Consider the following 56,411-nt stretch of genomic DNA (forward strand, 5'->3'; position numbering starts at 1 on the left):
GCACCGCGCTGACCGAGCGTGTCACCGGGGGTATCTACTTCACGACCTTGCAGAAGTTCGGGCTGAGCAAGGCTGAGCGCGACGCCGGCGCCGACCACCCCATGCTCACTGACCGGTCGAACGTCATCGTCATCGTGGACGAGGCCCATCGCAGCCATTACGACGATCTTGATGGGTATGCGCGCCACCTCAAGGACGCACTGCCCAACGCGACACTCATCGCCTTCACGGGTACGCCGATCTCCTTCGCCGATCGGAATACGAGGGAGGTCTTCGGCGACTACATCGACATCTACGACCTCTCTCGCGCAGTCGACGACGGAGCGACGGTCCCCGTCTACTTCGAGCCGCGCCTGATCAAGGTCGGGCTTGCAGAGGGCGTGAGCGAAGGCGATCTCGACAGTGCCGCCGACGAGGCCGCCATCGGACTCGATCTCGCCGAGCGGGAGCGGATCGAGAAGTCGGTCGCCGTGATCAATGCCGTGTATGGCGCGCCCGCGCGGTTGAAGACTCTGGCTGCCGACATCGTCGACCACTGGGAAAATCGACGGTCCCAGATGACCAAGGTGATCGGCGCCAACGGTAAGGCGATGATCGTTGGCGCTACGCGCGAGATCTGCGCCAACCTCTACGGCGAGATCATCGCCCTTCGCCCTGATTGGCACTCCGATGACCTGCACGCCGGACGGATCAAGGTCGTCTACTCGGGCAACGCCACCGATCAGCCTCCGATCTCGGACCACGTGCGCCGCGACTCGGACAACAAGGTCATCAAGCAGCGTCTGCGCGATGTCGACGACGAGCTGGAGATCGTCATCGTCAAGGACATGATGCTGACCGGCTACGACTCGCCGCCTCTGCACACGTTGTACCTGGACCGACCGCTCAAGGGGGCGCTGCTCATGCAGACGCTGGCCCGGGTCAACCGCACCTACCGCTGCAAGCAGGACGGTCTGCTCGTCGCCTACGCACCTTTGGCGGAGAACCTCAACAAGGCTCTGGCCGAGTACAGCGCCACCGATCAGGCTGGCAAGCCGATGGGGCGCAACATCGACGAGGCGATCGTTCTAACCGAGACCCTCGTGGCTCAGATTGCCGAGGTCTGCGCCGGCTTCAACTGGAAGACCATGCTCGGGCGCGGGCAGACGGCGTGGATCAAGGCTGCCGTGGGGATGACGGAGTACCTGAGGTCCCCGTCGACGCCGGGGAACGCGGACCTGGCCGACGGGGAGGAAAGTCTCACGACACGCTTCCGCAAGCTGAGCGCCCAGCTGTCGCGCGCGTGGGCGATCGCCTCTGGCTCCGAGACTCTCGACAGTCTGCGACCGGATGTGCGCTTCTACGAAGAAGTGCGCGTGTACATGGGCAAGTTCGACGCCATCGAGAGGCAGTCGCGGGGCGAGCCCGTGCCCGCCGAGATCCAGAGGTTGCTCAGCAGGCTGGTGGCGGAGTCGACGGAGAGCGGTGAGATCGTCGACATCTACGAGGCCGCGGGTCTGCCGAAGCCGAGTCTTGCCGACCTCGGACCGGAGTTCGCTGACAAGGCAACGGCGGCGACCAACCCGCACTTGGCGATCGAGGCGCTTCGTGCGCTCCTGGTCGAAGAATCCGGCCAAGTGTCCCGGCACAATCTGGTGCGGCAGCGTGCTTTTTCCGAGCGGATCACCGAGCTGATGAACAAGTACACGAACCAGCAGCTCACCTCGGCTGAGGTGATCGCCGAGCTGATCGAAATGGCCAAGGACATCGCGACGGAGGCCAAGCGAGGGCAGGAGTTCGACCCGGAGCTGAGCGAGGACCAGTTGGCCTTCTACGACGCCGTCGCTCAGAACGAGTCGGCTGTCGACCTCATGGGGGACGAGGTCCTCGCTCAGATCGCGCGCGAGCTCACCGCTGTGATGCAGCGCGACATCAAGACCGACTGGACGTCACGCGATGACGTGCGGGCGAAGCTCCGGTCCTCGGTCAAGCGGCTCTTGGTGAAGTACAAGTACCCGCCGGACAAGCAGCCTGAGGCGATCCGGTTGGTGATCGAGCAGATGGAAGCGATGGCGCCGCGGTTTGCCAAGTGAAATTGAGTTGCAATTGTCTTGACCTGCACGGCAGCAGGGGGCTTCGGCTGCTTGGCGAATATATCGAATCACCCTAGAAGGTTTACTCCCGAGTCGCAAAATTGTTCATCCTGCGAAGCGTCCCGAAATAGGCACGACAGCCAGTATCCATTTCCCCGCGCATAGGCCACAGACTCCGCCTGCGCCCCCAAGAGGGCTGCGACACCCTCAGGGCCCCTGCAGCTTCTCACATCCTTAAGGTGCAGGGCTCGGTCATTCATTTCCTTTTGAGATCTAATTGAGAAGCGGCGCGCTAGGTTCAAAGACTCGAAGTGGCCCTTGAGTGCGAGCCAGGCGGTCTCGTTGACGAGGGTGCTCGGCCTCGAGATGCTGTAGTCAAATGTGTTTAGGCCAGACCGTTGACGTATGCACACTTTCAGGTATGGCTCGATTGGGAATCCGTCAAAATGTAGATGGAGTCTCGGTCGTCCCCTAAAGCGCGAGCGGGTGCGCTCCTTCTCGCGATTGCAGGTTTCGCACACGGGTGCAAGATTTAGTCGCAGCACGGCGAATTCAGGGTGAGTCGTTCGCTCTAAGATGTGATCGATCGATGAGGCGTCTTGCAAGCTGCAGTATGGACATTGGCCGTCTTGGGCGCCTGCGAGAATCTCCATGCGAATGTTGTCGCACGGTTTTCCCTTGTCCAGCCTCGAGAAATTCGAGTGAAGTAGTTCCTCTACGTGCTCCGAGAAGGACTCCCTGAGCATTTCATTCACTCGTGGTGCGTGGGCTTTGTAGAGTTCGTAGCTGGTGGCTACTAGCGGCCTGACAGAACTTAGAGATTCTCGACTTTGGAGGCTTCGGCTCCCGCAAACGTCGTCGAAATCACTTAAGTCGTCGCTGAGGGGTGACGGGATGTTGTGCAATGGGCCTCGCTTAGTCGATTTCGTTCTGAAGAAGAATGCCCAGAGCCTGAGACGACAGGCCTTCTGGGAAGACCTCGTTAATCCGTTCAGTACCGTGGGTTTTGGCAAGTGCAGCCAAGGTGCCCTCATGGTCGGAATCGGCGTTGTCGAGATTGAAGACAGTGCGAGTCAAGACTCCGATGCTCTCGCCGAAGGTTTCCATTGGTGGGATCTCGATGATCGTGGCGGTCCCACTTCTTCGAATGACTTGCACGTGCCTCTTGGCGATTTCCTGAAGGACAACGGGTGAATGCGTGGCAACGACAGCGAAAGAGTTGGTCTCCTCTAGTGCGACCGCTATCCCGGTCATAAGTGCCGCAAGCAATGGAGGGTGCAAGTGTGTTTCAGGCTCGTCGAGAAGAACGAGTGACCTGTTCTCGAGTTGCGTGACCAGTTGAACCACAATGTTCAAGCTAATTTTGTGCCCCGTGCTAAGAGAGTCAAAACCCGGTCGCCAAGTGTCGGGTTCATCTTGGAAGTTCATCTCACCAGCTGACAAGCGGAAGGACGGTTCGCGTAGGAGTGGCTCCAATGCACGGCGGAGCATCTGCCACCGGCTGCTGCTCTTTAGTCTCGTTACGGCAGCCTCAATCTCATCGGCGATCACGTTTTGCCCCTTTAGCTTGTGCTGAGAGGGGACGTTCAAGTCTCTTAGGCCGCAGTATACGTAGGCTCTCTTCGCCGCGTCGGATGTTGGTGTATCGAACATGTCGAAGGCGCTATATGAGACCGCTACGACTCGTCCGAAAGCGAGGTTTCGCGGGCGGAGCTCACCGTGTGAAAGTGAGTTGCGTCTATGGTGTTCGTCCCCCCAGGCGACATGGGCGAGATTGGCGAGGAGCCGCGTCTTTCCGGCGCCGTTGTAACCAATTACTGCATTGATTCGAGATGGAATATCCGTAGAGTCGCCGAAGATGAAGGTGGATTCAAATTGTTCGCCGCCAGTTGAAGTCCTAAACGAGAAGCGTAATTCGGTGGCGAGAATTTTTCCTATGATTAGGTCCGTGCCGTCCTCGAGGGCGCGCTGTGCGCCATTCTCGCGCATGAGAGAGGTTCTGTAGCAGTCTTCTTGTGAGAAGTCCGTTATTCGATCCGGGTTTGCTGCCAGGTCCTGCATTCGTCTCAAGTAGGCATGGGCGTCATCCTGCGGGAGCAATTCCAGAATGTTCTCGTAGTAGGAGAGGGCTTGACCGATCGAGCAATATGACTCATCTAGCTTCATAGACCCCCTAGGCAGTTTCGTCGGAGTGGCGCTCTTCTCTTGTCCCTTCTGCATCACCTTGACCACCCCAAGGAATACCTCGCTGTCCGTTGCGGAGTGGTATGTCGCTTGATATGTCGTCTTGTAGCCGAAGTCATCCCAGCGGTCGGCTCGCAGAAGCACTGCTGGATAGCGAATTCCGCCTGGAGTGCCCCTACGCTTGCTGGTGGCGTAGATGTCCATCTGGTCAGGCTAGCGAGGCGTGGGCGTTCCCGCCCTGCGTTTCGCTTCGGTGTTGCGGTGGCGCGAGGCTGCTGTTGCCGAGCAGCAGTGACCCACATGGCATGGCTTGGCGTTGGCATTGGCGGAGGAGTTCGAGCCGACCGTCCCGATGCCTCCGGGCGTGCCACCCGCGCCAGCGGTTGGTCGATTCGCGGGGGGTGTCCCTATGGGTTTCGTCAAGCGGCTGAGGCTGGGCGGGGTTGGTAGGGAGTGCCGTCGCGGAGCATGGCGTGGATGACGTCGCAGCGGCGTCGTGCGAGGCAGATCAGGGCGGCGTTGTGCTTCTTGCCTTGGGCTAGCTTGCGGTCGTAGTAGGCGCGTGAGGTCGGGTCTGACAGCGCGGCGAAGGCGGACAGGAACATCGCGCGTTTGAGGTTCTTGTTGCCACCTCGTGAGGGGTGTTCGCCGCGGATGGAGGATCCCGAGCGTCGGGTGACTGGGGCCAGTCCGGCGTAGGCGGCCAGGTGCCCGGGTGTGGGGAAGGTGGTCCCGTCGCCGACTTCGAGCAGGATCCGTGCTCCGGTCCTGACCCCGATGCCGGGCATCGAGGTCAGGACCGCGGCAAGAGGGTGTGCATCGACATCTCCTCGACCTGGGCCCGGCCTGCTCGCGTTGAGCCAGTAGCGAGGTCAGCTGGTCGGTCAGTTGGGGCGGGACCAGTTCGGCGGCCCGGGTGCCGGGGAACGGTCACGCTCTGCTCGTCCAGGGCAGCCATGACGGTTTCGACGATGGCGTGGTGGCTGCGTGGAGCCCTTGGCCTGACGACGTTGGCGATGCGTTGAACCGCCCCGGGTTCAGTGGAGGCTGAGTTCTCCCGCCGAGGGGTTCTCGGCAAGGTCGTGCGGGTGAGCGTAGTGCAGGGTCTCGTATTCGGCTGGGCGTCAGCCGTAGTACCAGACAGTGCCCTGGTAGACGTACCCGCCGTGGTTGTTGGTCTTGCGCTTCCCGCACCGCTCCTGGTGGTGGTACTGCCGCGAGGACTGCAGGTCCTTGACCACGTAGCGGAGTTGCTGCTGGCACGACGAGAGGGTCGAGGTCGTGACGGTGTGCGAGGTCAGCGCGTGCGCGGGGCCGGCAGCCACGACACCTCCCGCGAGCAGGGCCGCGGTGGACAGAGCGGTGGCCAGTCGCGTCCTGGACTTCATGAGCATTCTTTCAGCAGCACCCGGTCGAGCCGAGCAACCGTCGAGCGTCTGTGCAAGGGCCTGCCCTCGCGTCGGAGACTCCACCCCATCAGCGACTCGCCGGGCTGGCCATGGGGAGGGTCCCCACCGGTCCCTGAGACGGCTCGTTCCTCGCCCCCTCAGGGGCCGGTGGGCCAGGGCGTGGGAGGTTGGGGCGATGGACGTCCTGCCGATGTTTCCCCTCGGGACGGTGCTGCTGCCCGGGCAGCCCCTGCCGCTGCAGGTCTTCGAGCCGCGCTACCTGACGATGCTGCGCGACGTCGCGGCCGGCGACGGGCGCTTCGGGGTGGTGCTCATCGAGCGGGGCTTCGAGGTCGGTGGGGGAGACCAGCGCTTTGCCATCGGGTGCCTCGCGAGCATCGAGCAGGTCCGGCCAATGGGTGGAGGCCGGGTCGGGCTCATCGCTCGCGGCCAGGAGCGCATCGAGGTCACCAGGTGGTTGCCCGACGACCCCTACCCGCGGGCCGAGGTCACCCGACTGCCGGACCTGACGTGGGCCGATGGCGACGCTCCGCGCCTCGCCGAGACCGAGCGCACCGTCCGACGCGCGCTGACGGTGATGAGCGAGTACCGATCGCCGGCGCTGCCCGCCGACATCGAGCTGGCCGACGACCCGGTCGCGCGCAGCTGGCAGCTGGCGTGGGTCGCCCAGCTCGGTGCCCTCGACCAGCTCGCGCTGCTGCGGTCGTCATCCCTCGGCGAGCTGCTCGAGACCACCACTCGCCTCACGAGCGAAGCCCTCGAGCTACTGCCGCTCCAGTCACCCGACGAGCCGGACTGACCATGGCGAGGGGTCCCCACTGGCCCTTCGAGACGGCTCGTTCCTCGCCTCCTCAGGGACCGGTGGGGAAGGGCGAGGCCGACTCAGTCAGCGTCGACGAAAAGGGGCCGCGACGCCTCACCCGAGGCCAGCACCTCACCCATCGTGCGGTACTCACCCCGCGCGAGCACCTCGTCGAGCTTCGCCTGGTCGACGAGGTGCGCCGACTGCAGCTCACCACCGGCGAACTGCAGCAGCGACCCGACCGGCAGCGCCAGGTACGGGCCGAAGGTGCGGTCGCACGCCTGCAGCTCGCCCGCGTCGATGTTGCGCAGCGCGCGCTCCTCGTCGGTCTGGGCCGACGCTGTGACGATCGACCACCCGGACCGCCGCGTGCCGTCGGTGAGGGTGTCCGTGCCGGGATCGAGCTCGTAGCGCTCCATGATGAAGGCGCTGGGCTCACCCAGGACGATCGCGTCGAGCGCGGCCGACTGGATCGCGATGGTCTCGGTGGCCCTGACCGGCGCCGCGTCGACACCCGCCTTGCGAGCCGTCTGCACCTGCTCGACCTGCCCGAGCAGGGCACCGGTGAGGTCGTCGGTCGTCCGCTCCCGATAGGCCTCGGGAGAGGAGAAGTCCGGCGTCGTGACGAGGAGGACACCCCCTTCGTCCGTGGCCTCGAGCGTGTAGGGCGCATATGACATCTGCAGGCGGGCGCCCGGCTCCAGCGGACCGGCCGCGCCGGCGGCGAAGGCCATGAGGACGCTGCCGGCGAGCGGCGCGAGCTGCGGGTGGGTCCGCGCGCGCAGGGTCACGCCGTCGACGACCTCTTCGATCGTCTCGGTGGTCGGTGCCGCCGCCTGACCACGCTCGCCGATGGGAGCACCCGCGCCGCGACCGTCGGCGTCGAGCAGCTGCCGGTCCGCATCGGTGACGGTGCCGTCTGTGGCCCGCGTGGCCCAGGCACCGAGGAAGCGGCCGTCGGCGACCCGCGTCACCGTCCCCGTCGGCAGCGCGAGCAGCGGCACGAGGTAGGCGGCCGACTGCACGAGCAGCCCGGCGAGGACCTCGACCTCCTTGTTGCGCAGGAAGGACTTCTCGGCCGTGCGCACCAGCCAGCCGGAGTCGTCCTCCGACGTCGACGGGCGCCGCACGAGGACGAGCTCGTCGGTCCGGCCCCTTTCGACGACCGTCAGTGCCGCCTTGGTGAAGGTCACGCCCATCGCCATGTCAATTGGCGCGCCATCGACGTCCGCGCGGCTGAGCACGTCCGCCTGGGCGGCCTCGATCCACAGCGCGAGCGTCAGGTCGTCGGTCGTGGCGTCGACGAAGTCTTCCGCCGCGTAGTCCGGCGCCGTGATCGCGAACTGCGTCTCCCGGTCCTGCCGCAGCTGCCAGAAGCCGAAGCCCACCATCGTCCGCAGCGCGTCCTCCGTGTTGCCCGCCTCGTGGTGGCGGCGGTAGCGGTCGACGACCGGCCGGGCGAAGGGAGCCACCTCACCCGCGCAGCGCAGCGTCGCCACGGTGCCACCACCGAGGTCGACGGCAGGCTGCGGCTCGGGCTGGGTCGACGGGAGGGGGAGCGGGAAGGTCGTCATGGGCGACAGCCTTGCGGCCCCGGCGACCCGCGTACAGGGGGAGCGCTCCCCGCATGTTGGCTGAGGTGCGACGAAGGAGCCTCGAAGCCATTCGACCCCCGAGCGTTGTCGGTGGCCGCACCTGGTGTTGACCTCGTCGGTGGAGGACGAAGGGGAGTGGCGATGAGTGATCTGACGAAGAACACGAGCAGCGGCCTCGGTGCGGGCCAGCTGGCCGAGCTGACCCTGCGGGGTCTAGAGCAGTGGCGGAGCGCGCCCGGCAAGAGTCACTGCGCACCGGTGGCTCCGGCCCCGGGTGGCCGGGGTCGGAGATCCTGCCCGACGATGCGGTGACCGGCTGGACCGGGGCCCGCACCCCGAGTGGTGACTCGACGAGCTGCTCTAGGGCGTCAGCCGCGACCTCGTCCCTTGTTGCGCAGCGGCAGGGTGAAGCGGTCGAGGTCCTGCCCGATCGTCACCTTGCCGCGGTAGCCCTTCTGCGCATCGCGGCGGCATTGGTTCTTGTCGACCTTGGCCGCGCCGAGCCCGGCCCCCCTTCACGCCGATCGCCTCGTGCACGAGCAGGTCCGTGCGCTCGGCCATTTCGATGAGGCCCTGGTGATGTGGGGGCAGGACGTGGCTGTCGGAGGGCGACGCGCTGCACCTGATCTGAACCATGATTCACATATAGTGGACCCATGATCAACGTCGTCGCCCGCATCTCCGCCAAGCCCGAGTCCACCGACGCCGTCGAGGCCGCCGTCGCCGCGGCCCGCGGCACATTCCTCGCCGACGAGGGGTGTCTGCGCTACGACCTCCAGCGCGTCGCCAAGAGCGAGGGTGACTACATCCTCCTCGAGGCCTACGACTCCACGGAGGCGCTGAAGCGGCACGGCGAGATGGACGCCTTCGCTGACTTCAGCCAGGCCGTCGCGCCGCACCTGCTCGCTCAGCCCGAGGTCATCGTGCTCTCGCCCGTCGGTGACCAGGTCGATCTCGCGGTCTGAGGTCAGCCGCGCCTGGCCCGTTCGGCGAAGACGTCGAGCGCCGACGTCACCTGCGGAGCCGCCCACCCGACGTCGACGCTGCAGGCCCACCGCCTTGGTGACGACGCCAGCGTCACGCCGGCGCGCGATGACGGCGTCTGCGGCCGGCTGTGACAGACCCAACTCGCGCTGAACCATCGCCGATGTGATCGCTGGCTGCCGAAAGAGCAGCGCCGGCCAGATCGCCACCGTCCGGCGGGCCCAGATCGCCGACACCCAGCCCTCTGGATCTCGATGAGGTCGCCGTCCCGGTGTGTCATGTACCAGCAGGCGCAGGAGGGCGGCGACTTCGAGTACCTGCCGGGGCTGCGCTCCGGCGACGACGAGAAGCATCCGAGCGTCCAACGAGTGCTGCAGGGAGACCGGACCAGCCTGCAGGTCCTGCCCAGTGCTGCCGGCACCCTGGCCTTCTTCCGCGGCGAGTGGGCCCTGCACCGGGTGACCCCGATCAGGGGTACGAGGCCACGGATCAACTCTGTCCTCACCTGCAGTGAGCGTCCCGACATGGTGCTCAACGATCTGACCTCCGAGTTGTTCTACGGCCGCACGTCGACCTGAGCGTCACGCCCCCCAGCCCACGAGCAGGACCAGCGCCAGCGAGGTGCCTGCGGCGATGATCGTCGAGATCGTCGCGAGGGTGAGCACTTGCAGCGGCAGCGGCCACAGGTCACGAGCGCGGATGCCCATGCCCAAGCCGTACATGCCGGCCGCGAGCAGCAGCGTGGTCGTGACGTCGGTGACCGACAGGACCCCCTGCGGCAGCAGGCCGCTCGTGCGGACGGCGACGGCGACGACGAAGGCGACGATGAACCACGGGACCAGGGGAGCGGTCGCTCCCTTCGCCCCGGGGGTGGTGCGGGCGAGCACGGCCGACAGCGGTGCGAGCAGGGCGACCCGACCGAGCTTGACGGTCATCGCCAGCGCCACGGCGGAGGTGCCGATGAGCGAGCCCGCCGCGGCCACCTGCGCGACCTCGTGGATGCTCGCGCCGGCCCAGATCGCCGCTTGGCCATCGCTCAGACCGATGACTCCGGCGAGCCAGGGCACGGCGACGATCATCGCCGAGCCATAGATCGTCACCATGGCGACGGCCAGGGCGACGTGCTGCTGCCTGGCTCGGACGGTGTCCTCGATGGCGGCGATGGCCGCGGCGCCGCAGATGGAGAAGCCGGTGGCGACGAGCGTCACCAGTCCGCACTCGAGGCCGAGTCGCCGACCGACGTACTGCGTGCCGGTGAAGGTCGCGAGCACCGTGGCCGCGATGACGACGAGCCCGCTCGGCCCGATCGAGACGATGTCGGCGAAGGGGAGGCGCAGCCCGAGCGCGGCCACGCCCAGCCGAAGGAGGAACTTCGTGGCGGCGTCGTGACCGGCGATGGCCGGGACGCTGCCCAGGCGGCTGTTGACCACGACCACCCCGATGACCAGGGCGATGAGCAGCGGGCCGAGCAGCGGGACCGCCGTGCTCAGGGCCAACGCCGTTGCGGCAGCGGCCAACGGTGCGACGAGCGTCGCTGCCGACCGTCGCTCCCTGAGGAGCTTGCGCAGCAAGCGTCTCGAAGCGGGCCGTGCGGTCATCGTCTGCATGACCACTACGGTGCCGGGCGTCGAGGCCGCCCAGTAGACCCCGGTAACACCCCAGGTCATAGTCTTGGACTATGGCTGACCTGCCCGACCTCGACATCGAGACGCTGCGGCTCGTCGTCGCGGTGGACGACGCCGGCAGCCTGAGCGCGGCCGCTCGGGCGCGCGGGCTGAGCCAGCCTTCGGCGAGCGCCCGGGTGCGGGCCTTCGAGGCGCGCTGGCAGCTGACCCTCCTCGAGCGCAGTCCTCGGGGCTCGCGTCTGACGACGGACGGGCGCGCGGTCGTCGCCTGGGCACGGCAGGTGTTGCGCGAGGCCGACACGATGCGCTCGGGTCTGGCCTCGCTGCGCGGGGCCAGGCGGGGCGAGGTGAGCGTCGCCGCGAGCCTGACGATCGCCGAGCACATCCTGCCGCGCTGGCTCGGCGAGCTGCGCGAGCGGCTCGAGGTCCACCCGCAGCTGCACGTCGTCAACAGCGACCGGGTGGCCGACATGGTCCGCAGCCGGCTCGTCGACATCGGCTTCGTCGAGACGACGACGACGACCCCGGGTCTCGAGCACCGCGTCGTCGGCACCGACCGGCTCGTCGTCGTGGTGCCACCCGGTCACGCGTGGGCGCGCCGGCGCTCCCCGCTGACCGCACCCACACTCGGAGCGGCCGAGTGGGTGCTGCGCGAGGAGGGCAGCGGGACACGCAGCACCTTCGAGCGGGCGCTCGGGCAGCGTCCGACGGTGGCGCTGCAGGCGGGCTCGACCGCCGCGCTGCTCGGCGCGGTCCGCGCCGGCCTCGGGCCGGCCGTCGTGTCGGAGCGAGCGGTCGCTGCCGAGGTGGACACCGGGGGACTGGTCGTCGTGCCGACCACCCTCGACCTCGAGCGCCCACTGACGGCGTTGTGGCGCAAGGGTGCTCGAATGAGCACCGCGACGGCGACCCTGCTCGCCGTTGCCACGGACTCGGCAGGCTGAGCCCCCCTTCGTCCCCGGCGACGGGGGGCGGCACCGTGGCGAAGGCCGCGCACCCCGCCCACGGTGGCCGGACCAGGACAGCACTGCGGTGGGCTGCCCGGATCGCCGGCGGGCTCGTGGCCTTCCTCGTGTTCCTCCACCTCGCGCAGGGAGTCGTCGGCACCCCTCAGATCGCTGGCGCAGGACGACGCCCGCGAGATGGTCACCCGCCTCGAGACTGCGAGCTGCAGCACGTCGACGAGGCGGCCATGCCGTAGCGGTCGACGACCTGCGAGACTCGCGCGATGACGACCCCGCCCGACCTCGAGACCCTCATGTCATCGATCCGGCAGGGCCGGGTCCGCGTCGGCCCACGCACGCGCGCGATCGCGCTGCTCCTGCACGGCGGTCGTGCCGACGCGACCCAGCCCCGGCGCCATCGCGACATCTCCTACCTGCGGATGCTCCCCTTCGTGCCCGCGGTGACCCGAGCCGCCCGCGGCCGGGTCGCCCCCGTACTCGTGCACAACAGCGACGGGGGATGGGTCGCCCCCTCCGGCAGCGGCCTGCTCCAGACCCGCGAGATCGTCCGCCGCCTCCACGAGGAACACGGTCGCCCCGTCGTCCTGCTCGGCCACTCCAGCGGTGGCTGGGCGGCGCTGCGCTGCGGCGGGCAGGAGGCGGTGATCGGCAGCGTCGCTCTCGCACCCTGGGTGGGTGAGGACGAGACCTACGAGCACCTGCACGATCGGGTCGTGCGGGTGATCCACGGCGAGGCCGACGCCGTGTGCAGCCCCCAACGCTCCCGGGAGCTCGTCGAGCGGCTGCGCGCCGAGGGCGCCGACGCGACCTGGGACGGTGTACCCGGTGGCGGCCACGCGCTGATGGACCGCCCGTGGAGGTGGCACCGGCTTGCTGCCGACGCCGTGCTCGACGTCGTCGAGCGACGCACCTGAGCGCCACGACATGACGAAGGGGGCGGACCGGCCGGTCCGCCCCCTTCGCCGTCGTCGACTACCGGTCGAGGTCGACGTCGCGCGTCTCCTTGGTGAGGATCTCGGTCACGACCTGGGCACGATGCGGGCGATCGCGTCGGAGGACCGGGCGGATCACTTCGTGCCGTCCTACGTCGACCCGCTGACCCAGCAGGACCTCGTCGTCACCGACGACAGCATCGGTCAGGCGCGGGACTACTGGCTGGCCGGCACGGGGCTGGAGGGGTGGCAGCAGGTCCAGGACGTGCCGGTGCAGTTCCGGGTCCTCCAGTCCGACGGGTCCTTCTCCCCGGCGCGCCGCACGACCTGGGGCTACGTCTTCGCGCGCAACGGCGACGACGAGCGATGGCGCCTCGTCGACCAGGGCGTCGGCTGAGTCGCGACACCTTTCGCCGGCGACGGTCCTCATGGCAGACTCCACCTAGACAACAAATTGACCATTGGAGTCGTCGACCATGCCTCACTCGTACCCGCACCTGCTCGCGCCGATCACCGTCGGCCGGACCACCCTGCGCAACCGCGTCCTCATGGGCTCGATGCACGTCGGCCTCGAGGAGCAGCCCGACGGCTTCGAGCGGATGGCCGCCTTCTACGCCGAGCGGGCGAAGGGGGGAGCCGGCCTCATCGTCACCGGCGGCATCGCCCCCAACGACGAGGGCGCCCCGCTGCCCGGAGGCAAGACGCTGACGAGCGAGGACGACGTCGCCGACCACCGGCTCATCACCGACGCGGTCCACGCGCAGGGTGGCAAGATCGCGATGCAGATCCTGCACACCGGCCGCTACGCCTACCACCCGGGCATGGTCGCGCCGTCGCCGATCCAGGCGCCGATCAGCCGTTTCGTCCCACGGGAGATGACCGAGGGCGACATCCAGCGGACCATCGACGACTACGCCCGGTGCGCGCGCCTGGCCCAGCAGGCCGGCTACGACGGCGTCGAGATCATGGGCTCCGAGGGATACCTCATCAACCAGTTCATCGTCACGCGCACCAACCAGCGCACAGACGACTGGGGCGGGTCCTACACCAACCGCATGCGCTTCCCGATCGAGATCATCCGCCGGGTGCGCGCCGCCGTCGGCGACGACTTCGTCCTCGTCTACCGCCTGTCGATGCTCGACCTCGTGCCCGACGGCTCGACCCACGACGAGGTCGTCGAGCTGGCCCGCGAGGTCGAGGCCGCCGGCGCCGACATCATCAACACCGGCATCGGGTGGCACGAGGCCCGCGTCCCGACGATCGCCACCCAGGTCCCGCGCGCCGCATGGGCCGGCGTGACGAAGCGGCTCATGGGCGCCGTCACCGTCCCGCTCGTCGCGACCAACCGGATCAACACCCCCGAGGTCGCCGAGCAGCTCCTCGCCGACGGCTACGCCGACATGATCTCCATGGCCCGGCCCTTCCTCGCCGACCCGGAGCTGGTCAACAAGGCCGCCGCCGGTGCCCCCGAGACGATCAACACCTGCATCGGCTGCAACCAGGCCTGCCTCGACCACACCTTCGCCGGCAAGATCACCTCCTGCCTCGTCAACCCACGCGCCTGTCACGAGACCGAGCTGGTCATCGGCCCGACCCGGCTGGCCAAGCGGATCGCCGTCGTCGGTGCCGGCCCGGCGGGTCTGGCCTTCGCGACGACCGCCGCCGAGCGCGGCCACCACGTCACGCTCTTCGACGCGGCCGACGACATCGGCGGCCAGCTCGACGTCGCGCGGCGCGTCCCGGGCAAGGAGGAGTTTGACGAGACCCTGCGCTACTTCCGGCACAAGCTCGCCGACACCGGCGTCGACGTCAAGCTCGGCGCCCGTGTCGAGGCCGACGACCTCGAGGGCTTCGACGAGGTCGCCATCGCCACCGGTGTCACGCCCCGCGTGCCCGAGCTGCCGGGTGTCGACCACGACAAGGTCGTCGGCTACCTCGACGTGCTGCGCGGCGGCGCGCAGGTGGGGGAGCGCGTCGCGATCCTCGGCGCGGGCGGCATCGGCTTCGACGTCGCCGCCTTCGTCACCGACCCCGGCGACGACGCGAGCCTCGACATCGCGGCCTTCCAGCAGACCTGGGGCATCGACGAGGCCGAGACCACGCCGGGTGGGCTGACCTCCCCTTCGCACCGGTCGGCACCGCGCGAGGTGACCCTCCTGCAGCGCAAGACCTCCAAGGTCGGTGCCGGCCTCGGGATGACGACGGGCTGGATCCACCGCACCGAGCTCAAGGCCCGCGGGGTGACCATGGTCCCGGGCGTCACCTACGAGCGCATCGACGACGACGGTCTGCACGTGACCGTCGACGGCGCGCCGCAGGTGCTCGACGTCGACACGATCGTCCTGTGCACCGGCCAGGAGCCCAACCGCACCCTCCACGACGAGCTCCAGGCGAAGGGGGTCACCGTCCACCTCATCGGTGGTGCCGACGTCGCCGCCGAGCTCGACGCCAAGCGAGCGATCGACCAGGGCACCCGCGTCGCCGCCGCGGTCTGATCGCATGACCACGCCACCGCGGCGCTACGTCGCCATCGGCGACAGCCTGTCCGAGGGCATCGGCGACGAGCCGTGGCCCGATGGCACACCGCGTGGCTGGACCGACCGGCTCGCCGAGCTGCTCGCCGCCCACCACGGTGAGGTCGACTACGCCAACCTCGCCGTGCGTGGGCTGCGCGCCCACGAGGTCCTCGCGACGCAGGTCGAGGCGGCGCTGGCGATGGAGCCCGACGTCGTCACGCTCACCGCGGGGATGAACGACCTGCTGCGCCCGCGCTTCGAGGCCGACGCGATCCGGGCGACGCTCGCCGCGATCGTCGCGCCCTTCACGGCGAAGGGGGCTCGCCTCGTCGTCGTGCCCATCCCCGACATCAGGTCGGTCTCGCCGGCCGGCCGGCTGCTCGCGAGGCGGCGGGTGGTGCTCAACGAGATCTACACGTGGCTGTCCACAGAGCACGGCATGGAGCCGCCTGCGGTGACGACGGGGACGATCTTCGAGGACCGGCGGGCCTGGGCCGACGACCGGCTGCACCTGTCGCCGCTCGGGCACGGGCGTCTGGCGATGGCCGCGGCGGACGCTCTCGGGGTCGCCGGGGTAGGCGCGTGGGCCGTGGTGCCACATGGTGATCCGCCGCGGGCCTCCCTGCGCTCCGAGGGAGCGTGGGCGCGACGCCATCTCGGCCCCTGGGTCGCACGTGGGCTCACCGGACGCTCGTCCGGTGACGGGGTCGTGGCCAAGCGGCCCGAGCTCACTGACTGGCGGCAGCCGCCTGCTTGATCGCCTCGAAGCGCTCGGCCATCCGGGCGGCCAGGGCCTGCGAGGCCTTGAGCGGGCGGGTCATCACCATGAACTCGGTGACCTTGCCCTCCTCGTCCAGGGTGAGGAAGTCGCAGCCGGTGATGTCGAGCCCGTCGACCTTCGCCTCGAAGACATAGGCCTCCTCCGACCCGTCGCGCAACTGGCGCACGTAGCGGAAGTCCTCGAAGACCTCCACGACCTCGCGCAGGATCGCGCTCGTGATCGCCTTGCCGGGGTAGGGGGTGTAGGCGACGGGGCTGCGGAAGACGACGTCCTCCGCGAGCAGCGCGTCGACCGCGTCGAGGTCCTTGGCTTCCACCGCTTCTCGGAACATGGAGCCAACCTACTCAACAAAGTGAGTAAGAGGAACCCCTCGGTCCCTGAGGGGGAGGCCGCCCGCGGCCGACCGTCCCGAAGGGACGCCTACGATCGCCCCATGGCCCTCCAGGACGCGATCCTCACCGCACTCGCCCATGACGAGTCGTCGGGCTATGACCTGGCCAAGGCCTTCGACGTGTCGGTCGCCAACTACTGGACCGCGAGCCCGCAGCAGCTCTACCGCGAGCTGGACAAGATGGAGGACGCGGGGCTGGTCACCGCGCGCACGGTCGCCCAGTCCAAGCGGCCGGACAAGCGGGTCTTCCGCCTCACCGCCGCCGGTCGCAAGGCGCTGCGGGCGCACACGCTGCGCTCGCCCAAGCCGCTGGCGGTGCGCGACGAGATGCTCGTCCAGGTGGCCGCGCTCGAGTCCGGGGACCCCGAGGCGATCCGCGAGCACGTCGTCGAGCGGATGGAGGCCTTCGAGGCGAAGCTCGCGATCTACCGCCTCGTGCAGGAGCGCACCCTCGCCGGCCGCACCGAGGAGGACTTCCTCGCCTCGGGCGAGCCGGTCGGGCAGTACCTCACCCTGCTGCGGGGGATCAGCTTCGAGGAGGAAAACCTGCGCTGGGGCCGCCGGGTGCTCGCCGTCCTCGACGCTCGCTCGACCGCCGACTGACCCCCTGCGCATTTCCCTAGGGGAATGCGCACGCCTCCCGTATTTCCCTAGGGAAATGCGCACCCCGGCCGTATTTGCCTAGGGAAGTGCGCACCCCTGCCGTATTTGCCTAGGGAAATGCGCACCCGGCCGTATTTGCCTAGGGAAATGCGCAGGCCCGGGCATGACGAAGGGGGCCGCCCCGGTCTCCCGGCGCGGCCCCCTTCGGTCGGGTGTCGTCAGCCCTGCGACTTCTCCTGCACGGCCTGGGCCGCGCGCTGCGCGGCCTGGTTGACCGCACCGCTCACCGGACGCTGCGCGCTGCGGGGAGCGGAGGCCTCGGACTGCAGCTGCGGCAGCAGCTGGGCCATGAGCAGCGTCGACAGCGCGGAGCTGTCGCCGGCGCCGGCGTCGGTGTGGACGATGACCGGGCGCGGGGCGTCGTCGGCCAGGGTGGCGCCGACGTCGAGGCGGCGGCGGGCCAGCTCGTAGCCGAGGACCGCACGGTTGTCGCGGTAGGCCGTGGCCAGCTGCTCCTGCGCCTTGGCCTCACCCTGGGCCGCGACGAGGTTGGTCCGCGCGCGGGTCTCGATCTCGTAGCGGATCTTCTGTGCCTCGGTTTCGCGCTCCTCGAGCATCTGCGCGACGTCCTTGCGGGCCTTGTTGAGCGAGGCCTGGACCTCGACGACCTTGGCGTCACGCACCTTCTTGGAGCGCTCGATCTCGAGCAGGAGGGTGTCGATGCGGCGCTTGCGCGTCAGCTCCCACTCCTTTTCGTACGCCACGAGCTCCTTGGCCACCCGCTCACGCGTGGCGAGGTGCTCGCGGTACTGGTCGGGCAGCTGCACATCAGGGATGTTGCAGCCCATGATCTGCACGCCATAGCGGGTCAGCTGACGGTTGAGCAGGTCCTGCATGTCCTTGACGTCGCTGCCGCGCAGGTCGTAGGCCTGCTCGGTGCGCACCTGCCGGCTGCGCTGCCTGATCGCGTCCTGGACCGAGTTGCTCAGCACGAGGTCGAAGTTGCCCGCACCGATCGTCTGGACGAAACGGATCGCGTCGACGATGCGAAATCGCAGGAAGAACTCGATCGACTTCAGCGGCACGTTTTCGTGCGTCGGCGAGCTGAGCACCGGTGCGGTGTACGGGATCTCGGTCGTCACGTCGACGACGTAGGCGACCCGCGCCCACGGGTGCCACAGGTAGTGGCGACCGGGGGAGAGGCCGGGCCCGGAGATGGCACCGAACTTCGTCAGCACCCCGACCGTGCCCTCCTCGATCTCGACGATCGAGGAGCGCCACCACCACAGTGCCGACAGGAGGAAGGCGAGGATCGCGACGAAGATCGCGAGCCCGCCGAGTGCGCCGTGGCCGGTCGCCGCGAGGAAGATCCCGCTCAGCAGGGCCCACGCGCCGAACCAGATGAGCGAGGTCCAGCGCATGCCGCGCTTGTCCTTGGGGATGACGACCGGCACGACCGAGCCGGAGTCACCGCCGCGCAGGTAGCGAGCGACGTCGCCCCACCCGGAGACGACCTCCTTGATCGAGCTCATGCCCTGGCCACGCACTGCGCGGACCGCCTGCTCCATCATCTGGTCACTCATTGCGCTCACCCTCGCTCATGTCGTTGATGGTGACCTGCGGCGCGGGGGTCACCCGCGGCGCCGGCGGTGCCGGCGGGGTCGGCTCGTCGACCGCCGGCGGGACCGGCGGGTTGGTGCCCGGCGGCGGAGGCGGCGGTTCCTCCCCTTCGCCCGGCAGGTCGATCTCCTCGGTGACCGACTGACGGATCTCGTCGAGACGCTGCTCGCCGGCCGCGTCGGTCTCCGTCTCGGTGACCGGCAGGATCTCGACCTCGGTCTCCTCCGGAGCCTGGAGCAGCTCGGCGATCTCGGACTCGCGCTCGGCGACCCGCTCGGCGATGTCGGCCTGACGGGCCCGGATGGCCTCCATGTCGTCGGCGCTGAAGAGCTGGCTGCTCTGACCGCCGACGAGCTGACGGGCGATCTGCAGGTAGTCGACGCCCTCGGACTCGCCACCCACGCGCACGATCTGGGGGAGCGACCCGGAGACGCCCTCCATCTTGTCGAGCATGTCCTGCTGGTAGCGGTAGTCGAGGATCTCCGGGGCGAGCGCCGCGCTCAGCGCACGGATGTCGAGGGCCTGCGCCTCGAGGAGCGCCGCGTTGGCGTGGGCCTCGGACTCGGACTCGACGAAGCGCTGGCGTGCCACGGCATTGGCGCGGTTGGTCTCCCGCTCGAGGGCGGTGTCCATCTGCGCCTGGTAGCGGGCGATGTCGGCCTGGATCGCCGAGAGGTTTTCGTTGAGCGAGGCGAGGTCCTTGTTGAGGTCACCCTCGTTCTGCTCCTTCTTCAGCCCCAGCTCGTAGTCGTAGGTGTAGGCCTCCTTGGCCACCCGGATCATCTCCGGCGCCGCGAGGTCCATCCGGTACTCCTGCGCGGAGGGCTCTGCGTGGGTGATGTTGGCCGTCGTCAGCTCGACCGCGGGAGCAAACTGCGCGTTGAGCTGGTCGAGCAGCCGCGCCGTGCTCTCGCCGACGAGGTCGTAGATGCCCGAGGCCTCCTGCTCGTAGATCAGCGAGCGGGTCGTCTCCGAGATCGCGTTGTTGAGCTTGTCCTGGAAGCCCTGCACAGCACCGAGGACGAAGACGAACTCGCGCGCGCTGACGATGCGGAACTGGAGGAAGAGGTCGACCGATGCCTGCACGCCGGACTTCGTCGGGGCCGAGCGGATCGGCGCGTTGAAGGGGTACTCGCGCGTCGTGTTGACGATGTAGGAGACCCGCTTCCACGGGTTCCACAGGGTGACCCGACCGGGACCGACCTCGGCCTCGACCTTGCCGAAGCGAGAGATCAGGGCCGTGCAGCCCTCCGGCACCATGACCATGCCCTGGCGCCACCAGAGGAAGGCCGCGGCGACCGCCACGAGCAGCCAGTAGTGCGGGCCGAAGACCGCCAGGCTGATGCCGAAGGGCAGCAGCACGACCCCGCCGGCGACGCCGATGAGCACGAGCAGGATGGCCGGCGCCATGGCCTGCAGACGGCGCCCCTTGGGCATGACCATCGGCGTGATGACGTGGACCGGGCCGGCCTGGCCCATCTCGTAGCGGCTGCGGCTGAGCGCCTCGGCCGCGTCGTCGAGGGCGACGTGGTCGGCATTGATCCGGGTGCCGGCGGACCCCCCTTCGCCCCGTGCCGCGGGGAAGTCCCGCGCGTTGAGGTCGAAGCCGGCGCTCTGCTGCACCTGCCCGAGCGCCTGGTCGACCGCCTGCCCCACGCCGGCCGCGTCCGCGACCTGCCTGGCCCTGTCCATGAACTGCTGCGCTGGGTTGCTCACCCGTGCCCCTTTGCTCGTTCCCTGAGTTGCGGCGAGTGTCCCACAACGGGGTTCGCCGCATCAGGGGGAGCGCTCCCCACCTCCGCTCCCTGAGGAGGTCGCGCAGCGCTCCCCACCTTCGCTTCCTGAGGAGGTCGCGCAGCGCTCCCCACCTCCGCTCCCTGAGGAGGTAGCGCAGCGCTCCCCACCTTCGCTCCCTGAGGAGGTCGCGCAGCGCTCCCCACCTTCGTTCCCTGAGGAGGTCGCGCAGCGACCGTCTCGAAGGGGCTACACCCGCGGCCGCCCCTGCCGCAGCCGCACGAGCGCCAGCGGCAGCGTCAGCAGCGCGAAGGCGCCGGTCACGGCGAGCGCGGTCGGGAAGTCCGCGGCGACCGCGATCGCGCCGACGACCACCGAGCCGATGGCCGAGCCGAGGTCGAAGCCGACATTCCAGATCGAGCTGGCCAGCCCGAGGTGGCGTCGGCTCACGGAGGCGAAGGAGATGACGAGGGTGAGGTTCTGCAGCGCCCCGTAGGCGCTGCCGAGGAGCAGCGCGCCGACGATCAGCACGGGCACGGACTGCTCGTGCACGGCCCACGCCATGCCGCCGACCCCCGTGACGGTGAGCAGGACGAAGGGGGCGATGAACCGCTCCGCGCCGAACCGGTCCGCGAGCCCGCCGATCCACCACCGGAAGATCGCCGCCATGAGCTCCATGAGCGCCAGCGCCGGGATGACGACCGCGGGGTCGCGCACCATCTGCGGACCGAAGGTCAGGACCGCTCCGCCGGCGATCGTCACGCCGAGGAGCAGGACCATCGGGCGCAGCAGCGTGATCGTCGCGCGGGCCGTGCTTGCGCCACCCACGTCCGTGCCGCGGTCGCTGCCGGAGGGGAAGGTCTCGAGGGCCCGCCCGAGCGCCAGGGCCGCCGGCACCCCGAGGAGGGGGATGGCGCCCGCGACGAAGACGGGGACGAAGCCGACCGTCTCCGCGACCCACGACCCGAGGGGGAGGAACACGACCTGCGGGCCGGCGATCGCCAGACCGTAGGCACCGACCGCCTTGCCCCGCGTCTCCGGGTCGGACAGCTCGGCCACCGCGGCGCTGCCGGCGACGGTGAGGATGCCGAAACCCACCCCGCGCACCGCGGACAGCGCGAGGATCGAAGGGAGTGCATCGCTGGCTGCCAGGCCGAGCGACGGGGCGCCGAGCAGGACGAGCCCCGTCGCCAGGGTCGGCCCCCAGCCGAAGCGACGCAGCAGCGCCGGGACGGTGAACTGCGTGAGGACGGTGACGAGGAGGAGCACGCCGTTGACGAGGCCGGCGCCCCCTTCGTCGGCGCCACCGCGCACCGCCCACAGGGGTGCCACGGGCATGAGGACGGCGAACCCGCTGAAGCCCAGGAAGGTCGCCATCAGCAGCGCGGGCATGCCCCGCGCGGTCCACACACTGCTCACCGGCAGCAGTCTCTCACCCCGCGTGCATGCTCCCGGTCTCCAGGAACCGCTCGTGCCAGCTGAGCGCCTCGCCGAGCAGGTGGGGGGTGTGCACGGCGTCGGGCCGGGCGGCCTGCGCGCGGGCGAAGTAGTCGTGCAGCGCCGGCCGGAAGGAGGGGTCGGCGCAGCGGTCGATGATCCGCGGCGCCCGCTTGCGCGGGGAGAGGCCGCGCAGGTCGGCCAGCCCGTGCTCGCTGACGATGATCTGCACGTCGTGCTCGGTGTGGTCGACGTGGCTGGCCATCGGGACGAAGGCGGAGACCTTGCCCCCCTTCGCCGTGGAGGGGGTGAGGAAGAAGTTGAGGAAGGCATTGCGGGTGAAGTCGCCGCTGCCGCCGATGCCGTTCATGATCCGGCTGCCGGCGATGTGCGTCGAGTTGACGTTGCCGTAGATGTCGGCCTCGATCATGCCGTTCATCGCGATGACACCGAGGCGCCGGACGAGCTCGGGGTGGTTGGAGATCTCCTCGCTGCGCAGCAGGATCCGGCCCTTGTAGCTGCTGATGTTGGCGAGGAAGCGCTCGACGCCCACGTCGGAGAGGCCGAAGGAGGTCGCCGACGCGGCCCGCACCGTCCCGCTGTCGAGGAGGTCGAGCAGTCCGTCCTGGAGCACCTCGGTGAAGGCGACGAGGTCGGTGAACTCGCTGCCGTCCAACCCCGCGAGCACGGCATTGGCGACATTGCCGACCCCGGACTGCAGCGGCAGGAGCGAAGGGGGCATACGCCCGGCCCGCACCTCGTGCCGGAGGAAGTCGACGACGTGGCCGGCGATCGCCCGCGAGGTCTCGTCGGGCGGGGTGAAGGGGGAGTTGCGGTCCGGGCGGTCGGTCTCGACGACGGCCACGACCTTGGCCGGGTCGACCCGCAGGTAGGGGTCGCCGATCCGCTGCATCGGGTCGGTCAGCTGGATCGGGCGACGGTGCGGCGGCAGCTGGGTGCCGTAGTAGACGTCGTGGAAGCCCTCGAACTCGCGCGGCTGCCAGTGGTTGACCTCGAGGATCACCCGGTCGGCCTGGTCGAGCCAGGTCTTGTTGTTGCCGACCGAGCTGCTCGGCACGAGCAGGCCGTTGGGCAGCACCGCGGTGACCTCGACGACGGCGACGTCGAGGTTGCCGTAGAAGCCGAACCACATGTGCTGGGCGGAGTGGCTCAGGTGCGCGTCGACGTAGTCGACCTCGCCGGAGTTGATCAGGCTGCGCATCGTCGGGTCGGAGTTGTACGGCAGGCGGGAGGAGACCCCCTTCGCCTCCGCGAGGACACCGTCGGCGTCGGGCGCGGTCGAGGCACCCGTCCACAGCCCGATGCGGAAGTCCTCGCCCCGCGCGTGCGCCGCGACCATCCGGTCGCGCAGGGCGGTCGGCAGCGCCTTGGGGTAGCCGGCCCCGGTGAACCCGCTCATCCCGACGTTGTCGCCGGGGCGGATGTGCTCGACCGCCTTCTCCGCTGTCGTGACGCGCGTGCTCAGGAGCGGGCAGATGACACGGGACATGGCGTCATCCTGTCAGGGCCGGTCACGACCCCTTCGGCCAGGAGTCGTCGACGGCGCGGCCGCCCTCGACGACGGACTCGTCGGCCGGTGCCTCGTTCGACCACGAGTCGCGGGGTCGGTAGCCGAGCTCGAGCATGGTGTTGGTCATCGACCAGCGGCGATTGAGGTTGTCGGAGACCGCGTAGTAGATGCCGAAGTCGATGTCCGCCTCGATCGCGCAGCGCACGACCTGTGCGGCGTCGTCCTCGCTCAGCCACATGGCATGGAGGAGATCGGTGTCGACGAGGGTCGGGTCACCGCAGACCCAGCCGATCCGCAACGCGATGAAGGACAGCCCGTGCTCGTCGAAGTAGTACCGGCCCAGCGTCTCGCCGAAGACCTTGGACACCCCGTAGAGCGAGTCGGCACGGGGGAGTGTGCCGGGGTAGACCGGCCACTGCTCGAGCCGGTCGTACATGCCCATCGCGTGATTGGACGAGGCGAAGACGACCCGTGCCACCCCGGCCGCACGAGCGGCTTCCAGGACGTTGCGGGTGCCGACGATGTTGGCGTCGAGCACCTGGCCCCACGAGGCTTCTGGCGATGCCGCACCGGCCAGGTGGACGACGGTGTCGATGCCGTCCATGGCTGCCAGGACCGCGTCGTAGTCGACCAGGTCGGCCCCGCGGACCACCGGGTCGGCGCCCGGGTCGGGTTCGCGTGCGTGCCCGACGAGGTCGTAGTCGTCGTGCAGGCGCTGGGTCAGGATCGTGCCGACCCCGCCCGTCGAACCGGTGATGAGGACACGTCGCTTCGTCATCCCCCCACTCTGCTGCGTCCGGGCGGTTCGTCAACAGGGCAGGCGCCAGGACCCGCAGGGCGCCGTCCTCGTCGGTGGCGTCCGTCGATGGGCGGGGCGAGCTCACGGGAGGAGTCATGTGCGTGACTGCAGTGCTCGCGAGGAGCAAGGAGTCTGTCCCGACTGGAGCCGCGTGGCTAGCCTGTCCCCATGGTCGTCGGCTTGCGGAATGTCGTGCGTCTGGCAGCCTGCGTCGTGCTCCTGATGCTTCTTGCCGCGTGCGGGAGCATCCCGCAGGACCCTGACGGGACGCTCGACCGGGTGCGTTCATCGGGCGAGCTCCGGGTGGGTGTGTCCCACCACCCGCCGTGGACCGACGTGACGACGAGCCCGCCCTCCGGCTCCGAGGTCGAGATCATCACGGGATGGGCCGAATCACTTGGTGCCACGGTCGCCTGGCAGGTCGATGGCGAGGAGGCCCTCGTGGCCGCACTTGAGCGCGGTGACATCGATGTCCTCATCGGCGGTGTCACGGACCAGAGCGCATGGAGCTCGAAGGTCGGACTCACCCGGCCCTACGTCGAGGTCCCTGGTCCGGACGGACCACGCGCCCACGTGATGGCGGTCCCGGCCGGTGAGAACGCCGCGCAGTCCTCGCTCGAGCGGTGGCTCGACACCCACGGGAGGGCGCCGTGAGCACGCCGGGAGCGCTCTCCTTCGGGCGCACCCGGCTACCGGACGAGCAGGGCACGGCCCTGCGGCGGGCCATCCGGCTCGAGTGGGTGACCCTGGGGTACATGGCGACCTGCATCGCCGTGGTCTTTTTCGCGATGGGCAGCTCGCAGGCGATGAAGGCGGCCTGGGTGGAGGACATGCTCGCCCTCATCCCGCCGGTCGCCTTCCTGTTCGCGCAGCGGCGCGCCCGACGCCCGGTGGACGCCGAGCACCCCTACGGTCACCATCGCGCCGTCGGTGGTGGACACCTGGCAGCCGCGGTCGCCCTCCTGGGCATGGGCGTCTACCTCATCGTCGACTCGGCGATGGGTCTGCTGCACGGTGAGCACCCTCCGATCGGGACCGTCGACCTCTTCGGACATGCGGTGTGGGCGGGCTGGGTGATGATCGCCGCGATGGCCTACACCGCCATCGGCCCCGTCGTCCTGGGACGGATGAAGCTGCCGCTCGCAGACACCTTGCACGACCGGGTCCTGTACAACGACGCGGACATGCAGAAGGCGGACTGGCGCACCGCGACCGGGACGATCGTCGGCGTCTTAGGCATCGGGGTCGGGCTGTGGTGGGCGGACGCGGTCGTCGCGATCGCGATCTCCATGTCGATCATCCGCGACGGGTGGACCAACGTGCGACACGCCTCGGGCGCGCTCATGGACGCCCAGGCCCGCACGGTGGACGGGACGCGACGCCACCCCCTGACCGAGCAGGTCGACGAGGCACTCGAGGAGATCGGGTGGGTGCACAGCAGCCACAGCCGCGTGCGCGACATGGGGCACGTCTTCCATGTGGAGAGCTTCGTCGTGCCGCACGCGGGTCACATCGCCGACATCGACGACCTCGAGCACGCCGCCCAGGTGGCGCGTGACCTCGACTGGAAGGTCGACGACGTCGTCATCGTCCCCGTTCGGCAGATCCCCGAGACCTTCACCCGCTGACGGGCGCGACCGCCATCGTCCCCGTCGCAGTCCTGCGCGGGACCCAGTGCAGGTGCCCGCCGGCCGTGATCGAGGTCGACGCGCGACCCTGCGCGAGCACGAGGCCGCGACGGCGGTGGGGCTGGCCAGGGGCTGGAGCCACGACCTGCCCGTCCCCTTCCCGCACGCCGGGGGCGTGGTGCTGGGCGACCAAGCACAGCTCGACCCGATGGAGCTGCTGCACGGTCTCGTCGCGGGTCTGCGCGCCGCCGGTGGCGGGTGGTCACCTGTGTCCGCGTCCAGCACGTCTCGGAGATCGGCCGGCCCACGGTGCGCTGGGACGGCGGTCGGATGTCGAGCGACACCATCGTCCTGGCCGAGGACCTGTCGACCGATGATCTGTCCGGTTTGCTGTGGCCGTTGTACGGCGCCCTCATCGCCAACCTCCAGGTCCTCATCGACGTCGTCGACGACGTGGCCACGGCGGAGCCGGTGCGCACCTGAGACTGCGAGACCGCGCGTCAGTCATGGCGCAGGGGTCGACCAGCTGCGATCGGCGCTGTGTGAAGGGCCTCGCGTTCGACTTCGTCCACGCGGACCTTCCGGGCATGGACCCCGGGAGCATCGACGTCAACATGGGTCGCGGCGTCCTGACCTTGACCGCTCACCGCTCCTCCCTGCACGAGCAAGAGGTCCAGTGGTTGACCAGTGAACGCTTCTCCGGCAGTTACCGGCGGCAGATCACCTTCGGGGACGACATCGATCCCGATCAGGTGTCGGCCACCTACGACAACGGGGTCCTGACCGTCGTCCTGCCGGTGAACAAGCGATCGCTGCCGCGACAGATCTCGGTCGGGACACCTTCGTCTCAGCTGGTCGACGTGGAGGCGCCCTCCGGCCGGGGCGAGGAGTCGTCCAGCACCCGTGATCGCGAGAGTTCCACGTAGTTGCCCCGCGATCCACGCGAAGAGCCCTGCACCCGTGCAGGGCTCTTCGCGTCGGGCAGGGCGAAGGTCACGGGAGGAGTCGGTGGATCTCCTGCAGCGCGGACTCGACGGTGTCCTCGAGGGCCTTCGCCGGGTCGTCGGAGCACTCCAGCAGTCGGCTGCCCTCCTCGAACGCGGTCGACCACCCCAGGTACACCGTCCCCGCAGGGTGGCCGTCCTGGTCCTGCGGGCCCCCGACACCCGTGGCGGAAACGGCGATGGTGGCGTCCGTCAGCTCACGCACCCCGCGCGCGAGTTCTTGGGCGGCGGCGCCCGACACGGGATCGAGTCCACGCGTCATGCCCAGGACGGTTGTCTTGACGTCGACGCTGTACGCGACGACGGCGCCCGCGAACCATTGACTGGCGTTTTGCCCCCGTCCCAAGCGCGCGGCGATGTTCCCGCTGGTTAGGGACTCGGCGACCGCGATCCGGGCGTCGGCGACCGAGGCGGCACGAGCGATCTCGTCGACGAGTTCGCCTGCGGAGGCGGAGGTCACGACCAAAAGGCTAGTACGTCGATGGTGCTGGGGCGAGTGCTGCCACGCAGTTCGTCAGAGGCGGCTCAGATGTAGGAGTACATCGCGCGGCCACTATCGGTACTGGGAGCGATTGACCAACTCCGGTCTGCCTGCGCGAGGATGATCGCCGTCCGGGCTCGCCACCCTCACCCGATACGCGCACGCGGCGAGGGCGAGCAACGGGTGACAATTCGAGAACGGCAGCAGGGCACATGGAGTTCTGCATCCTCGTGCAGTGCCAGATCTCCCAGTACCCGGGGCTGATGCCGAAAGGTGGCGAGAGGGGATGACCGCTGCTTGCAGGTGACTTTCGGAACAAGGTCCGTCGGTCGGCGCTCCTCTCGGCCCGGCTCAGGTCCTGCTCCTTTGTCGCGCCCTTTTCGGCGCGGCGCGGCTGCCACCGCTGCCCCTTCGTCGTGGTCTCCTTGGGTGGCTCGGGTGGCGGGACTTTCCGTTTCCATGGCCTGCGGCATGACGTCGCCTCGATGGAAGACGACGGCGACACGACGCGCACGCCGGTCATTACCGCTGTAGCCACGTGCTCGCTCTCTGAGTGGGTTGCCATGTGTACCCCCTCTGCACCGGAGCACAAACTGAGGGCCAGGATCCCCGATATTCCGGGGATCCTGGCCCTTGTCATGCCTCCGAAGATCAGATGTCGAAGTACATCTCGAACTCGTGCGGGTGGGGGCGCACCTGCAGGGGGAGCACCTCGTTCTCGTACTTCCACTGGATCCAGGTGTCGATGAGGTCCTGGGTGAAGACGTCGCCCTCGAGGAGGAACTCGTGGTCGGCCTCGAGGGCCTTGAGCACCTCGGGGAGCGAGGTCGGGACCTGCTCGATGGCCTCGTGCTCCTCCGGGGGCAGCTCGTAGAGGTCCTTGTCGACCGGCTCCGGGGGCTCGATGCGGTTCTTGATGCCGTCGATGCCGGCCATGAGCTGGGCGGCGAAGCACAGGTAGGGGTTGCTCGACGGGTCCGGGATGCGGAACTCGACGCGCTTGGCCTTGGGGGAGTTGCCCGCGATCGGGATGCGGATGCAGGCCGAGCGGTTGCGGGCCGAGTAGACGAGGTTGATCGGGGCCTCGAAGCCCGGGACCAGGCGGTGGTAGCTGTTGGCGGTCGGGTTGGTGAAGGCGAGCAGCGCGGGGGCGTGCTTGAGCAGGCCACCGATGTACCAGCGGGCGATGTCGGACAGGCCGCCGTAGCCCTGCTCGTCGTAGAAGAGCGGCTCGCCGTCCTTCCACAGGGACTGGTGGGTGTGCATGCCCGAGCCGTTGTCGCCGAAGATCGGCTTCGGCATGAAGGTCGCGGTGCGGCCCTCCTGCCAGGCCGTGTTCTTGACGACGTACTTGAACTTCATGATGTCGTCGCCGGACTGCAGCAGGGTGTTGAACTTGTAGTTGATCTCCTGCTGACCCGCGGAGCCGACCTCGTGGTGGGCGCGCTCGACCTCGAGGCCGACGGTCTTCATGTTCAGGCAGATCTTGTCGCGCAGGTCGGCGAAGTGGTCCACCGGCGGCACGGGGAAGTAGCCGCCCTTCATGGCCGTCTTGTAGCCCTGGTTGCCGCCCTCCTCCTTGCGACCGGAGTTCCACTTGGCCTCGATCGAGTCGAGGAAGTAGTAGGAGCCCTGCGGCTGGGTGTCGAAGCGCACGTCGTCGAAGACGTAGAACTCGGCCTCGGCGCCGAAGTAGGCGGTGTCGGCGATGCCGGTCGACTTGAGGTAGGCCTCGGCCTTGGCCGCGACGTTGCGCGGGTCGCGGCTGTACTGCTCACCGGTGAAGGGGTCGACGATCGAGAAGTTGACGATGAGCGTCTTCTCCTCGCGGAAGGGGTCCAGGTAGGCGGTCTTGATGTCCGGGACGAGCTTCATGTCGGACTCGTGGATGGCCTGGAAGCCGCGGATCGAGGAGCCGTCGAACATCTGGCCCTCGGTGAAGAAGTCCTCGTCGATGGACTCGGCCGGCACGTTGAAGTGCTGCATGATGCCCGGCAGGTCGCAGAACCGGATGTCGACGAACTTGACGTCTTCGGCCTTGATGAACTCAAGAACCTCGTCAGGGGAGCTGAACAAACCATCCTCCTGGGGTGGGGCGGCAGGCCGCTCTGACCTGCCGCTTCAACTGTTGGTCAAACCCTAGGCGGGGCCGATTACCCGGCCATGACCCAAATGTTTCACCCGTGTTACACGAGACCGAGATCCCATGTGGTGAGACTGATCCTAGCCAGCGGCCGGTCCGGGCGGCGGGAGCGTCCACGGCTGGTCCACATAGGCTGCCCCGGTGAGCAGCACCACGCCCCGCCCCCAGCCCGCCCCGGACGACGAAGGGAGCACCGCCCCCTTCGGCCGTCGCGTCGTCGCCCTCGTCGTCGACTGGGTGGCCTGCCTGCTCATCACCAACGGCCTCATCGGCCGCCTCGTCGAGCTGAGCCCCGAGGCCTTCTCCTTCGTCCCGCTCGGCCTGCTCTTCGTGCTCAACCTCGTCGGCGTCACCCTCGGCGGGGCGACCTTCGGCCACCGCCTGCTCGGGCTGCGCGTCGCCGCCCTGCACGGCGGGTGGGTGACCCCCCTTCGCTCGGCGGTGCGGGCCGCGCTGCTGTGCCTCTTCATCCCCCCGCTCGTGACGGCGAAGGGGGACGGCCGCGGCCTCCACGACCTCGCCGCCGGCACCCGGGTGGTGCGCGCCACCGCTCCCTGACCGTCGGGGCGGAGCATGAGGGCTTCCTCATCTTCACTTCACGTTCACCTCACAGCGGCCCTGCACGGTGGTGCCCGTGACCACGACACCACGGCGCCGCATCGCCTTCTACTCCCACGACACCCAGGGGCTAGGCCACATCCGCCGCAACCTCGCCCTCGCCGGGGCGATCGTCGCGGCCGACCCGCGCACCGACGTCCTCGTGCTCACCGGCGCACCGCAGGCGACCTCGCTGCCGCTGCCGCCCCACACCGAGGTCATCACCGTGCCGACGGTGGCCAAGGACAGCGACGGGGGATACGCCGCCGCCACCTTCGCCATGGACCTCGACGCGCTGCTCACCCTGCGCTCCAACGTCATCACCACGGCACTCACGAGCTTCGCCCCCGACGTCGTCGTCGTGGACAAGGTCGCCCGCGGTCTCGACGGTGAGCTCGAGCAGGCGCTCGAGGCGCTGCACGCCGTCCGAGGGCACACCACCGGCGCCCGCCCCCGCGTCGTCCTCGGCCTGCGCGACATCCTTGACGACCCGCTGACCGCGGCCCGCGAGTGGCGCTCGTCCCGCACGACGCAGGCGATCCGCGACCACTACGACGAGGTGTGGGTCTACGGCGACCGTGACGTCGTCGACGTCGTCGCCGACTACGAGCTGCCGCCCACCGTCGCCGGCCGGGTCCGCTACACCGGATACCTCGTCGACGGGCGGTCCGAGGGGCTCATCCCGCCCCGCGACGAACCACCCGCCGGCCCCGTGCCGCGCCCCTACGTCCTGTGCATGGTCGGCGGCGGGCAGGACGGCTACGACACCGCCCTCGCCTTCGCCCACGCGACCTACCCGACCGGTCGGACCGGCGTCATCATCACCGGCCCGTACATGCAGCCCTCCCTGCGCCTGCGGCTGCAGGAGATCGCCGACGGCTGTGACGATCTCGTCGTGCGCGAGTTCGTCACCGACGCCGTCGAGCTCGTCGCCGGCGCCGACGCGGTCGTCTCCATGGGCGGCTACAACACGGTGTGCGAGGTCCTCACGGGCAACGTGCCCGCGCTCATCGTCCCGAGGGTGCGCCCCCGCCAGGAGCAGCTCGTGCGCGCCGACCGGCTGAGCGGTCTCGGCCTCGTCGACGCGCTGCACCCCGACCTCGTCACGCCGCACGCGCTCGCCGGCTGGCTCGAGCAGGCGACGGGGGCCCCCTTCGTCCGGGACCGGCAGACCATCGCGCTCGGCGGGCTGCGCCGGGTGCCCCACCTGCTCACCCGGCTCCACCGCACCGCCGCGACCCACGCCGCCGACCTCGAGGAGGCCAGCTGATGTCCACGCCCACCCCGCGCGTCGGGTACGTGCTGAAGATGTACCCGCGCTTCTCCGAGACCTTCATCGTCCACGAGATCCTCCAGCAGGAGGCCCTCGGCACCCACGTCGAGATCTTCTCGCTGCGGCTGCCGATCGACGGGCGCTTCCACGAGCTGCTCGCCCGAGTGCAGGCCCCCGTCACCTACCTCTCCCGCGAGCACAGGGCCAGCCTCTTCTGGTCCGGTCTGCGGGCCGCAGCAGCCGAGGTGCCGCAGGTCGCCGACCACCTCGACGAGCTGCTCGCCGCACCCGAGGACGTCGCCCTGGCCGCCGTCGAGCTCGCCGGCGCGGTGCGCCGCTCGGGGCTGGAGCACCTGCACGCGCACTTCGGCTCGATCGCCGCCGACGTCGCCCGGATCGCCGCGCGCCTCACGGGCATCACGTGGTCCTTCACGGCGCACGCCAAGGACATCTTCCACGACGAGGTCGTGCCCGCCGAGCTGGCCACCAAGCTGCGCGAGGCGCACACGACCGTGACCGTGAGCGAGTACAACCGGCGCCACCTGCAGCGCGAGTTCGGCGCCGCCGCCGACCGGGTCACCCGGCTGTACAACAGCGTCGACCTGCAGGCCTTCCCCTTCGCGACGAAGGGGGAGACCGCCGGCCCCGACCGCATCGCCGCCGTCGGACGGCTCGTGGAGAAGAAGGGCTTCGGTGACCTGCTCACCGCCGTCGCCGAGCTCGTCGGGGCCGGCAGGGACGTGCACGTCGACCTCGTCGGCACCGGCCCCCTCGAGGCGACGCTGCGCGAGCGCATCGGCGAGCTCGGGCTGGGCGACGTCGTGACGATGCACGGCGCGCTCCCGCAGTCCCGGGTCCGTGAGATCGTCGCTGCCGCGGACGTCTTCGCCGCCCCGTGCGTCGTCGGCGCCGACGGCAACCGTGACGGACTGCCCACCGTGCTCCTCGAGGCCCTGGCGCTCGGCACGCCGTGCGTCTCGACCCCCGTCACCGGCATCCCCGAGATCGTGCGCCACGAGGAGACCGGGCTGCTCGCCCCCGAGAGCGACCCCGCGGCGCTCGGGCAGGCCATCGCCCGCGTCCTCGACGACCCCGAGACCGCGGCCGGGTGGGCTCGGGCCGCTCGCCGCCTGCTCGAGGCGGACTTCGACTTCCGCGACCACGCCCGTGAGCTGCAGGGGATCTTCGCCGCCGCCATCGCCTCCCAGGACGACCGTATTTACCTAGGGAAATGCGCATCCGAGGGCGGGAGCGCGGTCGCATGAGGCGGGTCGCCTACGTCTGCGCCGACCCCGGCATCCCCGTCTTCGGGCGCAAGGGAGCCTCCGTCCACGTGCAGGCCGTCGTGCGCGAGCTCCTCCGCCGCGGCGGCGAGGTGCACCTCATCGCCGCCCGCGTCGGGGGCGACCTGCCCCGCGGCCTCGATGGTGTCGTCCTGCACGAGCTGCCCCGCACCACCGGGGAGCCTGGCGCCGAGCGTGAGGCGTCGGCGCGGCGGTCCGCGTACGCGGCGGCCGACCTGCTCGAGCAGCTGCACCGGGAGGACCCGCTCGATCTCGTCTACGAGCGCTACTCGCTGTGGTCGCCGGCGGCCATGGCCTGGGCCCGGCAGCGAGCCGTCGCCAGCGTGCTCGAGGTCAACGCGCCGCTCGTCGACGAGCAGGCCGAGCACCGGGTGCTCGCCGACCGCGATGGCGCCGTAGGCATCGCGACGGCCGCCTTCGACGCCGCAGGGTCGGTCGTCACCGTCTCCGCGCCCGTCGCCCGCTGGGTCACCGAGCGCACCGACAACACCGCCGTGCACGTCGTGCCCAACGGCGTGGACACGCGCTTCATCCGACCTGCAGCCCACAGCGGGCGAAGGGGGGAGCAGCCCCCCTTCGTCATCGGCTTCGTCGGCACGCTCAAGCCCTGGCACGGGGTGGAGGTGCTCGTCGAGGCCTTCGCCCGGGTGGCGCGTACCGACCCGCACGCACGCCTGCGGCTCGTCGGCGACGGCCCGCGGCGCACGGGGCTGGCCGAGTTGGCTCGCGAGCTGGGCGTCGTCGACCGCGTTGACCTCGTCGGCGCGGTGGCCCCCGAGGACATGCCCGCCGAGCTCGCCGCGATGGACATCGCCGTGGCGCCCTACCCGCGGCTGCCCGACTTCTACTTCTCGCCGCTCAAGCTCTACGAGTACCTCGCCGCCGGGCTCCCCGTCGTCGCCAGCGACATCGGTCCGTGCCCCGACATCCTCGACGACGGTGGCCTCGGCGTCCTCGTGCGGCCCGGTGACCCGGCCGAGCTGGCCGCAGCTCTCGCCGGCCTGCGCCGGGACCCGACGATGCGCGCCGAGCTCGGCCGGGCCGGGCGCCGGGCCGCGGAGGACCGGCACGACTGGAGCCTGGTCGTCGCGCGCATCCTCGACACGGTCCCCACCCCGCGCACCTCGCTCGCCGACGACCTGTGGGGGCGGACCGCGTGAGCGACTCACCCCTGCGCAAGGTGCGCCGGCCCGAGGGTCTGCGCGAGGCGCTGCCCGGGCTGCGGCGTCTCGTGCCGCACGTGCGACCGCACCTGCGCCGGCAGCGGACCCTCATCGCCGGCGGCGGCGCCGCGATGGCACTCGAGGTCGTCATGCGCCTGCTCGAGCCGTGGCCGCTGAAGTTCGTCATCGACGGCGTCATCGGCCACCTCGGCGCCGACCTGCCCCAGGGCCAGCCCGACGACCTGCAGCAGGTCCTCGTGCTCGCCTGTCTCGGCCTGCTCGTCGTCGTCCTGCTCCGGGCCGCAGCCAGCTACGGCATGACCGTCTGCTTCGCGCTCGCGGGCAACCGGCTGCTCACGGCGGTGCGCGCCGATGCCTTCGCGCACCTGCAGCGCCTGTCGCTGTCCTTCCACGACCGAGCCCGCACGGGTGACCTCGTCCAGCGCATCACGAGCGACGTCGGCCGGCTCAAGGAGGTGGCCGTGACCGCCGCGCTCCCGCTCGCCGGCAACGTCCTCACCCTCGTCGCGATGCTCGTCGTCGTCTTCGTGCTCGACTGGCAGCTCGCGCTGTGCATGCTCGTCGTCTTCCCCGTCTTCGTCCTCACCGGACGCAGCGCCACCCGCCGCATCCACACCGTCTCGCGCAAGCAGCGCAAGGCCGAGGGCCACCTCGCGACCCTCGCCACCGAGACCCTCGGGTCGATGAAGGTCGTGCAGGCCTACACGCTCGAGAGCGAGATGCAGAGCCGCTTCGCGTCGGACAACGTCAAGACGCTCAAGGACGGGGTCAAGGCGAAGAAGCTCTCCGCCGGGCTCGAGCGCTCCACCGACGTGCTCGTCGGCCTGGCGACGGCCCTCGTCCTCTACGTCGGGGCCCAGCGCGTGCTCGCCGGCGCGCTCACTCCCGGTGAGCTCGTCGTCTTCATCACCTATCTCAAGGCGGCCTTCAAGCCGATGCGCGATCTCGCGAAGTACACCGGGCGCATCGCCCAGGCCGCGGCCTCCGCAGAGCGCGTCGTCGACCTGCTCGACACCGAGCCCACCGTGCGCGACGCCTCGTGGGCCACACCCGGCCGGCGGGTCACCGGCCACGTCGAGCTCGAGGACGTCTGGCTCTCGTACGTGCCGGGTCACCCGGTGCTGCGTGGCGTGAGCCTGCGGATCCACCCGGGGGAGCGGGTCGCCGTCGTCGGCCCCTCCGGCGCGGGCAAGTCCTCGCTCGCCGGGCTGCTGCTGCGCATGCACGACCCGGACTCCGGGACGGTGCGCCTCGACGGGTGGGACCTGCAGGACCTCACGGTCCACGGCGTGCGCAGCCAGGTCGCGGTGGTGCTCCAGGAGAGCCTGCTCTTCGCCACGACGATCCGCGACAACATCGCGATGGGCGCTCCCGAGGGGGCGACCGAGGTCACCGAGGAGCGGGTCGTCGCCGCCGCTCGTGCCGCCGGTGCCCACGACTTCATCACTGCCCTGCCACAGGGCTACGACACGGTCGTCTCCGAGCGGGGGAGCACGCTTTCGGGAGGGCAGCGGCAACGCATCGCGATCGCTCGGGCGGTCGTCCGCGACGCGCCCGTCGTCATCCTCGACGAGGCGACAGTCGGCCTCGACGGCGAGACCGAGGTCGAGGTCACCGCGGCGCTCGACCGGCTGACGGCCGGTCGCACGACGATCGTCATCACCCACGACCTCGACGCGGCCCGGTCCGCCGACCGCATCGTCTGGGTCGACGCCGGTCGCGTCACCGACGTCGGCCGCCCCGACGAGGTGCTGGCCCGTCATGCCGGCGAGCTCGACGACGCCCTCCGGCCACGCCACGAAGGGGGTGTCGCCAGTGTTGTCGGCAGCTGAGGCCCACGAGCGGTTGGTCGTCGCCGACCGCGGCCTGCCGGGTCTGCCCGGGCTGCTCGAGCCCGCCGTGCTCGCTGAGCAGCTGGGCGGCCGGACGACGAGGTCGTACCTGCGCTACAAGCCCGGCACGAGCGCCGTCGCCCTGCTCGACGTCGCCGGCCGGCCCGTGATCGCGCACGCCTGGGGCAACGCCGCGCCCGACAAACGGGGCAAGGCTCTGCGCCACGTGACTCCGGGCGAGGTGCTGCTCGATGCCCCCGAGGTGGGGCTGCTCGTCGTCGACGCAGGCACCGATCGCCGCCTGCCCGCGCTCCGTCGCCTCGTCCGCACGGGTGACCTCGCCGACTGGCTCTCCGGGGCCGGGCATCCGGTCGCCACCGACGCGAGCCCGCAGACCCTGGCCCACAAGCCGGCCCGGCGATGGGTCGGTCGGCTGCCGCGAGCCGAGGGAGCGGGCCACGTGGTGCTGCGCGCGTACGCCCGCCGCGGGTACGACGACGCGCTCGCCGCCCACGCACTCGTCCGGCCGGACCATGCGCCCTCCCTGCGACTGCCGCGCGTGCTCGCCACCCACCGGCGCGGCCTCATCGCCCTCGAGCACCTGCCCGGTCGCACCCTTGACACCGACGTCTCCGTCGCGGCCGTACGGCGCCTGGGAGCCTGCCTCGGCGAGCTGCACGCCACCGGACGTGCCGACGTCGCCCCGGAGCGGGCCATGGACGGCCCCGGTGTCGACGCCCTCGCGCCGGTGCTCGGCGCGCACGTCGACCTCGCCCACCACGTGGCCGAGGTGGCGCGGGGCTCCCTTCGTACCGGGCCGGGAGCCCTGCTGCACGGCGACCTCTCGCTCGACCAGGTCGTCGCGGACGGCCACGACCTCGGGCTCATCGACCTCGACCGGGTCCGTCTCGGCAACCCGCTCGACGACGTGGCGAGCCTGCTCGCGGCCGCTGCCCTGACCCGGCTCGCCACGCCCGGCGCCGAGGGCGCTGCCGGACTCGTGGCCCGCCTCCGCGAGCCCCTGCTCGCCGGCCACGCCAGCACCTGGTCGGGGCCGGCCACCGACGACCTGGGCCCACGCACCGCACTCGCCCTGCTGTCGAGGGCAGCGGAGCCCTTCAGGTCCGGCCACCCCCGCTGGCCCGACCTGACGGCCGAGCTCATCGCGCTCGCTGCGGAGCAGGCCGGTCTGCAGGTGGCGGCATGACCCCCCTCGACGAGGTGCTACGCACGGTGACCGGCCACGGTTTCGAGCTCGTCCGGGCTCACCCGCGCCGTGATCGCCTGCACCTCGACCTACGGGGCCCCGACCGGCAGCGGGTCATCGGTCAGTGGATCGACGATGCCACCGAGGCCACGCGGGTCGCCGACGCCACCCCCGGCCGCGTCGAGCGCCTCGGGTCCCGCCTGGTGCTCCAGCACGACGGGGCCGACCGGCGACTGCCTGCTCTGGCCGACCTCGTCGCAGGCGGGGCCGAGCTCGTCGTGCACCGCCCCGAGCGGCGCGCGGTCGTGCGGCACCAGCGCGGCGATGGGTACGTCTACACCAAGGTCGTGCGTCCGCGCCGGACCGCCGAGCTCGTCCGCCGGGTGCGCGCGGCCGCCGCCGTCCCCGGCCTCTCGGCCCCCGAGGTCACCCAGTGGGACGAGGCCGGCGGCACGATCGTGCTGACCACCCTGCCCGGGCAGACCCTGCACGACCTGCTGACAGGGGTTGTCCCTGCGGTCGTGGCCACGGAGGTGGGACGAGCTGTGCGCACCCTGCACTCGGCGGCGACCGCGCCGGACGGGACGACCACCCACGACCTCGCAGCCGAGGTGGACGCCACGCGTGCGCTGCTCGATCTCGCGCGCACGCATCGCGCCCTGCAGCCCCGAGAGGCGCTCGTGGTGGACCGGCGGATCGCCGCGGCCGCGGCCACGATCGCCGCCCTCGCCCGACCGGCTGCACCGTCGCTGCTGCACCGCGACCTCCACGACAAGCAGCTGCTCGCCGACGGCGCATCGATCGGGATGCTCGACGTCGACACCCTGGGTCTCGGGGACCCGGCCCTCGACCTCGGCAACCTCCTGGCCCACCTCGACCTGCGGGTGCGCCAGGGCTGGACGCAGCGGGAGACCGCGGCTGCGGTCGAGCAGGGGGTGCTCGACGGGTACGTGCCCGACGACCGGACCCGCGCTGCGACCGCCGGCTACCGCGCCCTCGCGGCGGCGCGGCTGGAGGCGCTCTACGCCTTCCGTCCGGGGGACCTGACGGGCGGGGGTCAGCCCGCGAAGTAGGTGCGCGCCACGCGCGCCAGGTCGAGCAGGTCGCTCGTGCCGGCGAGCTCGCGCGCCGAGTGCATCGACAGGATCGGGATGCCGACGTCGACGGTGCGGATCCCCAGCCGGGTCGCGGTGATCGGGCCGATCGTCGACCCGCACGGCACCGTGTTGTTGGAGACGAAGTCCTGGCTGTGCACACCGGACGTCTCGCACCAGCCGCGCCAGGCCGCCGCGCCGACACCATCACTCGCGTAGCGCTGGTTGGCGTTGAGCTTGAGGATCGGGCCGCAGCCGAGCACGGGCCGCACGTGCGGGTCGTGCCTGCCGGGGTAATTGGGGTGCACCGAGTGCCCGACGTCGCTCGAGACGCACCACGACGAGGCGAGCGCCCGCAGCCGGTCGCCGCGGTCGGCGCCGAGGGAGATGCCGATGCGCTCGAGCACCTCCTCGAGGAAGGGGCCGCCTGCGCCGGTGCGCGAGGCCGAGCCGACCTCCTCGTGGTCGAAGACGGCGAGCATCGGGATGTGGTCGGCGCCCAGGTCGTCGCCGACCTCGGCCAGCGCCACCGTGCCGGCGTGGGCGCTCGCGAGGTCGTCGAGACGACCCGCGGCGAAGAAGACGTCGTCCCGGCCGAAGACGGCACCACGGGCGGAGTCGGCCGTCACGAGGTCGTAGCCACGCACCCGGGCCGCGTCGACACCGACGCGGTCGGCGAGCTCGGCGATCAGGTCCGCTGACTCGGCGGCACCCACGCCCCACACGGGCTGGGTGTGGACCTGTCGGTCGAGGGTGAGGCGCTCGTTGACCTCGCGGTCGAGGTGGATCGCCAGCTGGGGCAGCCGCAGCAGCGGGCCGGAGTCGGCGAGCACCTCGGTGCCGTCCTCGAGGACGAGTCGACCGGCCAGCCGCAGCTCACGGTCCAGCCAGGAGTTGACCAGCGGCCCCCCGTAGACCTCGACGCCGGCCTGCAGCCAGCCGAGGTGGCCGGTGGTCGGCTGGGGCTTGAGCTTGAAGCCGGGGGAGTCGCTGTGGGCGCCGAAGACGCGCACCGGGGTCGTCGGGCCGGCGCTCGTCGGCACGACCCACGCGATGACCGCGCCCTCGCGCACGACGACGTAGCGACCCGGCTCCTGCGGCCAGGCGTCGCTCTCGTGGAGGGAGGTGAAGCCGGCGTCGAGCAGCCGGCGGGCCACCTCGGCGGCCGCGTGATAGCTCGAGGGGGAGGCGTCGACGAAGTCGGCGAGGTCCTCGGCGTGGGTGGTCGTGGCTGCGGACACGGGTGCTCTCCCGGGGGTCGGCGGTGGTGGCGCCGCGGGCCGGCGCCGCGGGTGGGTCAGCGGCCGCGCAGGGCGCTGCGGTTCATCCGGGCGCGCGACGGGTCGACCCCGGCGGGGACACCCTGACGGATCCCGGGGAGGGACTTCAGCCGCTTGTTGACGACCGACATCTCCTCCTTCGACAGCTCCGGGCGCAGCTTGGTGAGGGTCATGCGGATCTTGCGGGGGGCCAGCTCGCCCTCGCCGCTGCCGACGATGAAGGTGTGGACCGGGACGCCGGGGGCGACGCGGGCGACCTTCTTGGTCTCCTTGGCGAAGAGCTTGTCGACGCGGTGCTTGGGGCCCTCGCCGAGCAGGACGATGCCCGGGCGGCCGAGGGCGCGGAAGACGACGGCGGCCGTGGCGATCTCGCTCGGCTTGGTGGCGTCGGCGGCGACCGGCTCCTGGTCGTAGTACCAGCCGCGGCGCAGCGCGGACAGGCCGCCGATCGAGGCACCGCGCTGGCCCTCCATCTGGGCGAAGGCGGCCCGCTCACCCCGTCGCGACAGCACGATCATCGCGGCGAGCGCGGCGAAGGGGAGCGCGACGAGCAGCGAGGCGATGACGTGCCCGAAGATCAGGCCGATGAGCGCACCGACCGCCAGCACGACGACGAAGCCGAGCAGCATCCACAGGCCGACCTGCGGGTCGAGCTGCTTGACCGTCCGGTAGACGGAGGCGATGCGCTTGAAGGGGTTCTCGCGCTTCGGCTTGGAGGGGGTGTCGCTCTTGCTGGCCATGGGGGGAGAGTCTAGTTCCTCGCGAAGGGGGTGGCGTCAGCCGTCGGTGCCGGTGGCCGGCTGGTCGAGGATCGCCTGGGCTCGGCTCTTGGCGACGAGCGTCGCCGCCTCCTGGCGGGCCGGCTCGTCGATGGCCGCCTCGAGGTGCGACAGGTGCTCCGGGACCGCGCGGCCCCACTTGCGCATCGCCGTCGCGTAGAGGCGACCGGCCCGGTAGCTCGAGCGCACGAGCGGCCCGGCCATGACGCCCTTGAAGCCGATCGCCTCGGCGAGCTCGCTCCAGTGGACGAACTCCTCGGGCTTGACCCACCGGTCGATCGGGTGGTGCAGCTTGGAGGGGCGCAGGTACTGGGTGATCGTGAGGATGTCGCAGCCCGCCTCGTTCAGGTCGCGGATCGCCTCCTCGATCTCGTGGTCCTCCTCGCCCATCCCGAGGATGAGGTTGGACTTGGTGACCAGCTCGGCCTCGCGGGCCATGGAGAGCACCTTGAGGGACTTCTCGTAGGTGAAGGCCGGGCGGATCTTGCGGAAGATGCGCGGCACGGTCTCGAGGTTGTGGGCGAAGACCTCGGGGCGGGCATCAAAAACACGGTTGACCTGGTCCGGTCGTGCCCCGAAGTCGGGCGGGAGGATCTCGACACCGGTCGTGGGGTTGAGCTCGTGGATCGCGCGGATCGTCTCCGCGTAGAGCGCGGCGGCACCGTCGGGCTGGTCGTCGCGGGCGACGCCGGTGACGGTGGAGTAGCGCAGGCCCATCTCGCGGACGGACTCGGCGACGCGGCGCGGCTCGTCCATGTCGAGCGAGGTGGGGCGGCCGGTCGCGATGTCGCAGAAGTCGCAGCGCCGGGTGCACACGTCACCGCCGATGAGGAAGGTCGCCTCGCGGTCCTCCCAGCACTCGAAGATGTTGGGGCAGCCCGCCTCCTGGCAGACCGTGTGCAGGCCCGCGCCACTGACGCGGCCACGCATCTGGTTGTACTCGGGGCCCATCTTGGCGGTGGTCCGGATCCACTCCGGCTTGCGCTCGATGGGGGTCTCGGCGTTGCGCGCCTCGACGCGCAGCAGACGACGTCCTTCGGGTGCGACGGTCACGCAACTCTCCTGGCAGTGTCGGTGGTCCGGAGGGTGTCCGGAGTCACTCCAGACTACGCCTCGGCGGGGACGGCTCCTGCAGCCCCCTTCGTCAGCGGCAGGTCCTCCGTCATGACCTCGAGCAGGTGTGCCTTGGCCGAAGGGAGGATGTCGGCGACGGTGATGTCACGACCGGTCTCGAGGGCGAGTGTCGAGACGTCGGCATCGGGGATCCCGCACGGGACGATCGTCTGCGTCCACGACAGGTCGCAGTCGACGTTGAGGCTGAAGCCGTGCATCGCCACGTCGCGGGAGACGCGGATGCCGATCTGGCCGAGCTTGCGGTCGCGGGTCCCGGCGGTGCCGGGGACCCAGATGCCCGAGCGGCCCGGGACGCGGGTGGCGGTGACGCCGACGTCGGCGGCCACGCGGATCATCATCTCCTCGAGCCGGCGCACGTGCGCGATGACGTCGCGGCGACCCGGGAGGTGCGCTATGGGGTAGCCGACGAGCTGGCCGGGGCCGTGCCAGGTGATCTTGCCGCCCCGGTCGACGTCGATGACGGGGGTGCCGTCCATGGGTCGCTCGTGGGTCTCGGTGCGCTTGCCGGCGGTGTAGACGGCGGTGTGCTCGAGCAGCAGGGTCGTGTCCTCGAGCTCACCGGCGACGACCGCGGCGTGCACCTGCTTCTGGTGCTCCCAGGCGGTCAGGTAGTCGACGGTGTCGGGGGCGAAGCCCAGCTCCTCGAAACGCATCCGGCCAGCCTACGCCGCGCCCCCTGTGGAGAACTCCGCGGACGGATCGACGATCTGCGCCATGGTGACGGCATGGACGAGATCCCGCCGCAGGTGCCCGGCTACCGGCTGACCCGGGTGATCGGGGTCGGCTCGAGCGCCACCGTGTGGCGAGGGCGTCGGGTCGACGACGACGAGCTCGTCGCGGTCAAGGTGCTGGCTGCGGGCAGCGAGGACGAGGTGGTGCGGGAGTACGCGCTGCTGCAGCAGACCGCCGCCGAGCACGTGGTCGCCCTGCACGAGACCGTCGACGTCGAGACCGAGCACGGCCCGAGCACCGCCCTCGTCCTCGAGTACCTCGCCGGCGGCAGCCTCGGTCGGGTCGTCGCCGAGCGCGGTCACCTCACCGTCGGCGAGACGGTCACGGTCATCGCGCCGGTCGCGCAGGCCCTCGCCGGCCTGCACGACCTCGGTGTCGTCCACGGGGACCTCAGCCCGGGCAACGTGCTGCTCGACTCGACGGGTCGCCCGGCCATCGGTGACCTCGGCTGCTCCCGGCTCACCGGCGAGGCGCCCGGTGACGTGCACGGCACCGACGGTCACGTCGCCCCGGAGGTGCTCGAAGGGAGCGACCCCACCCGGGCGAGCGATGTCCACGCCCTCGGGGCGCTCGCCTGGCTGTGCCTCGTCGGGGAGCCGCCGGGGCACATCGCCGAGCGGGCCGAGCTGGGTGACCTCGTGCCGGACGCCCCGGAGCTCGTCGCGGTCGTGGAGTCGTGCCTGTCGACCGACCCTGATGCGCGGCCCGAGGCCGACGAGGTGGCCCGTGGCGTCTTCGACGCCGCGCCTGCCGAGCCGTTGCGGATGACGTCGACGGGCGACGTGGCGAGCAGCCTGACCCGTCGGCTGCGCGAGTCGGCGGCCGACGACGAGGTGCACGTACCGCAGTGGCAGGAGGAGCTCGTCGCCGCGCCGGAGGCACCACCGAGCCGCCGGTGGTGGCAGCGACGGGAGCGGGAGGGTCAGGAGGACGAGCGACCCCGGTCCACGGGAGGGCGCCACGCCGCGCCCCGTCGTCGGCGGGACGAGCCGATCGACCTCACCCGGGACGTGGAGCCCACGACCGAAGGGAGTGAACCCCGGGCCATCGCCCGGCTTGCCGCGGGTGCGGGCGCCGGCTCGCGCCGCCCGGCCGTCGTCGTGGCCTGCGGGTTGGCGCTCGCCCTCGTCGTGCTCGTGCCGTGGCGTCAGCTCGCCACTGCCGAAGGGGGGAGCGGGCCGGGCCACCCGGCTAACGCCGTGAGCACCCGGTCGCAGCCGTCGGAGACTCCCGGTGGGCCCCGCGCGGGTGTGCAGACCGACCGGGCGGCGACCCGCGAGTCGCCGGTGCTGCTCGCGCAGGAGCTGACCTCGCTGCGCCGGCAGGTGGTCGTCGAGCGTGACCGGGCTGCCGTCGAGCGGCTCGACGTGCCGGGCTCGCCTGCTCGGGAGGCGGACCTCGCCCTGCTGGACGAGCTGCAGCGGACGGGCGAGCGCTACCGCGGGGTGACGATGACGGTGCGATCGGCTCGGCTGCAGCGCACCTCGGGGGTCAGGGCCGTCCTGCGGGTTGTCGTCGACGAGTCCGCCTATGAGGTGGTCTCGGCCGAGGGGGAGCGCACGCCCCGCCCGGGGCGGCGTGGGCAGCGGGTCGACCTCGTGCTCGCCTGGCACGACGACGCGTGGCGGGTGCGAGATGTCCGGGCTGTGGCGGACTGAGGGGTCCGCGGCACCCAGCGGCGGTCAGAGCAGGTGGTCGAGGGCGTCGTCGAGGTGCGGGTGGGCGAAGTCGTGGCCGACCTCGAGGAGCCGCTGGGGAAGCACCCGGGCGGAGGCGAGGACCTCGTCGGCGAACTCGCCGAGCGCCACGCGCAGGGCAGGGCGGGGCGCGGGGAGGACGGCGGGGCGGTGGAGGTGGCGACCCAGCGCGCTCGCCAGATCGCGCTGGCGCTCTGGGTGCGGCGCGGTGGCATTGACCGCTCCGGTGACCGACGCGTCCTCGACCAGCCTCGTGTAGACGCCGACGACGTCGTCGAGGCTGATCCACGGCATCCACTGGCGCCCACTCGCGAGGGGGCCACCGAGACCGAGTCGGGCGAGCCGCAGCATCGGGCTGAGGGCGCCGCCGTGTGCTGCCAGGACGATGCCGGTGCGCGCGTGGGCCACCGGGACGCCCGCCTGCACTGCCGGTGCGGCCGCAGCCTCCCAGTCGCGGACGACACCGGCGAGGTAGCCGCGGCCCGGGGCGGAGGTCTCCGTGAGGACCTCGTCGCCACGGTCGCCGTAGTACCCGACCGCAGAGGCCGTCACGAGCCGGGTCGGTCCGGCACCCTCGGCGACGCGGCGGGCCACGAGGTCCGTGCCGTGGACCCGTGAGGTGCGGATGAGCATCTTGTAGGTCGGGGTCCAGCGCCGATCACCCACGCCCGCACCCGCCAGGTGCACGACGGTGTCGACGTCCGAGAGGACCCCGGGGTCGAGCTCGCGGGTGGCCGGGTCCCACGGACGCTCGTGGTCTCCCTTCGGCTCGTGACGCACGAGCTGCACGACCTCGTGACCGTGCGCGCGCAGGGACGACGACAGCGCGCCGCCGATCAGTCCGGAGGCTCCGGTGATGGCGATGCGCTGTCGTCGTGTGCTCATGTCAGGCCTCGAAGCGACCTTCCTCGAGACGGGCCTTGACCGTCCCGAGGAAGCGGGCCGCGTCGGCGCCGTCGACCACGCGGTGGTCGTAGGTGAGCGCGAGGTACATCATCGACCGGATCGCCAGCGTCTCGCCGCCGTCGTCTGTCGTGATGACGACCGGGCGACGCACGATGGCGCCGGTGCCGAGCATCGCGACCTGCGGCTGGTTGAGGATCGGGGTGTCGAAGAGTGCACCCCGGCTGCCGGTGTTGGTGATGGTGAAGGTCCCACCCGACAGGTCGTCCGGCGTGATCTTGTTGTTGCGCGTGCGGTCGGCGACGTCCGCGATGGCCCGGGCGAGGCCGGCGACGTTGAGGTCACCGGCGTTCTTCACGACCGGCGTGAGCAGGCCGCGCTCGGTGTCGACCGCGATCGAGAGGTTCTCCTGACTGTGGTAGACGATCTCGTCGCCCTCGACGCTGGCGTTGACGCCCGGGTGCGCCTTCAGGGCCTCGGCCGTGGCCTGGGCGATGAAGGGCAGGAAGGAGAGCTTCGTGCCCTCGCGCTGGGCGAACTCGGCCTTCGCGGCGTCGCGCACGCGAGCCACCTTGGTCATGTCGACCTCGACGACCGTCGTCAGCTGGGCGGAGACCCGCAGCGACTCGACCATCCGCTCGGCGATGACCTTGCGCAGGCGGGTCATCTTCTCGCGGGTGCCGCGCTTGGACTGCGGGACGTTGGACTCCAGACCGGCCGGGACGCCCGCGGGGGCCGCAGCAGCGGGGGCGCCAGCCGGAGCGGCGGCCGGAGCAGCAGCCTCCTGCGGCTGGTTCTTCGCCTTGGCCGCCTCGAGGACGTCCTGCTTGCGGATGCGGCCACCGATGCCGGTGCCCGTCACCTGGGCGAGGTCGATGCCGTTGTCGGCAGCGAGCTTGCGCACGAGCGGGGTGACGTAGGCGGCGGCGTCACCACCGGAGGCGGCGGGCGCGTCCTGCTTCGGCTCGGCCTTGGGCTCCTCGGCCTTCGGCTCCTCCTTGGGGGCTTCCTGCTTCGGCTCCTCCTTGGGGGCTTCCTGCTTCGGCTCCTCCTTGGGCTCCTCGGCCTTCGGCTCCTCCGTGGGCGCCTCCTGCTTCGGCTCTTCGGCCGGGGCGGACTCGGTCGAGCCGCCACCGGAGCCACCGACGATCGCGAGGTCGGCGCCGACCTCGACCGTCTCGTCCTCCTGGACGAGGATCTTGGTCAGGGTGCCCGCGACGGGGGAAGGGATCTCGGTGTCGACCTTGTCGGTCGAGACCTCGAGCAGCGGCTCGTCGACCTCGACGGTGTCGCCCTCGGCCTTGAGCCACCGCGAGACGGTGCCCTCGGTCACGGACTCGCCGAGAGCCGGCATCGCCACGGTCGTGCCGTCGCCGTCACCGGAGGAGGACTCGGCGGCCGGGGCCTCCTCGGCCTGCGGCTCCTCGGCGGGAGCCTCCTCGGCCTCGGCGGCGGGCTCGTCGGCCTGCGGCTCCTCGGCGGGGGTCTCCTCCGCAGGAGCCTCCTGCGCGTCGTCGCCGGAGTCGGAGGAGGCCGGTGCGTCACCGTCACCGATGACGGCGAGGTCGGCGCCGACCTCGACGGTCTCGTCCTCCTCGACGAGGATCTCCTGGATCGTGCCCGCGACGGGCGAAGGGATCTCAGTGTCGACCTTGTCGGTCGAGACCTCGAGCAGCGGCTCGTCGACCTCGACCGTGTCGCCAACATTCTTGAGCCATCGCGTCACGGTGCCCTCGGTCACGGACTCGCCCAGTGCCGGCATGGTCACCCGCTCAGACATGCGCCTCTGCTCCTTCTATCGAGATGGGATACGTCACAGACTCTCACGAGTCGGTGGGCTGGTGTCCACAGGGCCCACGCTCGCGCGTGGCACGGATCGGCGTCCGGCCGGGCCCGTCGGCCGAGCGGTCTCAGGCATGGGCGTGCAGCGGTCGGCCGGCGGCCAGCATGGCGGCCTCGCCGAAGGCCTCACCCTGGCTCGGGTGCGCGTGCACGAGCGGGGCGATGTCCTCGGGGTGCGCCTCCCACCCGACGGCCAGCTGGGCCTCGCTGATGAGCTCGCTCACGCCGAGACCGATCATGTGCACGCCGAGGACCGGGCCGTCCTTCTCGCGCACGAGGGTCACGGATCCGGTCGTCCCGCGGATGATGCTGCGGCCGTTGCCGCCCAAGGGATAGGTGGCCGTCTCGACGTCGCGGCCGGCCCCCTTCGCGGCGTCCGCCGACAGGCCCACGGAGGCGATCTCCGGGTCGCAGTAGGTGACCTTGGGGATCGTCACGTCGTCGACCGGTGCGGGGTCGAGCCCGGCGAGGTCCTCGGCGACGAAGATGCCGTGCGCAAATCCGCGGTGGGCCAGCTGCAGGCCGGGGACGAGGTCGCCGACGGCGCGCACGCCCTCGACATTGGTCCGCAGCCGCTCGTCCGTCGGGACGAAGCCGCGCTCGACGGCGACTCCGGCCTCCACGAGGCCGATGCCCTCGCTGCGGGGTCCGCGGCCGACGGCCACGAGCACGAGGTCGACCTCAAGTGCGTCGCCGCCCTCCAGGTGCACGACCGCGCGGTGCTCGTCGGCCTCGACGGATGCGACCCGGGTGGACGTCTTCGCGGTGATGCCGCGCTTCTTGAACTCGCGCGTCAGGTGCTTGGAGATCGACGGCTCCTCGGCCGCGACGATCCGGTCGAGGGCCTCGACGACCGTCACCTCGGCGCCGAAGCTGCTCAGCATGGACGCGAACTCCACGCCGATGACGCCACCGCCGAGGACCGCGACCCGCTGCGGGATCGTCTTGAGGTCCATCGCCTGGTCGCTCGTCATCACGCGCGGCCCGAGCTCGACGCCCGGGATGGTGCGTGCGTACGAACCGGTCGCCAGCACAACGGTCTTCGCGCTGACCGTCCGGACGCCCTCGGCGGTGTCGACCGAGACCGTGCCGGCGTCGACGAGGCGACCGCGTCCACGGACGACCTCGATGCCGGCCTGCCCGATGAGCCCCGTCAGGCCCTTGTGCAGCTGCCCGATGACCTTGTCCTTGCGGGCGTGCAGCGCTGCGGTGTCGACCCCGTCGAAGGTCGTGAGGATCCCGTGGGCCGCCCCCGCGCGGGCTCCGTCGGCGAGCTCCGCCGCGTGGAGGAGCGCCTTGGTCGGGATGCACCCGCGGTGCAGGCAGGTCCCGCCGATCTTGTCCTCCTCGACGAGCGCGACCTTCATCCCGAGCTGCGCGGCCCGCAGGGCGCAGGCGTAGCCGCCGCTGCCGGCTCCGAGGATGACGAGTTCGAAGGGGGTCGCGGGGTCTGCCACGAGATGCTCCTTTGCACGGGGGTGTGTCCGGGGTCACGGACCGGCCCCAGCGTAGGGCCTGAGCGCGCGAGCGTCGTTCGCTGGGCAGGGCTGCGGCCCGCGGGGCAGGGCTGGGGGTGGCCCTAAGGAAAAGTCCCGACCCCTGATGCAGGCACGGCACCGTGCGTGCCCAGAGTCGGGACTTTTCCATGAGTCGGGCCGACCCCCACCCTGCCGCCGCTGACGCTGCCGTGACCGCGCACTCGAAGAAGAAGCGCCCAGTCGACCGGGTGCTTCTTCTTCGAACCGTTCTCGGGAAGCGGGTCAGGCCAGGTTGGCGAGGTGCTCGAGGAGGGTGCCGACGGCGACGCCGGTGCCCCCCTTCGGCAGGTGGCCGGTGGCGCCGCCCTCGTTGAAGGAGGGGCCGGCGATGTCGAGGTGGGCCCAGGGGATCTGCTGGCCGTCGGAGTCCTTGGCGAACTCCTGCAGGAAGAGGCCCGCGGTCAGGGCGCCGCCCCAGCGGTCGCCCTTGTGGGCGAGGTCCGCGACGGCGGAGTCGAGGCCTGAGCGCAGGTCGGTCGGCAGCGGCAGCGGCCAGCTCGGCTCGTCGGCGCGGTCGGCGGCCTCGGTGACCGCGGTGCGCAGCTCCTCGTCGTTGCCCATGACGCCGAAGATCTGCGGGCCGAGGGCCACGACGCACGCGCCGGTGAGGGTCGCGACGTCGAGGATCTGGTCCGGGTACGACTCGGCGGCCAGGGCCATGCCGTCGGCGAGGACCATGCGGCCCTCGGCGTCGGTGTCGATGATCTCGACGGTCGACCCGTTGCGCATCGTGACGACGTCACCGGGGCGCTGCGCGTTGCCGCCCGGCATGTTTTCCGCGAGGCAGAGGTAGCCGGTCACGGCGACGTCCAGCTCGAGCTCGGCGGCGGCGACGACGGTCGCGGCCACGGCGGCGGCGCCGGCCATGTCGGACTTCATCGTCAGCATGCCCGCGGAGGGCTTGATGCACACGCCACCGGTGTCGAAGGTGATGCCCTTGCCGACGAGCGCCACGTGGGGGACCTTCTTGCTGCGGGGCGCGTAGGAGAGGACGACGATGCGCGGCGGGCGGCTGCTGCCCTGGCCGACGCCGACGATGCCGCCGAAGCCACCCTCGAGGAGGGCCGTGTCGTCGAGCACCTCGACCTTGAGCTTGCCCGACGAGGCCTTGGCCGTCTGCTGGACCTGCTCGGCGAAGGACTGCGGGAAGAGCAGGTTGGGCGCGGTGTTGACGAGGTCACGGGCCCAGGCGACGTTGCGCGAGATCGTCGCGGCGGTCTCGAGCACTGAGGCCGGGTCCTCCTTGCTGTCGAGCGTCGAGAAGACGGTGATCTCGCGGTCCTCGCCCTCGCCGGGGGCGGACTTGTGCGCGGTGAAGCGGTAGTCCCCGGAGAGCGCGCCCTCCGCGATGGCCGCCAGGTCGGCGTCGTCCTCGTGGGGGAGGGCGAGCGCGACCGACCCCTTGCCCGCGGCGCGCACCGCGGCACCGGCGGCCCGACGCAGCGCGTCGGTACCCCCTTCGCGCTCCTCGCCCAGCCCGACGAGCACGACCTTGTCGGCCTTGAGGCCCGGCACGGCGGGAAGGGTGGTCGTCGCCCCGACCTTGGTGCCGACCTCGAGGACCGGCAGGGCCGCGTCGAGGTGGGTCACGGTGGACTTCGGGAGGTCGACGCCGGCGGCGAGGGCCGGCTCGGCGCCGGTGACTCCGACGACGAGGGTCCGGCCGGACCACGCGGCGAGCGAACGGGAACCGAGGATCAGCGAGGGCACGAGACGGGCACCTTTCGGTGGGGGAAGTGGTGGGTGTACCACTGGGAGGCTATCCCGGATGGCGAGACGGTAGCGTCTGGCGCATGACCGACAGTGACGTCCTGCGCACCTCCCCGATCCACGAGCGCCACGTGGCCCTCGCCGCGAAGATGGCCGACTTCGGCGGCTGGGAGATGCCCATCGAGTACCCGGGCGGCGGAGTCGTCGCCGAGCACACCGCAGTCCGCGAGCGCGTGGGCCTCTTCGACGTGAGCCACCTCGGCAAGGCGCGGGTCGCCGGCCCCGGCGCCGCCGAGCTGGTCAACGCCACGCTCACCAACGACCTCGGTCGGATCTCGGCCGGCAAGGCTCAGTACACGTTGTGCTGCAACGACTCCGGTGGCGTCGTCGACGACCTCATCGCCTACCTGCGCAGCGAGGACGACGTCTTCCTCATCCCCAACGCCGCCAACACCGCGACCGTCGTCCGGATGCTGCAGGAGGCCGCGCCCGAGGGCGTCGAGGTCACCGACCTGCACGAGGACTACGTCGTGCTCGCCGTGCAGGGCCCCCGCAGCGACGAGGTCCTCACCGCCATGGGCCTGCCCGTCGACCACGACTACATGTCCTTCGACGAGGCGCAGTGGGAGGGGCACGACATCACGGTGTGCCGCACCGGCTACACCGGCGAGCGCGGCTACGAGCTCGTCGCGCCGGCCGCCGCCGGCACCCGGCTGTGGGACGCGATCGTCGAGGCGATGGCCCCGTACGACGGCCTGCCGTGCGGTCTGGGTGCCCGCGACACCCTGCGCACCGAGATGGGCTACCCGCTCCACGGCAACGACCTCTCGCCCGAGATCACCCCCGTCATGGCGCGCTCCGCGTGGGCGGTCGGCTGGGACAAGGAGACCTTCTGGGGCAAGGACGCGCTCGTCGCCCAGCGCGTCGCGAAGTCCTCGCGGCTGCTGCGCGGCCTGCTCGTCACCGGCCGCGGGATCCCGCGCAGCCACTGCGCCGTCAAGGTCGAGGGGGCCGAGGTCGGGGAGGTCACCTCGGGCACCTTCAGCCCCACGCTCAAGCAGGGCATCGCGCTCGCGCTGCTCGATCGCTCGGTCGCCGAGGGCGACGAGGTCGTCATCGACGTGCGCGCACGCGAGGTCGCGGCGACGGTGACCAAGCCGCCCTTCGTCGAGGTGCAGGTGAGGGACGCGTGAGCGAGTCGTACCGCTGGCGGCTCGAGGACGCGGCGGGGCAGCCGCTGCCGAGCGGCCACTCCGTCTCCTTCCCGACGCAGGCCGACGCCGAGGCGTGGTTCGCGGAGTCCTGGGAGGACCTCGCGGGCGCCGGCGTCGTCCAGGTGACGCTCATGCACGAGGGTGCCGAGGTCTACGGCCCGATGCCGTTGTCTGCGGGCTGACCGCGTCAGCACCCAAAGGCACGAGCACGAAGGGGGCCTGCCACCGGCTGGTGGCAGGCCCCCTTCGTGCGTCCGGGGTCAGCGTGGGGCGTCGCCGCGCTCGACCATCGGCTTGGGCATGCGGGTGCGGCGGATCTGGAAGCAGCGCATGACGGTGTACATCGCCAGGCCACGCGTCGGGGTGTCCTCGCCGAAGCGGACGAGGATCTTCTTGCGGGTGCGGCGCCACAGGAGCACCGCGTCGACGATCGCGGCGATGATCAGCAGGTAGACACCGAGGAAGACGTAGGTGGCCCACTCGGCGGCGAAGAGGCTGAGGGCCAGCACGGCGAGCATGAGCGGCAGCAGCCACTCACCGAGGTTGAAGCGCGCGTCGACGCTGTCACGGACGAAGCGGCGCACCGGCCCCTTGTCCCGGGGCGGCAGGTGGCGCTCGTCGCCGGTCATCATCGCCTCGCGCATCTTCTGCGCGTTCTCCCGCCGGGCGGCGCGGTCGGCGGCCTTCGCGCTCTTGCGGTCGGCCTGCACGAGGGGTCGCTTGCGGGCCGCCTCCTGGTCGCGCCGCTTGGGCGTCGGGCGGTTCTTCGCACCCTCGCGCTGCGGGCGCTCCTGCACCGGGGAGGGGGTCTCGTCCTGCTGCTTCTTCCGTCCGAACACGAGGAGAACTCTAGGTGCACGCCGCCGGTGGGTCCGAGCGGGTCGTCCGCGATAGCGTCTGGCCCGTGACCGACACCACTCTCACCGCAGACCAGATCGACGCCCTGCGCGCCCGTGTGCGCGAGCTCATGCCGCAGGTGCGCGCCGATCTCGAGGACCTCACCCGGATCCCGAGCGTCAGCCTCGACTCCTTCGACCAGGCCCACGTCCAGGCCTCCGCCGAGCGCACGGCCGAGCTGCTGCGCGCGGAGGGCCTCGACGTCGAGATCGTCAGCGAAGGGGGCCGCCCCGCCGTCATCGGCCACGTCGACGGCCCCGCGGGCGCGCCGACCGTCCTGCTCTACGCCCACCATGACGTGCAGCCGCCCGGCGACCTCGCCGACTGGGACTCCGACCCCTTCGAGCCGGTCGAGCGCGGCGGCCGCCTCTACGGTCGTGGCGCCGCCGACGACAAGGCTGGCGTCATGGCGCACCTCGCCGCGCTGCGGGCTCACGCGGGCAACCTGCCCGTCGGCGTGACGATCTTCGTCGAGGGTGAGGAGGAGATCGCCAGCGAGTCGCTGCCGCGCATCCTCGAGCGCCACGGCGACAAGCTGACCTCCGACGCGATCGTCCTCGCCGACTCGCTCAACTGGGCCATCGGGACGCCCGCGCTCACGACGACCCTGCGCGGCTCCCTCCGTGCGGTCGTCACCGTCCGCACGCTCGACCACGGCGTGCACTCGGGCATGTTCGGCGGGGCCTGTCCCGACGCGATCACCGCGCTGTGCCGGCTCATGGCGACCCTCCACGACGACCAGGGCGATGTCGCGATCGAGGGGCTCGTCCACACCGACGCCCCCGAGATCGACTACGACGAGGCGCGCCTGCGCGAGGAGTCCGGGCTGCTCGACGCCACGGAGCTCATCGGCACCGGCTCGATCCCCTCGCGGCTGTGGACCAAGCCGGCCGCCGTCGTCATCGGCATCGACGCCCCCGCCGTCGACGAGGCCGGCAACGTCCTCGCCGCGAGCGCGCGGGCCAAGATCAACCTGCGGCTCAACCCGACGCAGGACCCGGCGCAGGCGTGGGAGGCGCTGCAGCGGCACCTGCAGGACTACGCGCCGTGGGGTGCGACCGTCGAGGTCGAGCTCGACGAGCAGGGCTGGGGCTTCGCCGCCGACGCGCAGGGGCCGGTCTACGACCAGGCCCGCGCGGCCTTCGCCGACGCCTGGGGCACCGACCCGGTCGACGTCGGCATCGGCGGCTCGATCCCCTTCGTCCAGGCCTTCGCCGAGAAGTTCCCGGACGCAGCGATCCTCGTCACCGGGGTCGAGGACCCCGACACCCGGGCGCACGGGGCCAACGAGTCGCTGCACCTGGGTGAGTTCGAGCGGGTGTGCACCGCCGAGGCGCTGCTGCTCGCGCGGCTCGGTGCCATGCCCAAGGGCTGACGAGGAGCCGACGTGCCGCAGAGCGCCGAGGAGATCTTCGAGCTGGCGAGGGCGCGCACCGACGCGCCCTCGCTGGACTTCGTCGAGTGGCCCGCCTTCCCCTGGGCGGTCGAGGGTGGCCGCGTGGTCGCCAAGGAGCTGCTCCCACCAGTGGAGGCGGACCGCGTCCGTCACGGCGAAGGGGGGCGCGCGTGCTGGCGGTGCGAGCACCCCGATGAGGGGGTCGTCTGGAGCAATGAGCGGTGGGTGCTCTCGGCCGACCGTGAAGGGCGCGGCGGTCTGCTGTCGCTGTGGTTGCAGACCCGCGCGCACATGGACTTCGGCGACATGGACGAGGAGCTCGCGGGGGAGTGGGGTCGGCTGGTGCACCGCCTGCACAACGCGCTGCTCGCCCTGCCCAACGCGGGCCGGGTCCATCTCGGCAAGTGGGGCGACGGCAGCGCGCACCTGCACACCCTGGCCATGGTGCGGCCGGCCCGGTTGCCCCAGGTCATCGGCTCCTTCGCCGTCGAGTGGGACGACCTCCTGCCCGAGGTCCCCGAGGAGGTCTGGCAGCGTGAGGTCGACGAGGTCGTCGCGGTGATGGCGACACGTGAGGGGTAACCGCAGCACGCCGCCGGGCAGCATGGTGCCCATGCCACAGCTCACCGCAGTCCGGGGCGACATCACGACCCAGCAGGTCGACGCGATCGTCAACGCCGCCAACTCCGCCATGCGTGGTGGTGGGGGAGTCGACGGGGCGATCCACCGCGCGGGTGGCCCGGCCGTGCTCGAGGACTGCATCGCCCGCTTCCCCCGCGGCCTGGCCACGGGTGATGCGGGGTGGACGACGGCAGGGGACCTCCCTTCGCGCTGGGTGATCCACACGGTCGGGCCCAACCACGCTGCGGGACAACGCGATCGCTCGCTGCTCGTCTCGTGCTACCGCCGCTGCCTCGAGGTGGCCGACGAGCTGGGGGCGCGCTCGGTCGCCTTCCCGCTCGTCAGCGCCGGCATCTACGGCTGGCCCAAGGACGACGCGATCGCCGCAGCGGTGGAGACGATCCGGTCGGCACCGACGGCCGTCGAGGAGGCGCGCATCGTCGCCTTCGACGCGGCCACCTTCGCACAGGTGGAAAAAAGTTCAAGATTCAACTAAAGTGGTGGACATGGCACAGCGCAGCTACGTCGAGAAGGACTACACCCGCGACACCGCGTACATCGAGGACCGGATCACCTCGGACGGGTCGAGCGACTGGCCGGTCGAGCCGGGGCGCTACCGCCTGGTCGTCTCCCGGGCCTGTCCGTGGGCCAACCGGGCGATCATCGTCCGCCGCCTCCTCGGCCTCGAGGACGTCATCTCGATGGGCATCACCGGGCCCACGCACGACGCCGACAGCTGGACCTTCGACCTCGACCCCGGGCACCTCGACCCGGTCCTGCAGATCCCGCGGATCAAGGACGCCTACCTCGCGCGCTTCCCCGACTACCCGAAGGGGATCACTGTCCCGGCGATGGTCGATGTGCCGAGCGGCCAGGTCGTGACCAACAACTTCCCGCAGATCACCGAGGACTTCTCGACCCAGTGGCGCGAGCACCACCGCGAGGGGGCTCCCGACCTGTGGCCCGAGCACCTGCGCGAGGAGATGGCGGTCGTCAACAAGCGGGTCTACACCGAGGTCAACAACGGCGTCTACCGCTGCGGCTTCTCCGGCGACCAGGCCGCCTACGAGGCCGCCTACGACCGGCTGTGGACCGCGATGGACTGGCTCGAGGAGCGGCTGTCGACCCGTCGCTACCTCATGGGTGAGCACATCACCGAGGCCGACGTGCGCCTCTTCACGACCCTGGCGCGCTTCGACCCCGTCTACCACGGCCACTTCAAGGCCAATCGCTCCAAGCTGTCGGAGATGCCGGTCCTGTGGGCCTACGCGCGCGACCTCTTCACGACGCCCGGCTTCGGTGACACGACCGACTTCGTGCACATCAAGAGCCACTACTACGAGGTGCACCGCGACATCAACCCGACCGGCATCGTGCCTGCCGGGCCCGACCTGTCGAACTGGCTGGAGCCGCACGGTCGTGAGCAGCTGGGCGGGTCCCCCTTCGCCTCGGGTGCCACGCCTCCCGGCCCGCCGAGCGAAGGGGAGCGCGTCCCCGTCGCGCACAACCCCCTGCTCGACGAGACCGGGATGGTCCGCTCCGCCTGACCGCTGGAGACGCGGCGTTGGTCGGTGGTTCACCGCCCGGGCGGCTGGTGGACACCCCGGCTCGCGAGGGTGGGGCCATGATCGCCACCTCCCGCGCCCTGGTCGTCACAGCCGCCACCCTCGCCCTCGCCCTGCCTACCGGCACGGCGCTCGCCGCACCGGCACCCGTCGAGCTGGGCACGCCACTGCCGCAGGCCCACGCGCACAACGACTACGAGCACGAGCGCCCGCTGCTCGACGCGCTCGAGCAGGGCTTCACCTCGGTCGAGGCCGATGTCTGGCTCGTCGACGGCGAGCTGCGCGTCGCTCACGACTCGTGGGAGGTCGCCGACGCGCCGACGCTCGAGGAGGCCTACCTCGACCCGCTGACCGAGATCGCGTCGGCGAACGGCAAGGAGATCTACCCGGGCTACGGCGGCGACGTCCAGCTGCTCATCGACATCAAGAGCGAGGGACCGGCGACGTGGCGGGCCGTCGAGGCCGAGCTCGCCGAGCACTCGCGGATCTTCACCCGCGTCCACCGTGGCAAGGTCAAGGACCGCGCCGTCGAGGCCGTCATCAGCGGCAACCGCCCCCGGGCCGAGATGGAGGCGGCGACGACGCGCTACTCCTTCTACGACGGGCGCTCCACCGACCTCGACTCGGGCACAGACGCCGCCCTCATGCCGCTCGTCAGCGACAACTGGACGAAGCTGTTCACCTGGCAGGGCGTCGGCGAGATGCCCGCGGCCGAGCGCGAGCGGCTGCACGACTACGTCGCCGGGGCGCACCGCGACGGCTACCGGGTGCGCTTCTGGGCGACCAATGACATCGCCGGCGAGGCCCGCACCAACCTGTGGAGTGAGCTGCGCGACGCCGGCGTCGACCACATCAACACCGACGACCTCGAGGGCCTGCAGGAGTTCCTCGCGCAGGAGTGACGGCCGGCGCGGGCGAAGGGGAGGTCAGCCGCCCAGGCGCTCGCGTACCGTCGCGGCTCCGTCCCCGCCGATCCGGTCGAGGTAGGCCGGCCGGCCGCTCATGACCATGGCGAGCGTCTCGGAGGTGCCGCTGACCGTGGGGCCGGGGTCGCCCCCTTCGTCCGTGGGGTCGTGGACCCAGTCGGTGTCGGTGGCCTCCCACCGCAGGCCGTCGAGGAGCCCCGGCGTCGGGACGAAGGACTCGCGGCCGCGCGGGGAGACGATGATCCCCAGAGCCGCCTGCCAGTGCTCCAGGGGGACGGTGGCGTCCAGACCCTGCGGCTCGGCGAGGTCACGCAGGTGGATGCACGAGTCGGTGAAGGGGCCGGCCCAGCCGATGTACCAAGGCTTCGACCCGGTGCGGGCGGGGTGCCGCAGCTCGGCCGCGATCTGCGCGAGCGGACGGTCACCCAGCCGGGCCGCGTGCACGTCGCA

Annotated in this window: 53 protein-coding genes and 1 pseudogene (2 of these 54 cut by a window edge); 30 read left to right on the forward strand and 24 right to left on the reverse strand. The window is 70.8% G+C overall.

The genetic code is table 11. The annotated features are described in order from the left end of the window. Window positions 1–2,072, forward strand: the 3' portion of a protein-coding gene (locus tag AB4Y78_RS01865; protein WP_441714303.1) for a type I restriction endonuclease subunit R. 1,114 nt of this gene lie to the left of the window's left edge; 2,072 of the gene's 3,186 nt are visible here — the last part of the coding sequence; its start codon lies beyond the left edge, outside the window; its stop codon occupies window positions 2,070–2,072. Between the two features lie 915 nt (window positions 2,073–2,987). Here AB4Y78_RS01865 and AB4Y78_RS01870 read toward each other — a convergent pair. The 3 genes and pseudogenes from AB4Y78_RS01870 to AB4Y78_RS01880 form a co-directional block, all read right to left on the reverse strand. Continuing rightward, window positions 2,988–4,460 (reverse strand): AAA family ATPase, encoded by a 1,473-nt coding sequence (locus tag AB4Y78_RS01870; RefSeq protein WP_441714305.1) that lies wholly within the window; start codon window positions 4,458–4,460, stop codon window positions 2,988–2,990. 215 nt (window positions 4,461–4,675) lie between these two features. Beyond that, a pseudogene (locus AB4Y78_RS01875) lies at window positions 4,676–5,071 on the reverse strand (transposase); the annotation flags it as partial. A gap of 309 nt (window positions 5,072–5,380) precedes the next feature. Further along, complete coding sequence (locus AB4Y78_RS01880; RefSeq protein ID WP_441714307.1) at window positions 5,381–5,644, reverse strand: hypothetical protein; 264 nt, start codon at window positions 5,642–5,644, stop codon at window positions 5,381–5,383. Between the two features lie 196 nt (window positions 5,645–5,840). Between AB4Y78_RS01880 and AB4Y78_RS01885 the strand changes: the two genes are divergently transcribed. After that, window positions 5,841–6,464 carry an LON peptidase substrate-binding domain-containing protein gene (locus AB4Y78_RS01885; protein ID WP_441714309.1) on the forward strand — a complete coding sequence of 208 codons (624 nt, stop codon included), beginning with the start codon at window positions 5,841–5,843 and terminating at the stop codon, window positions 6,462–6,464. Window positions 6,465–6,547: 83 nt separating this feature from the next. On the opposite strand, the gene AB4Y78_RS01890 is transcribed toward AB4Y78_RS01885, so the two are convergent. Further along, entirely contained in the window at window positions 6,548–8,041 is a 1,494-nt protein-coding gene (locus AB4Y78_RS01890; RefSeq protein WP_441714311.1) for a hypothetical protein, read from the reverse strand. Between the two features lie 677 nt (window positions 8,042–8,718). Here AB4Y78_RS01890 and AB4Y78_RS01895 point away from each other — a divergent pair. Both AB4Y78_RS01895 and AB4Y78_RS01900 read left to right on the forward strand, forming a co-directional pair. After that, a complete protein-coding gene (locus AB4Y78_RS01895) occupies window positions 8,719–9,027 on the forward strand; it encodes a putative quinol monooxygenase (protein WP_007929027.1) in 309 nt (102 codons plus the stop codon). Between the two features lie 297 nt (window positions 9,028–9,324). After that, the gene (locus tag AB4Y78_RS01900) at window positions 9,325–9,624 is read left to right on the forward strand and encodes a hypothetical protein (protein ID WP_441714314.1); all 300 of its coding nucleotides are present in this window, start codon (window positions 9,325–9,327) and stop codon (window positions 9,622–9,624) included. A 3-nt stretch (window positions 9,625–9,627) separates the two neighbouring features. Here AB4Y78_RS01900 and AB4Y78_RS01905 read toward each other — a convergent pair whose 3' ends face one another. After that, window positions 9,628–10,653, reverse strand: coding sequence for a YeiH family protein (locus tag AB4Y78_RS01905; protein ID WP_441714316.1), 1,026 nt, complete (start codon window positions 10,651–10,653; stop codon window positions 9,628–9,630). 71 nt (window positions 10,654–10,724) lie between these two features. Between AB4Y78_RS01905 and AB4Y78_RS01910 the strand changes: the two genes are divergently transcribed. The 6 genes from AB4Y78_RS01910 to AB4Y78_RS01935 all read left to right on the forward strand — a co-directional run bounded on the left by AB4Y78_RS01910 (window position 10,725) and on the right by AB4Y78_RS01935 (window position 15,841). Continuing rightward, window positions 10,725–11,615: a LysR family transcriptional regulator gene (locus AB4Y78_RS01910; protein WP_441714318.1), complete on the forward strand. Its 891-nt coding sequence runs from the start codon at window positions 10,725–10,727 to the stop codon at window positions 11,613–11,615. Window positions 11,616–11,650: 35 nt separating this feature from the next. Further along, a complete protein-coding gene (locus tag AB4Y78_RS01915; protein ID WP_441714320.1) occupies window positions 11,651–11,872 on the forward strand; it encodes a hypothetical protein in 222 nt (73 codons plus the stop codon). Window positions 11,873–11,899: 27 nt separating this feature from the next. Further along, entirely contained in the window at window positions 11,900–12,550 is a 651-nt protein-coding gene (locus AB4Y78_RS01920) for an alpha/beta hydrolase (RefSeq protein WP_441714322.1), read from the forward strand. A 10-nt stretch (window positions 12,551–12,560) separates the two neighbouring features. Continuing rightward, the gene (locus AB4Y78_RS01925; protein ID WP_441714324.1) at window positions 12,561–12,965 is read left to right on the forward strand and encodes a hypothetical protein; all 405 of its coding nucleotides are present in this window, start codon (window positions 12,561–12,563) and stop codon (window positions 12,963–12,965) included. Between the two features lie 79 nt (window positions 12,966–13,044). After that, window positions 13,045–15,063: an oxidoreductase gene (locus AB4Y78_RS01930; RefSeq protein WP_441714326.1), complete on the forward strand. Its 2,019-nt coding sequence runs from the start codon at window positions 13,045–13,047 to the stop codon at window positions 15,061–15,063. A gap of 4 nt (window positions 15,064–15,067) precedes the next feature. Then, on the forward strand, window positions 15,068–15,841 hold the full coding sequence (locus AB4Y78_RS01935) for an SGNH/GDSL hydrolase family protein (RefSeq protein ID WP_441714328.1): 774 nt from the start codon (window positions 15,068–15,070) through the stop codon (window positions 15,839–15,841). Here the strand turns inward: AB4Y78_RS01935 and AB4Y78_RS01940 are convergent. After that, window positions 15,813–16,196 carry a nuclear transport factor 2 family protein gene (locus AB4Y78_RS01940; RefSeq protein WP_259921065.1) on the reverse strand — a complete coding sequence of 128 codons (384 nt, stop codon included), beginning with the start codon at window positions 16,194–16,196 and terminating at the stop codon, window positions 15,813–15,815. The genes AB4Y78_RS01935 and AB4Y78_RS01940 overlap by 29 nt on opposite strands. Window positions 16,197–16,298: 102 nt before the next feature. On the opposite strand from AB4Y78_RS01940, the gene AB4Y78_RS01945 reads away from it, so the two are divergent. After that, window positions 16,299–16,859, forward strand: a complete 561-nt coding sequence (locus tag AB4Y78_RS01945) for a PadR family transcriptional regulator (protein WP_259921067.1) — start codon at window positions 16,299–16,301, stop codon at window positions 16,857–16,859. A gap of 218 nt (window positions 16,860–17,077) precedes the next feature. Here the strand turns inward: AB4Y78_RS01945 and AB4Y78_RS01950 are convergent, their stop codons facing one another. The 5 genes from AB4Y78_RS01950 to AB4Y78_RS01970 all read right to left on the reverse strand — a co-directional run bounded on the left by AB4Y78_RS01950 (window position 17,078) and on the right by AB4Y78_RS01970 (window position 23,959). Beyond that, the gene (locus tag AB4Y78_RS01950; RefSeq protein WP_259921068.1) at window positions 17,078–18,442 is read right to left on the reverse strand and encodes an SPFH domain-containing protein; all 1,365 of its coding nucleotides are present in this window, start codon (window positions 18,440–18,442) and stop codon (window positions 17,078–17,080) included. After that, entirely contained in the window at window positions 18,435–20,195 is a 1,761-nt protein-coding gene (locus AB4Y78_RS01955) for an SPFH domain-containing protein (protein WP_441714331.1), read from the reverse strand. Before AB4Y78_RS01955 ends, AB4Y78_RS01950 begins: the two co-directional genes overlap by 8 nt. Before the next feature lie 267 nt (window positions 20,196–20,462). Then, window positions 20,463–21,632 carry an MFS transporter gene (locus tag AB4Y78_RS01960; RefSeq protein WP_259921071.1) on the reverse strand — a complete coding sequence of 390 codons (1,170 nt, stop codon included), beginning with the start codon at window positions 21,630–21,632 and terminating at the stop codon, window positions 20,463–20,465. Between the two features lie 13 nt (window positions 21,633–21,645). Then, complete coding sequence (locus tag AB4Y78_RS01965; protein ID WP_441714334.1) at window positions 21,646–23,160, reverse strand: acetyl-CoA hydrolase/transferase family protein; 1,515 nt, start codon at window positions 23,158–23,160, stop codon at window positions 21,646–21,648. Between the two features lie 22 nt (window positions 23,161–23,182). Then, the gene (locus tag AB4Y78_RS01970; RefSeq protein ID WP_441714336.1) at window positions 23,183–23,959 is read right to left on the reverse strand and encodes an NAD-dependent epimerase/dehydratase family protein; all 777 of its coding nucleotides are present in this window, start codon (window positions 23,957–23,959) and stop codon (window positions 23,183–23,185) included. Window positions 23,960–24,148: 189 nt separating this feature from the next. Between AB4Y78_RS01970 and AB4Y78_RS01975 the strand changes: the two genes are divergently transcribed. Both AB4Y78_RS01975 and AB4Y78_RS01980 read left to right on the forward strand, forming a co-directional pair. Next, window positions 24,149–24,634: a transporter substrate-binding domain-containing protein gene (locus AB4Y78_RS01975; RefSeq protein WP_007929064.1), complete on the forward strand. Its 486-nt coding sequence runs from the start codon at window positions 24,149–24,151 to the stop codon at window positions 24,632–24,634. Beyond that, complete coding sequence (locus AB4Y78_RS01980; RefSeq protein WP_441714339.1) at window positions 24,631–25,608, forward strand: cation diffusion facilitator family transporter; 978 nt, start codon at window positions 24,631–24,633, stop codon at window positions 25,606–25,608. Before AB4Y78_RS01975 ends, AB4Y78_RS01980 begins: the two co-directional genes overlap by 4 nt. Here the strand turns inward: AB4Y78_RS01980 and AB4Y78_RS01985 are convergent. Beyond that, complete coding sequence (locus AB4Y78_RS01985) at window positions 25,598–25,831, reverse strand: hypothetical protein (RefSeq protein WP_441714341.1); 234 nt, start codon at window positions 25,829–25,831, stop codon at window positions 25,598–25,600. The genes AB4Y78_RS01980 and AB4Y78_RS01985 overlap by 11 nt on opposite strands. Window positions 25,832–25,866: 35 nt before the next feature. Here AB4Y78_RS01985 and AB4Y78_RS01990 point away from each other — a divergent pair, with 35 nt between their 5' ends. After that, on the forward strand, window positions 25,867–26,091 hold the full coding sequence (locus AB4Y78_RS01990; protein WP_441714343.1) for a hypothetical protein: 225 nt from the start codon (window positions 25,867–25,869) through the stop codon (window positions 26,089–26,091). Between the two features lie 59 nt (window positions 26,092–26,150). Next, complete coding sequence (locus AB4Y78_RS01995) at window positions 26,151–26,534, forward strand: Hsp20/alpha crystallin family protein (RefSeq protein WP_441714345.1); 384 nt, start codon at window positions 26,151–26,153, stop codon at window positions 26,532–26,534. 67 nt (window positions 26,535–26,601) lie between these two features. Here AB4Y78_RS01995 and AB4Y78_RS02000 read toward each other — a convergent pair whose 3' ends face one another. Both AB4Y78_RS02000 and glnA read right to left on the reverse strand, forming a co-directional pair. Next, complete coding sequence (locus tag AB4Y78_RS02000) at window positions 26,602–27,072, reverse strand: CinA family protein (RefSeq protein ID WP_441714347.1); 471 nt, start codon at window positions 27,070–27,072, stop codon at window positions 26,602–26,604. Between the two features lie 672 nt (window positions 27,073–27,744). Continuing rightward, window positions 27,745–29,169, reverse strand: a complete 1,425-nt coding sequence (gene glnA, locus AB4Y78_RS02005; RefSeq protein WP_114201355.1) for a type I glutamate--ammonia ligase — start codon at window positions 29,167–29,169, stop codon at window positions 27,745–27,747. A gap of 208 nt (window positions 29,170–29,377) precedes the next feature. Here glnA and AB4Y78_RS02010 point away from each other — a divergent pair, with 208 nt between their 5' ends. From AB4Y78_RS02010 to AB4Y78_RS02040, 7 genes are all read left to right on the forward strand, one after another. After that, on the forward strand, window positions 29,378–29,794 hold the full coding sequence (locus AB4Y78_RS02010) for an RDD family protein (RefSeq protein WP_007929075.1): 417 nt from the start codon (window positions 29,378–29,380) through the stop codon (window positions 29,792–29,794). Between the two features lie 76 nt (window positions 29,795–29,870). Further along, window positions 29,871–31,103 carry a glycosyltransferase family protein gene (locus AB4Y78_RS02015; protein ID WP_441714350.1) on the forward strand — a complete coding sequence of 411 codons (1,233 nt, stop codon included), beginning with the start codon at window positions 29,871–29,873 and terminating at the stop codon, window positions 31,101–31,103. After that, entirely contained in the window at window positions 31,103–32,371 is a 1,269-nt protein-coding gene (locus tag AB4Y78_RS02020; RefSeq protein WP_441736830.1) for a glycosyltransferase family 4 protein, read from the forward strand. The genes AB4Y78_RS02015 and AB4Y78_RS02020 overlap by 1 nt, the downstream gene beginning before the upstream one ends. Next, on the forward strand, window positions 32,368–33,570 hold the full coding sequence (locus AB4Y78_RS02025) for a glycosyltransferase family 4 protein (RefSeq protein ID WP_441736832.1): 1,203 nt from the start codon (window positions 32,368–32,370) through the stop codon (window positions 33,568–33,570). Before AB4Y78_RS02020 ends, AB4Y78_RS02025 begins: the two co-directional genes overlap by 4 nt. Next, on the forward strand, window positions 33,567–35,426 hold the full coding sequence (locus tag AB4Y78_RS02030) for an ABC transporter ATP-binding protein (protein ID WP_441714356.1): 1,860 nt from the start codon (window positions 33,567–33,569) through the stop codon (window positions 35,424–35,426). The genes AB4Y78_RS02025 and AB4Y78_RS02030 overlap by 4 nt, the downstream gene beginning before the upstream one ends. Then, window positions 35,410–36,633, forward strand: a complete 1,224-nt coding sequence (locus AB4Y78_RS02035; RefSeq protein WP_441714358.1) for a phosphotransferase — start codon at window positions 35,410–35,412, stop codon at window positions 36,631–36,633. The genes AB4Y78_RS02030 and AB4Y78_RS02035 overlap by 17 nt, the downstream gene beginning before the upstream one ends. After that, window positions 36,630–37,706: a phosphotransferase family protein gene (locus AB4Y78_RS02040; protein ID WP_441714360.1), complete on the forward strand. Its 1,077-nt coding sequence runs from the start codon at window positions 36,630–36,632 to the stop codon at window positions 37,704–37,706. The genes AB4Y78_RS02035 and AB4Y78_RS02040 overlap by 4 nt, the downstream gene beginning before the upstream one ends. Here AB4Y78_RS02040 and AB4Y78_RS02045 read toward each other — a convergent pair. From AB4Y78_RS02045 to lipB, 4 genes are read right to left on the reverse strand one after another with little or no spacing between them, the layout of a single operon-like run. Then, window positions 37,691–38,968, reverse strand: a complete 1,278-nt coding sequence (locus AB4Y78_RS02045; protein WP_441714362.1) for a M18 family aminopeptidase — start codon at window positions 38,966–38,968, stop codon at window positions 37,691–37,693. The two genes, AB4Y78_RS02040 and AB4Y78_RS02045, sit on opposite strands and share 16 nt — an antisense overlap. A 56-nt stretch (window positions 38,969–39,024) precedes the next feature. Beyond that, window positions 39,025–39,747, reverse strand: coding sequence for a DUF4191 domain-containing protein (locus AB4Y78_RS02050; RefSeq protein ID WP_128277148.1), 723 nt, complete (start codon window positions 39,745–39,747; stop codon window positions 39,025–39,027). A 36-nt stretch (window positions 39,748–39,783) separates the two neighbouring features. Next, window positions 39,784–40,839 carry a lipoyl synthase gene (lipA, locus tag AB4Y78_RS02055; protein ID WP_441714364.1) on the reverse strand — a complete coding sequence of 352 codons (1,056 nt, stop codon included), beginning with the start codon at window positions 40,837–40,839 and terminating at the stop codon, window positions 39,784–39,786. A 53-nt stretch (window positions 40,840–40,892) separates the two neighbouring features. Next, window positions 40,893–41,573 (reverse strand): lipoyl(octanoyl) transferase LipB, encoded by a 681-nt coding sequence (gene lipB, locus AB4Y78_RS02060; protein WP_441714366.1) that lies wholly within the window; start codon window positions 41,571–41,573, stop codon window positions 40,893–40,895. Window positions 41,574–41,645: 72 nt separating this feature from the next. On the opposite strand from lipB, the gene AB4Y78_RS02065 reads away from it, so the two are divergent. Beyond that, the gene (locus AB4Y78_RS02065; RefSeq protein ID WP_007929089.1) at window positions 41,646–43,310 is read left to right on the forward strand and encodes a serine/threonine-protein kinase; all 1,665 of its coding nucleotides are present in this window, start codon (window positions 41,646–41,648) and stop codon (window positions 43,308–43,310) included. A 24-nt stretch (window positions 43,311–43,334) separates the two neighbouring features. Here AB4Y78_RS02065 and AB4Y78_RS02070 read toward each other — a convergent pair whose 3' ends face one another. The 4 genes from AB4Y78_RS02070 to AB4Y78_RS02085 form a co-directional block, all read right to left on the reverse strand. After that, on the reverse strand, window positions 43,335–44,234 hold the full coding sequence (locus tag AB4Y78_RS02070) for a TIGR01777 family oxidoreductase (RefSeq protein WP_441714368.1): 900 nt from the start codon (window positions 44,232–44,234) through the stop codon (window positions 43,335–43,337). Window position 44,235: 1 nt separating this feature from the next. Next, complete coding sequence (gene sucB / locus AB4Y78_RS02075) at window positions 44,236–46,032, reverse strand: 2-oxoglutarate dehydrogenase, E2 component, dihydrolipoamide succinyltransferase (RefSeq protein ID WP_441714370.1); 1,797 nt, start codon at window positions 46,030–46,032, stop codon at window positions 44,236–44,238. A 130-nt stretch (window positions 46,033–46,162) separates the two neighbouring features. Further along, entirely contained in the window at window positions 46,163–47,551 is a 1,389-nt protein-coding gene (gene lpdA / locus AB4Y78_RS02080; RefSeq protein WP_441714372.1) for a dihydrolipoyl dehydrogenase, read from the reverse strand. Between the two features lie 303 nt (window positions 47,552–47,854). Beyond that, on the reverse strand, window positions 47,855–49,342 hold the full coding sequence (locus AB4Y78_RS02085; protein WP_441714373.1) for a leucyl aminopeptidase: 1,488 nt from the start codon (window positions 49,340–49,342) through the stop codon (window positions 47,855–47,857). Between the two features lie 83 nt (window positions 49,343–49,425). On the opposite strand from AB4Y78_RS02085, the gene gcvT reads away from it, so the two are divergent. Then, window positions 49,426–50,535 (forward strand): glycine cleavage system aminomethyltransferase GcvT, encoded by a 1,110-nt coding sequence (gcvT, locus tag AB4Y78_RS02090; RefSeq protein ID WP_441714374.1) that lies wholly within the window; start codon window positions 49,426–49,428, stop codon window positions 50,533–50,535. Further along, entirely contained in the window at window positions 50,532–50,738 is a 207-nt protein-coding gene (locus AB4Y78_RS02095) for a hypothetical protein (protein ID WP_441714376.1), read from the forward strand. Before gcvT ends, AB4Y78_RS02095 begins: the two co-directional genes overlap by 4 nt. Before the next feature lie 78 nt (window positions 50,739–50,816). Here AB4Y78_RS02095 and AB4Y78_RS02100 read toward each other — a convergent pair whose 3' ends face one another. Beyond that, window positions 50,817–51,395 carry a DUF3043 domain-containing protein gene (locus tag AB4Y78_RS02100; RefSeq protein WP_007929103.1) on the reverse strand — a complete coding sequence of 193 codons (579 nt, stop codon included), beginning with the start codon at window positions 51,393–51,395 and terminating at the stop codon, window positions 50,817–50,819. A 65-nt stretch (window positions 51,396–51,460) separates the two neighbouring features. Here AB4Y78_RS02100 and AB4Y78_RS02105 point away from each other — a divergent pair, with 65 nt between their 5' ends. The 5 genes from AB4Y78_RS02105 to AB4Y78_RS02125 all read left to right on the forward strand — a co-directional run bounded on the left by AB4Y78_RS02105 (window position 51,461) and on the right by AB4Y78_RS02125 (window position 55,937). Then, window positions 51,461–52,828, forward strand: coding sequence for a dipeptidase (locus tag AB4Y78_RS02105; protein ID WP_441714378.1), 1,368 nt, complete (start codon window positions 51,461–51,463; stop codon window positions 52,826–52,828). 12 nt (window positions 52,829–52,840) lie between these two features. Next, the gene (locus AB4Y78_RS02110; protein WP_441714380.1) at window positions 52,841–53,431 is read left to right on the forward strand and encodes a hypothetical protein; all 591 of its coding nucleotides are present in this window, start codon (window positions 52,841–52,843) and stop codon (window positions 53,429–53,431) included. A 31-nt stretch (window positions 53,432–53,462) separates the two neighbouring features. Beyond that, a complete protein-coding gene (locus tag AB4Y78_RS02115; RefSeq protein WP_306513964.1) occupies window positions 53,463–53,966 on the forward strand; it encodes an O-acetyl-ADP-ribose deacetylase in 504 nt (167 codons plus the stop codon). A gap of 10 nt (window positions 53,967–53,976) precedes the next feature. Beyond that, a complete protein-coding gene (locus tag AB4Y78_RS02120; protein ID WP_441714382.1) occupies window positions 53,977–55,017 on the forward strand; it encodes a glutathione S-transferase family protein in 1,041 nt (346 codons plus the stop codon). A gap of 77 nt (window positions 55,018–55,094) precedes the next feature. After that, window positions 55,095–55,937: a phosphatidylinositol-specific phospholipase C/glycerophosphodiester phosphodiesterase family protein gene (locus AB4Y78_RS02125; protein WP_441714384.1), complete on the forward strand. Its 843-nt coding sequence runs from the start codon at window positions 55,095–55,097 to the stop codon at window positions 55,935–55,937. 24 nt (window positions 55,938–55,961) lie between these two features. Here AB4Y78_RS02125 and AB4Y78_RS02130 read toward each other — a convergent pair whose 3' ends face one another. Continuing rightward, a protein-coding gene (locus AB4Y78_RS02130; RefSeq protein ID WP_007929117.1) for a hypothetical protein crosses the window boundary here: on the reverse strand, window positions 55,962–56,411 show its 3' portion. Its footprint extends 213 nt past the window's final position; only the last 450 of its 663 coding nucleotides appear in the window; the start codon falls outside the window, past its right edge — the gene reads right to left on this strand; its stop codon occupies window positions 55,962–55,964.

This window comes from Janibacter sp. RAF52 (genome assembly GCF_052114035.1).
In the GTDB taxonomy this organism is placed as follows: Bacteria; Actinomycetota; Actinomycetes; order Actinomycetales; family Dermatophilaceae; genus Janibacter; species Janibacter hoylei.

Bases quoted from the DNA above. Each gene is read 5' to 3' on its own strand.
- AB4Y78_RS01870 (WP_441714305.1), bottom strand. From the start codon at position 4,460: ATGGACATCTACGCCACCAGCAAGCGTAGGGGCACTCCAGGCGGAATT.
- AB4Y78_RS01880 (WP_441714307.1), bottom strand. From the start codon at position 5,644: ATGAAGTCCAGGACGCGACTGGCCACCGCTCTGTCCACCGCGGCCCTG.
- AB4Y78_RS01885 (WP_441714309.1), top strand. From the start codon at position 5,841: ATGGACGTCCTGCCGATGTTTCCCCTCGGGACGGTGCTGCTGCCCGGG.
- AB4Y78_RS01890 (WP_441714311.1), bottom strand. From the start codon at position 8,041: ATGACGACCTTCCCGCTCCCCCTCCCGTCGACCCAGCCCGAGCCGCAG.
- AB4Y78_RS01895 (WP_007929027.1), top strand. From the start codon at position 8,719: ATGATCAACGTCGTCGCCCGCATCTCCGCCAAGCCCGAGTCCACCGAC.
- AB4Y78_RS01900 (WP_441714314.1), top strand. From the start codon at position 9,325: ATGTACCAGCAGGCGCAGGAGGGCGGCGACTTCGAGTACCTGCCGGGG.
- AB4Y78_RS01905 (WP_441714316.1), bottom strand. From the start codon at position 10,653: ATGCAGACGATGACCGCACGGCCCGCTTCGAGACGCTTGCTGCGCAAG.
- AB4Y78_RS01910 (WP_441714318.1), top strand. From the start codon at position 10,725: ATGGCTGACCTGCCCGACCTCGACATCGAGACGCTGCGGCTCGTCGTC.
- AB4Y78_RS01920 (WP_441714322.1), top strand. From the start codon at position 11,900: ATGACGACCCCGCCCGACCTCGAGACCCTCATGTCATCGATCCGGCAG.
- AB4Y78_RS01925 (WP_441714324.1), top strand. From the start codon at position 12,561: ATGACGAAGGGGGCGGACCGGCCGGTCCGCCCCCTTCGCCGTCGTCGA.
- AB4Y78_RS01930 (WP_441714326.1), top strand. From the start codon at position 13,045: ATGCCTCACTCGTACCCGCACCTGCTCGCGCCGATCACCGTCGGCCGG.
- AB4Y78_RS01935 (WP_441714328.1), top strand. From the start codon at position 15,068: ATGACCACGCCACCGCGGCGCTACGTCGCCATCGGCGACAGCCTGTCC.
- AB4Y78_RS01940 (WP_259921065.1), bottom strand. From the start codon at position 16,196: ATGTTCCGAGAAGCGGTGGAAGCCAAGGACCTCGACGCGGTCGACGCG.
- AB4Y78_RS01945 (WP_259921067.1), top strand. From the start codon at position 16,299: ATGGCCCTCCAGGACGCGATCCTCACCGCACTCGCCCATGACGAGTCG.
- AB4Y78_RS01950 (WP_259921068.1), bottom strand. From the start codon at position 18,442: ATGAGTGACCAGATGATGGAGCAGGCGGTCCGCGCAGTGCGTGGCCAG.
- AB4Y78_RS01965 (WP_441714334.1), bottom strand. From the start codon at position 23,160: ATGTCCCGTGTCATCTGCCCGCTCCTGAGCACGCGCGTCACGACAGCG.
- AB4Y78_RS01970 (WP_441714336.1), bottom strand. From the start codon at position 23,959: ATGACGAAGCGACGTGTCCTCATCACCGGTTCGACGGGCGGGGTCGGC.
- AB4Y78_RS01975 (WP_007929064.1), top strand. From the start codon at position 24,149: ATGGTCGTCGGCTTGCGGAATGTCGTGCGTCTGGCAGCCTGCGTCGTG.
- AB4Y78_RS02020 (WP_441736830.1), top strand. From the start codon at position 31,103: ATGTCCACGCCCACCCCGCGCGTCGGGTACGTGCTGAAGATGTACCCG.
- AB4Y78_RS02025 (WP_441736832.1), top strand. From the start codon at position 32,368: ATGAGGCGGGTCGCCTACGTCTGCGCCGACCCCGGCATCCCCGTCTTC.
- AB4Y78_RS02040 (WP_441714360.1), top strand. From the start codon at position 36,630: ATGACCCCCCTCGACGAGGTGCTACGCACGGTGACCGGCCACGGTTTC.
- AB4Y78_RS02050 (WP_128277148.1), bottom strand. From the start codon at position 39,747: ATGGCCAGCAAGAGCGACACCCCCTCCAAGCCGAAGCGCGAGAACCCC.
- lipB (WP_441714366.1), bottom strand. From the start codon at position 41,573: ATGCGTTTCGAGGAGCTGGGCTTCGCCCCCGACACCGTCGACTACCTG.
- AB4Y78_RS02065 (WP_007929089.1), top strand. From the start codon at position 41,646: ATGGACGAGATCCCGCCGCAGGTGCCCGGCTACCGGCTGACCCGGGTG.
- AB4Y78_RS02070 (WP_441714368.1), bottom strand. From the start codon at position 44,234: ATGAGCACACGACGACAGCGCATCGCCATCACCGGAGCCTCCGGACTG.
- sucB (WP_441714370.1), bottom strand. From the start codon at position 46,032: ATGTCTGAGCGGGTGACCATGCCGGCACTGGGCGAGTCCGTGACCGAG.
- gcvT (WP_441714374.1), top strand. From the start codon at position 49,426: ATGACCGACAGTGACGTCCTGCGCACCTCCCCGATCCACGAGCGCCAC.
- AB4Y78_RS02115 (WP_306513964.1), top strand. From the start codon at position 53,463: ATGCCACAGCTCACCGCAGTCCGGGGCGACATCACGACCCAGCAGGTC.
- AB4Y78_RS02120 (WP_441714382.1), top strand. From the start codon at position 53,977: ATGGCACAGCGCAGCTACGTCGAGAAGGACTACACCCGCGACACCGCG.
- AB4Y78_RS02125 (WP_441714384.1), top strand. From the start codon at position 55,095: ATGATCGCCACCTCCCGCGCCCTGGTCGTCACAGCCGCCACCCTCGCC.